This window comes from Paenibacillus sanfengchensis (assembly GCF_036864765.1).
Lineage (GTDB): Bacteria > Bacillota > Bacilli > Paenibacillales > Paenibacillaceae > Fontibacillus > Fontibacillus sanfengchensis.
The window spans coordinates 634386-692056 of record NZ_JBAGJC010000001.1 but is presented as its reverse complement, the minus strand read 5'-3'; the positions used below and the strand labels follow the sequence as shown (position 1 = coordinate 692056).

The window sequence follows — 57671 nt, the reverse complement described above, 5'->3', positions numbered from 1 at the left end:
GAATGCTTTTCAATCCTGGGCTTATCTCGTCAACTATAATAAAGAAAGCAACGCCAATCTGGTAGCAACAGCGACCACATATCTGGAGCCGATGGGCATCTATTCACAGAAGATCAAGGATATTAAGGAGGTTCCGGACGGCGCCCTCGTCGCCCTGGCGGATAACCCGGCCAATACGGCCAGAGGCTTAAGCCTGCTGCAGACTGCCGGTCTGATCAAACTGAAGGATGATTTTAATTTGGGGACAGGTACGGTTAACGATATCGTCGATAATCCTAAAAATCTGAAGTTCAAGCTGATCGACGATACGACCGGCCCGCGGGTGATCCAAGACGTCGATCTGGTATTGATCGGCAACACGATTGCCCTGGAAGGCGGATTGAATGTCCTGAAGGACTCCTTGTTCCATGAGGAAGTTTCTGTAGATACGAAGAATAGCATCAATGTGCTGGCGACCACTTCCGAGAAGCAGAATGATCCAGGCATTTTAAAATTAGGTGAGTTGTATCACAACGAGGATACGCAGAAATATATCGAGCAGGAGTTCGGCGGCACCAAGGTGCCCGTAGATAAGCCGATCTCTTATCTGCAAGAATAGAGAGGCTCCATGCGGACTGCTATCATTACGGCGATGGAGGAGGAGATGGCTCCCTTTCGCAATCAGGCGCAAATTACGGCCAGGACCCAAGTAGGCAAGGTTATCATTGAGGAAGCTGTGTACCGGGGCAAACCGCTAATCCTCGTAGAAAGCGGCATCGGCAAGGTCAACGCAGCCGTCGCAACCACGCTGTTGATCGAACGGCATCGGCCGGATCTGATTCTGAATGCCGGATCGGCCGGCGCATTTGGCGCAGGATTGAGCGTAGGCCATGTCGTTGTGGCAACGCAGTACATTTATGGGGATGTCGATGCGACTTGCTTCGGGTATGAACCCGGACAGGTTCCGCAAATGCCGGCCAGATACGATTTGGATGCAGCTTTGCTGGATCGGGCGAGAAGAGTAGCGGCAGCGGCAGAACTCCCCTATTCTCTTGATTTCGGATTAGTATTGACTTTGGACTCCTTCATGAGTGAACCGGAGCGGGTAGAAAGGGTTAAATCAACCTTCCCTGCCGTCAAGGTATCGGATATGGAAGGGCTCGGCATAGTGCAGGCCGCTGCGCAATATGGAATACCGGTATTAGCTGTAAAAGCGGTATCGGATATCGCGGGACATGGCGGTGTAACGGCTGACAGCTTCGATGATAATTTGGATGCCGTTGCCGCTCATGCCGCGCACTTTACGGATCTGCTGGTTAGCAGCTTCATTGGATGAGAAAGAGCGAGTGTTAGTGGGAGGATTTCCGCTAATGCTCGCTTTTTCATTTTTTAACATGGGAACGTTCCTGTAATGTGGTTTGTATGTTAAGGATAATTTCGTAATGGTCATACCGTCCTTTTTTTAAATAACCTCGATAGAAAGCTCGCGTTCAGATGTACATATTGGATATGCTGCTGCGGTTCATTTCCGTATACCTTAACGCTCCCATCCTTTGATCCCTATTTTCAAAAGTTACAAGTTGTATACAAGTTCTTCTCTATCATTTTGGAAAAAAATAATCTATACTTTTTCAGTACATGAGCATTTTGCGGATATGTCGGGTTCCCTGAAAACTTTCTCCAAGTCGGGAGAAGCCCATTTCTTATGTTCATCAGTCGTTACCCATGAAGACTCTGGTTATGCAAAATGTTCACTAGATTAATATATTGAAAGTAGGTCAATTTACATGAAGCAAAGGCATCATCTATTCAGGCTCATTGTTACTACCGTAATGATCGTTTTACTACTTATTTCAGCCGGAACCGGTTACTCGGCAGCCGCAGGATCTGTTTCCTCATCGGGAAATAAAGCCAATAAAATGGTGGCCCTAACTTTCGATGATGGGCCCGATAAAATATATACCGGGAAAGTGCTTGATATTTTAAGAGATTACAAAGTGAAGGGTACATTTTTTGTAGTAGGAAATAGGGTTAAACAGTATCCCGATGTGATGAAACGCATCGTAAAAGAAGGGCATGCTCTAGGAAATCATTCGTGGAGCCATTCTGAACTAACCAAGCTTGGCAAAGAGAAGGCTCGCCAGGAAATTGTAAAGACGGATAAAGCGATTCGGGAGATTACCGGCTCCGCCCCGACCATGATGCGGCCTCCCTATGGGGCGACATCGGGACGGGTGAAGGGAGAAATTCAGGCACTGGGACATGCACAGGCTCTATGGACTGTCGATACCCGGGACTGGGCGGCGGGCAGCTCTGTTGCCAGCATTCTCAAAACGGTGAAGTCCAGCTCCGGCAACAAGATCACCGTGCTGATGCATTCCGGGGGAGGAAAGCGGGATAAGACGGTTAAGGCGCTTCCCCAGATTATTGATTACTACCGGTCTAAAGGCTACACTTTTGTTACGATGGCCGAGCTGAACGGTTTGGCTGATAATCTGGACGGATCGACAGCCGCGGCCCCCGATACTGCAAAGCAGACCGCTCCTTCAAAGGACGTCCCTTCACAGGCCGCAAATTCACCGGCTGCGCAGAATAAGGACAAGGAGACGTCGGCTAATGCTGATGGCTCCAATAATAGAAACAGCGGTACCGAAGAGCGTAATATCCATTTGATATACGATGGCACGGAAGTCGAATTTTCGGATGCGAAACCACATGTCGATGAAAATAGCAGGATACTGGTGCCTGTAAGATTCATGGCGGAATCCTTGGGTTTTGGCGTCAAATGGGAGGGAAGCGGGGAGCAGAAACAATTGGTTCTGTCGAAGGACAATACACATGTCGATTTGAAGATTGGCGACAAAGTGGCTGTGGTCAATGAAGCGCAGATACAGATGGATACCAGCGCAATGATTATAAAGGAAAAAACGTATGTCCCTTTAAGATTTGTGAGTGAACTTGCCGGAATGGACATGACGTGGAACTCCGCAGACAGTACCGTTACCCTTTCTTCCAAGAAACCGGCAGAAGAAAATGACGAGAAGTCGGTAGAAGATAACGGCGAGGAAAGGGCCGTTGCTGGCGATACATACATCTTGTCCGCCCCAAGAGCTACGGTCCAGCAAGCTAAAGCATGGGCAAGTTCTAAAGGGGCAACGGATGTGTTTATAAATTTGGCGGATATTGTTTGGGAGGAAGCTTTAAAAGCGGGAGTCGATCCGACGGTCGTGTATTGTCAGGCCGCAAAGGAGACGGGCTTTGGAAAATTTGGAGGCATTTTGGATGAAACGTTTAATAATCCGGCCGGCTTAAAAAACCAGGAAGGGGGTTCCGACACGGATCATGCGGCGCATCAGCGCTTTTTCAGTTGGGAGGAAGGGGTTCAGGCGCAGATTGATCATCTGGCATTGTACGCCGGCGCGCCGGGTTATCCGAAATCGGATACACCTGACCCAAGGCACTTTCCTGCTTTGCAGGGAAAGGCGGTTACGGTGGAGGCTTTGGGCGGATCGTGGGCGAGTGTTACTTCCTATGGCGTCGAAATTGTAAAAATGATGATGGAGTTGGTACAGACAAACGGTTAGGTCGCGCTCCATAACTATAAACAAGCTCCTGATATTGTCCATGCGGCAATTCAGGAGCTTGTTCTGTTCCTAATCCGCTTATTCTTTAAAGGTAAACCGGGATATTTCGCTTCTTAAGCAATAAAAAACGTAACAACCGATAACACGATAGAAGTGATTAACATCGCCATGAGCGGTCTAAAAGCTTTTGCACCGAGGTCGCGCAGATTTACATTTAATCCAAGCCCGACCATGGCGGTTGTGAGAATAAAGGTCGTCAGATTGGATACGCCGTTCATGAGCCCATGGGAAACAGGAATGTACTTGCCTAAACAGTAACTGCCAAATAGACTCATCAGAATAAATCCGATAAGGAACCAAGGAAATTCAATTCGCGTACCGCTACTGTTTCCGGAATTTTTCCGTTTCATCCAAAAGATCAATATGAAGCATAAGGGAATCAGCAGCAGAACTCGACCTAATTTGGCCAGTAGAGCAATCGCCAGTGCATCCTGTCCCGCAGGGGCCCCCGCCAGTGCGACATGCGCAATTTCATGAAGGCTGATTCCGCTCCAAATTCCATAATGGATGGCTGAAATCGGCAAAAACGGCCGAAGAATGGTATAAGCGACTGAAAAAACGGTTCCTACTAGTGCTATAATGCCAACTCCAATGGCGGTGTCCTCGTCATCAGCTTTCAATATCGGGGATACGGAGGCAATAGCCGCAGCACCGCAGACCCCGGTTCCTACCCCGAGAAGCAAGGTTAATGATGGCTCCGCTTTGAGAACTTTCCCCAGCCAAACGGTTGTCACAATCGCAAATCCGATGACTGCCATATCACGAACAAGCAGGGGAAGACCCTGGTGAAGAACAGTATCTATGTTTAATTTCAGACCATACAAGATAATCGCAAAACGTAAAAAACGCTTGGATGAAAATTGAATCCCTGACCGTAATGCCTCCGGATAACCGAAAAATTGCCGGTAAATCACCGCGATGACGATCGCGCAGGCCAGCGGGCCAACATGATCGAATCCGGGAACCCGTGATAAAGCGAACCCCATTGCGGCAATAACAACAGTGAAGGCAATCCCTGAAAACAACATGCCCGCGGAAGCTTTCTTTTTTGGTTCAGGAAGTTTTTTCTCTTTTAACATATTTGCACATTGGATTTCCATATCATCACCCCAAATTAATTTCACAATCCCAGTGTACCTCCGTCATATTCATAAGAAAAATAACGATATATAATAGGGATAATAAGTGAATTTATATGGGCGGAAGTGTTCGAGATGGATCAATATTTAGAAGTATTCATGAAGGTCGTGGAAAAAGAAAATTTCACGAAAGCCGCAGAGGAACTGCATATGACACAGCCGGCCGTCAGCCAACACATTAGAACACTGGAGCGGTTGGTAGGGGCCAGGTTGTTGGAGCGGAACAATAAACACGTGCGAATGAATAAAGCCGGGGAGATTGTCTACCACCATGCAAAAGAAATCCTGGCCCTCTATACAAGAATGCATGATTTAGTGGATGATTTGGCGGGCCATGCCAGCGGTCCGATTGCTATTGGCGCGAGCTATACATTTGGTGAATATATTTTGCCGCATATTATCGCCAAGCTGAAGAGAGAGTACCCGCTGATCAGACCCTCCATTATTATTCACAACACGAAAGAAATCACCGATTTGGTGAATTCATATCAATTGGATATTGGGATTATTGAGGGTTTTTTCAACAATCATCAATTGCATTCGGAGGTCGTTTCGGAGGATCATATGGTCATCGTTGCTTCACCGTCGCATCCTTTATTACAAAAGGACGGTGAATTGCACCTTTCGGAATTAGCGGATGAAACATGGATTCTTCGGGAAGAAGGTTCGGGTACCCGACAGGCCGCAGACCATTTCTTTGAAATGCATAATTTTACTCCGACAATGATCATGGAATTCGGAAGTACCCAGGTGATCAAGGAGTCGGTTGAGGCCGGTTTGGGGATCAGTCTGCTGTCAGGGTGGGCCATTGCTAAGGAGCTGACGAACGGATACATCGGAATGCTCAAAGTGGGGGGGCTTCCGTTTAAGCGGGAATTTACCCTCGTCACCAGCTCGGTATACCGGACCAAAGCGCTGAATACGTTTATTGAAACGCTTAAGGAGTATTTGAATACTGGACTTATCAAGGAGTCTAGTGAGGAGTGAGTCAAAATATGATCGAAATCGATTGTATGGGAGAAGTTTGTCCGGTGCCGGTATTGATGCTTAAGAAGCATCATCAAGCGATTTGCCGCGGCGAAAAGGTGTTGCTGCTTACAGACCATAGTTGTGCGAGAAAATCGATTACGGAATATTGTGATCAGACCCGGCTGCGTTGCTCGGCCGAAGAAGTGATGAATGGCGTGTGGGAGATCAGCATAGAGGCTTGAGCTTGGGATCTTAGCATAACGTATCAATCAAGGTCTGCTCAATAAACTGAACAAGTTGCTTGGTATCGCGGTTACATTTTTGATGATGCCTCTTCACCATATAAATATCATTGTAAACCTGGAGATCGCGAATATGGATCGGTTTGAGCTGTTTGTAATACAGCTCTTTTTTTATGGACATATATGGAAGAAACGCAGCGCCATGCCCTTTGATTGCAGCCAGCTTAACGGCCTCAATGGAATCCAAGTTGTAGAGGATGTTCAACTTTACGTTTTCCGTCAAGACTCTCGCCAGCGAGCGTTGAACACAGCCAAGCTGGGTTGATCCGATCAGAGGGTATCGGGTCAGCTCTTCCAAATGAATCTCATCGGGAGCAGGCTTGGAGCTGCTGGAGACGAGCATGACTTGGTCGGAAAATACCTTATGCGAGACGATCTCTGACTTGGAGGGTGGACCGGAGATGAAGCCGATGTCTCCTTCTTCAAGTAAAATATGATCTTCAACGTGAGGGCTGAGCGCTTCGTTTAAGGAAATATTGCAGCAGGGGAAGTGATTCTTCACTTCAAATAAAGTACAGGGCAGTGCATAGTTGCATACTTCAGGGACCGCGTAAATCGATAGGTGTTGATATGGGACAGACTTGAATTGTTCGATTTCGGTGGCCATATCTTCATACAGCTTACAAATTTGTGCCGCGTATTTATGGGCAATTTCTCCAGCTTCCGTAAGCTGCGCCCCTTTGTTGCTTCTCTTCAGCAGCTCGGTGCCCAGCGTCGTTTCCCAGGATTTTAATTGTTGGCTTAGCGCGGACTGCGTGATGTGCGATCTCTGCGCCGCTTTGGAAATGCTATTGAGCTTGGCAACATCCAGAAATAATTTAAGCGTTTCCAGATTCATTGGAATGCGCCCCCTTTTGTCAACCTTTGACCACTGTATATCATAACCCGTCAATAATTAAATCGCTATAAAAAAAACTAATGCAGCATCAAAAATGCAGATAACCACAGATCTCATAATCATGTTACTATTTTCACATAGTAATTGACTTCAAAGTTGGAGGTGTTTATTTATGGAGCAAAACACCGGTGCCGCAGCGAAATCCACTCGCGCCCGGGCACCCAGAAAGCCGAAGAAGAGCCAACTGCCGATCGCTCTTGTGGCTACGGCTCTCGTCATTGGATTTGGTTTCTATTTGAATCAATACAATGACAAAATGGTGGTCTATTTACTTTTCGGGCTTGCGTTTGGCGTAGTGCTGCAAAGAGCGCGGTTTTGTTTTACGGCTTCCATGCGGGATCCATGGATTACGGGGAGCACATCCGTGACGAGAGCGGTATTAATTGCTTGCTCTCTTGCAACCATTGGCTTCACGGCGATAAAATACTCGGCCTTTGCAGCGGGCAACCGTATTCCGGGCATGGACAATGTCGGTCAGATCAGCCTGGCATTGGTCATCGGCGCCGTTATTTTCGGGATCGGGATGGTTATTGCCGGCGGCTGTGCCTCTGGCACGTTGATGCGGGTCGGGGAAGGTTTTACGATGCAGATGCTCTCTCTGGTGTTCTTTGTCATTGGCTCTTTGTGGGGAGCGCATGATATGGGCTGGTGGCGGACAGCGGTGATAAAGGATGCGCCGGCGGTGTTTTTACCTGATGTGTTTGGCTGGTTGGGAGCCTTGCTGGTTCAGTTTTTAATTATTTTGCTGCTTTACATTGCTTCTGTCAAATGGCAGCAGAAAAAAATGGGCAGTGCGGAGTGAGAGCTCAGCGGGCGAAGGTCGCTTCTCTTAAGCCTGGGTACAAAGGGTATCTTTGGTTTTGAAAAAAAAGTGAAATGATTCACAAAAATACTAAGTTAAGGTGGTAATGAAAATGGCAGAGTTTACGTTGGATTGCATGGGTGAGGCTTGTCCGGTTCCGTTGATGAGAACGGAGAAAAAGATGGAGGAGCTTAAGGTTGGCGACGTGCTGGTCGTATCGATTGACCATAGCTGTGCGATGAAGAATGTTCCGGAATGGGCGAGAAAGCAAGGCCACAACGTGGAAATTGAAGAAATTGATGATGGCGAATGGGAAATTGTGATCGAGAAGACGAAATAGCATGTCGGAACGAGGAAGATGGGGGGAATTAACAGGTGAACGCATTCTGGTTGAAAATATCCTCTAACCGTTTTTATAAGAAGTTGCTGAAAGAACCGTTAACATACGTAACCGGAGCCGTGCTGCTCGCGGTATTTGCAACAGCCCACCTTGCTGTGTTCTCGAAGGGGTGGGGGGTGACGAGCGCCTTTGCGGATTGGGGTGCCTGGATGTATCAACTCGTCGGAGGCAATGTGGACAACTGGGCGTATTTCAGCTCGGAAAAGGCACAAAAGACGCTGTCTGCAGGCTTTCTGAACGATGGAGGATCGATTCGTAATCTGGGCATTATTCTCGGGGCCTTGCTGTCTACGCTGTTTGCTTCGGAATTTAAGCTGAAGAAGATTCGTTCGTTGAAGCAAGTGTTTGCAGCCATACTCGGCGGTTTGCTGATGGGTTACGGAGCGAGACTTGCCAACGGCTGTAATATCGGGGCATTGTTTACTTCGATTTCTTCGCTGTCGCTTTCCGGCTGGATTTTCTGGCTGTTCCTGCTGGTAGGCGCTTTTGTCGGCAGCAAATTGTTGGCTAAATTTTTTATGTAGTGTGATGGGGGATCGGGCATATGGAGAAGAGAACAGAGCACTATGATGTCGTAATTATCGGCGGTGGTGCGGCGGGGTTAACGGCGGGAATTTACTGCGGACGCGCCAGACTCAAGACGCTGATTCTGGAAAAAACACTGGTTGGCGGTCTTGCCACGTATACGAACGAGATCGAAAACTATCCCGGGTTTCCCGAGGGGACGACAGGGACGGAATTGATGAGCCTGTTCCATAAACAGGCGAAGAAATTTGGCGTGGATTTTAAAATGACCGATGTCAAAGCGGTTTCTTTGACGGACGAGGTGAAGGTGGTGGAAACGTTCCGGATTCGTTATGAATCAAAGGTTGTGATCATTGCCAGCGGGGGAAAGCCAAGATTGACCGGTGCCAAGAATGAAGAAAAGTATTTGTACGATAAAGGGATTTCCTTCTGTGCGACCTGTGATGCGGCGGCCAATACGGGCAAAACGGTGATGGTGATCGGCAGCGGGGATGCGGCTATTGAAGAGGGAATGTTCCTGACGAAATTTGCCGATAAAGTGATCGTGTCCGTGATGCATGATCATGGCAAAATGGATTGCAATGAAATCGCCAAAAATCAGGCTCTCGACAATCCCAAGATGGAATTTATGTGGAATACGATGGTCGATTCTTTTGAGGGAGAGGAACGGCTGGAGACTGTCGTGCTGAAAAATCTGAAAACCGGTGAGCTGCAGCCGGTCAAAGTGGACACTTGCTTCCTGTTCATTGGATATATCCCCAATACGGAAATATTTGCGGAGTCGATCACGCTGAATCGAAACGGATACGTGCTCGTCAACGAGAAGATGGAGACGAATTTACCCGGTGTATTGGCCGCAGGCGATGTATGCGATAAATTCCTGAAACAGGTCGCTACGGCGGTGGGAGACGGTGCAATTGCCGGTTACGGCGCAGAGAAATATATTTCGGAATGCGAAGTTTATGAGAATCAGATTTTAAATCACGGTAACCCTTCGGTTGTCTACCTGTGGAATGCTACGGAACCGAAGTGTCGCGAGCTGCTGCCGCTGATCGAGAAGTTCGAGCAGGCTCACGGGGCACAATTGAGAGTAACCAAGGTGGATGTCTATAAGTCGCCCGGACTTGCCGGCAAGCTAGGCATAGACATCGTACCGGCTGTCGCTTACTTCACCGATGGGAAGATGCAGAGAATATTAACTGAAAATATTAATGAAGAACATTTAAACCGTCTTCTGTCTTAGAAGATTCGCGTTCTACTTAATGGCGGTTACGAAAAGTCCTTGTTCGGCTCCACATCACTATATCCCTGTTTCGAACGAAAGGCTACAATGAATGAGCTCATTCATCGTAGCCTTTTCTTTGTGTTTCTCGCAGTGCAGCGTGGGGAGTACAGAACGGAGGAAAGTGATGGATGGATCTCTTGTAGTAAACGTTTACGCCATTGTAATAACAATATATTATATATGGTGAACTATCCTATAAAACCTAATCAATACATCCACATTTGTCGGAACCCAAGTTTCCCAAAAATTACTTGAAGGAGAAGCAATTAAGAATGACGCTTAAAAGAAGGATCTTTTTGCTTTTTTTATTTAGTTCGATCGCGCCTTTTTTAAGTATTTTTATTTTATCGTACTATACGATTGATTCCATTTTCGCCAATAAAATTGACAACGGAATAAAAAGCAATCTGAAACAAGTAACCTACTCGTTGGAGAATTCGATAACCAACTTGAAGCATGTAACACAACAGTTATCTTACGAGGGGACGATCGGAAAGCAATTGAACAAAGTAATGCAACCAGATCAAGATCCTTTTCAACGCATGGAATCGAGAGAGGAGCTCATGAGTGAGCTGAGTGTAGTTACTTTTACAAATCCTAATATTGGGTTAACTTTGTATTATTTCAAAAATGACGGTGAAGTCCAATTCGAAAATTTTCCTATTAAGGAAGAGTTTTCTCCCGATTCAATGCCGGTACTTTTCCAATCTTATGGAATTACCTATTATGGACCTCACATTAGTATGAGCCAGTACGATAATCAATTTGTTTTCTCCGCTCTCCGTAAGGTGGAGCTGCCTGAACGTGATGACATTTATGTTTATATGGAATCAGGATTTCGATTGACGCAAAATATCCTGGATTATGACGAATATGGGGGGACACTCTCCCATTTAATTGTTAATGGAAAGGGGAAAATCGCTTATAGCGAAGAACAGGGGGTTTTTAAGCAGGGGGATGACGTATCCGCAGTATTCAACGGTTCTTTGGAGGGAACTTATAACGGGTACCATTGGTTCAAACAGGAGTCCAATCAGAGTTGGAGTGTCGTTTCCGTCATTTCGGATTCGGATTATAAGCATGAGAAGAATCAGTGGATGTTCCAGATTATGCTTGTTGCTTTGTTTTTTCTTGCATTAACCTTATTACTCGCCTGGCTGCTCTGGAAAATGGTGTATAGACCGCTGAATTTATTTCATGCGGAAATTAAATGGATGACACAGCATCCACAGGTTGCAAAACACAGAGCATATACGAAAATTCCTGAATTTGATTTTTTGTTGATTAAATTTTCGGAATTGCGGGATCAGATAGGCTACTTATTTAAAGAAGTAGAGCAAAAGGAGAAAAAAAGGGTAGACCTCGAAGTGGAGAAGCTGTTATATCAGATCAATCCGCACTTCTTGATGAATACGCTGGATACGGTTCATTGGCTGGCATTGATGAATGGACAACATGAGATTGACCGGCTTGTGCAATCTTTAAACAAGCTACTTTATTATAATTTGGGGAAGCTTGGGCAAGTCTCAACAATGGAGGAAGAATTGGATGCTTTAAAACAGTATTTGATACTCCAACAGATTCGTTATGATTTTCAGTTTAACGTACGGATTGAAGCGGACGAGGAAGTGCTTAAAATGCCTGTTCCTCGATTTATACTTCAGCCTCTGGTCGAAAATTCGCTCTATCACGGTTTAAATGACGATGGATTTATTGAAATTGACGTTAAGCTTGAAAAAGATATACAAATTTGTATTCAAGATAACGGGGCCGGAATGTCTGATGAGACGATACAAAGATTGTTGAACAGCCAGACTGTAGAGCAAAATAAGGTGGGGATGGGGATTGGAATAAACTATGTGCGCCGGATGTTAAAAGCAAAGTATGGGGAGAGGGCCAAATTGGAGATAACTAGCGAGATGGACATCGGTACAAAAGTACTGTTGATCCTGCCCCTAGATCGGGAGGAATAACGTATGATCAGAGTTCTTATCGTAGATGATGATAAACTTGTTCGGAAAGGACTCATGTCCGCGATGCCCTGGGCAGATTTTGACATGGAGGTCATAGGAGAAGCCAATAATGGAGAGAAAGCTCTTGAATTTCTGGAATCGCATCCTGTTGATTTGCTATTGACCGACTTAGCCATGCCTGTCATGTCAGGAATAGAGTTAATGCGAATTGCCAGACAACGGTACCAAAGCCTCCACATTGTGGTGTTGACGCTACACCAGGATTTTGATTTTATCCAGGAAGCACTTAGATTAGGTGCAATTGATTATATAGCCAAGGTGGAATTGGAGAAGGAACAGTTTGAAGAAGTATTGGGCCGAATAGCAGGACGTATTAAAGAACTGAAGACGCTCGAGCGAAAAAATATTGATTTTGATGAAAAGAATACAGACTTTCATGAGGCATATGTGCTGGTATCCATGGATCGCGAATCCAATCAAGCCTGGCCGTTTGAAATTGAGCTTAAATCCGGTGAATTCAAATTGGAGTTGGAGCGAAACAACTGGATTTGGGTTGCTCCAAAGGGAAACGAAAATGATTTATCGACCAGATTGTCGGATAAAGTATCTTCGGTCCCGGAGGGGATCCTGCTTACGTTATCGCATATTCATGGATTCCCCTGGAAAGAGATTCAGAAATGGGTCACAGAGTATATAGAAAAGGTAGTATTTTATGAATATGTACCGGGCAATCCTTATTTTTATGTCTCTATGAAAGAAAAACTTCCTGTCACCCAGGATCTGAAAGACGAAGATTTGAATAGGATTAAAGACATTTGGCTTTCTTCACCCTGGTCCTATAACGATAGCTGCTATGAAGGATTTCTTGAACAAATCCAGTCGCTAAGAATGCGCAAAAGCCAATTAACAGGGTTGTTTTATTCTCTTGTAATGGAATGGAATCACTTATTCGCAAATACCAATCTGGGGAAAATCCCGATGATTCATTCTATTAACTCCTGGTATCAGGTGAAACAATGGATGGATGAAATTCGAAGAATCATACGCAAATCAGCCGAGTTTACTTCATATTCCCAGGAGATTGTGGATTGCGTAAAGAAAGCGGTCTTGATGCTGCAGCATGAGGTGAGTCGTCCGCTTACCGCATCCAAATTGTCGCAAGAACTGAACATTAGCCGCAGCTATTTTAGCCAGTGTTTTAAAGAAATGATGGGTCAAACGTTCAATGAGTACTCCAGGTCAATCCGGATCGAAAAATCAAAAGAGTATTTGTTGAATACCAACAACACGATATTCTGGATCGCGGAACAAACAGGCTACGCAGACGAAAAGTACTTTAGCAGAACCTTTAGACAATTAACGGGTATGCTTCCAAGTGAATATCGACAGGTTCATCGGAAGGATAACAAAACAAGGGGAGAGTAATACTTGGGAATCTTAGGAGGTATTTTCATGATAAAAAGAACTATTCCGCTTATTCTTGCCGCCTCCCTATTATCTGCCTGCTCCGGCCAATCAGATTCTCCGAATCGCCATAATGGATCTGGTGGAATGCCGGATTCTACTACGATTGCCGGTCCCTTTGGCAAGTATCCAGAGCCAGTCGAGATTCGGCTGGGCTATATCGTTGACCCGAGTTTGAAACCCATGAATGGAAATTCGCTGGAAAACAATCCCTGGAGGAAAGAGATTAAAGAACGTCTTAATATTGAAATGAATGTGGCGTGGCAGGTCTCCAAACAAAATTTTGACCAGAAGATAAACTTGGCCATAGCTAGTTCTGATCTCCCCGATGCAGTCATTGTAAATCAGGCTCAACTGGAGGAGATGGTGAAAGCCGAAGAAATTGAAGATCTGACCAAAGTGTATGAAAATTATGCCTCTCCCGAAATGAAGCGAATTATAGACAGTACCCAAGGTTTTGCCTTGGATAGAGTGATCTACGACGGAAAAATGATGGCTATTCCATCTGTAGCATCTGAAGATTTCAGTATGCTCTGGATTCGGCAAGATTGGCTGGACCGCCTTGGGTTAACCCCCCCGAAAACCATGGATGAACTGAAGCTAGTCGCGAAGGCCTTTGTTGAACAAGATCCTGACGGAAACGGATTGGCGGATACTATAGGCCTTGCCGCAAGCACGGGGTTATATAACGATTTCAGCATCGGGTCGTTCGCCTTTGACCTGACTCCGATATTTTCTGCCTACAATGCTTATCCGGGATATTGGTTAAAAGATGCTGGTGGAAATCTTTCCTATGGGTCAATTCTCCCGGAAACCAAAGTAGCGCTTGCTAACCTGCGGGAAATGTACCTTGAAGGTTTGATTGATCCGGAATTAGGCAGCCGCAAAGCACCGGAGGATGTGGTTATAAGCGGCAAAGCCGGGATGTTCTTTCAAGGTTTCTTTGGAGGGTATTGGCCGTTGCCGAGCGCCTGGAAGAATGATCCGGATGCGAATTGGCAGGCCTATGCATTGCCGCTAGATGCGAAGGGAAAATATAATATAAAAATATCCAATCCCTCCCACTCTTTTCTTGTTGTACGTAAAGGGTATGCCTATCCGGAAGCTGCAATAAAGATGAATAATCTTTACCTTGAAGACGAATCCCGGTTGGGAAACGAATTCATGTTGATTCGAAACTTCATTGCCCCGATGGATGAGGCGAAGTTCGAGACTAAGGCTGCGCAGGAAGTTTTGGCAGGAACCAAGAACCCGGAAGATTTCCTGGACAAGCCGGAATATAAGTTGCTAAAAAACACGGTGAAGACGATTAAAAGAGTTAAATTGGAACCTTATAGTAACCTTGCTATACAGTACTGGAATCAAGACGATCCGAGTTTTATGCGAACTTATTCCCTACTTGTGGGAGGGAGAAATTTCTTTGATCCCAACCTGAACGAAATTCAAAGCCTTTCTTATAAACGAACCAAAACGGCGAAAGAAAAATGGGACGAATTAATTAAACTTGAACATGAAGCATTTTTGAAGATCATAATGGGTTCAGCACCGGTCGACTCCTTTGACCAATTTGTTGAGGATTGGAAGCAACGGGGCGGTCATCAAATTATTGAGGAAATGAAACCATCTATAAAGTAACAGAAATAACCGGCCGTAAACAGCACGAAGTATCGTGGGTTTTGCAGCCGTTTTTTTTATAAAGCTTAAGGCACCGAGGTAGACATTTGTACGACGAAGGGGGGAGTAATGTTGAAGACTACAGCTAAAATTTAATCTTGATTAAGAAAACTGCGTACAATTGTCTACCTAAATCCCCAACTCGCATCTATCTCGGCCCAACGAATTCTCTCTTATAATGAAAGCGAATTCAAAAACTGATAGTTTTTATGGGAGGTCGTAAATAAGATGGGAAGAAGCACATTTTTAAAGCGTTTTGCAGCAATAACCATGTCAGCAGTCATGATTTATTCCTTAACGGCATGTGGGAACTCATCGAATAGTGATAGTTCACAAAATAAGACGCAGAAACCGGGGAATGAAACCGCGGCGGTAGACCCGTTTGGTGCCTATAAGGATGAGGTTGTAGTGAATTTGGGCCGGGTTACGGCGCCGAATCCTAAATTGCCTCAAGGTGATACATATGAGAATAATGCTTATACGCGGCTCGTAAAGGAACAATTTAATGTAACCATCAAAGATGCTTTTGAAAGTAATGGCGATGCATACAATAGACAGGTTGCTCTTGCCATCGCCTCCGGAGAATTACCGGATATGATGCGTGTGAATTCCAAACAAGATTTGAAGGAATTGGTTGATAATGAATTGATTGAAGATTTAACCGAAGTGTATGACAAATATGCTACCGATACGATTAAGCAAGTTTATGATTCCTATAAGGGTAGAGCTCTAGGCAATGCGACGATTGATGGACGATTAATGGCCATTCCGGCTACATCCGTGGACTCTGCGCCGACTATGGTTTGGATTCGCCAAGACTGGCTGGATTCTCTGGGAATAAAGCTTGACAGTGATCATGATGGCGCCATCACTTTGGATGAGCTAACAACAACGGCAAAGACATTCGTGGAAAAGGATCCAGGGAAGACAGGGAAACCCGTTGGCATTCCTCTTATCAACCATTTAAATTCAAATGATTATGGCGGAACCGCCCATACGATGACGGCGATTGCCAATGTTTATTCCGCCTTTCCTCAATATTGGCTTGAAGGTAAGGAAGGAGGAGTTGTGTATGGTTCTACCACCGAGGGAACCAAGCAAGCCTTAGGAGTATTGGCTGATTGGTATAAACAAGGCATCCTAGATATACAATTCGGTACAAGAACTTGGGATGAAGTCATGGCTCTTCTCACGAGTGGACAAAGCGGCATTGCCTTCGGCCCTTGGCATATCCCGGATTGGGGCTTGAGCACGGTAAAACAAATGGATGGTAACGCTGTGTTTACAGCATATGCCTTGGAAGATGAAAATGGCAAAATCAATGTGGCCCATGCCAATCCAAGCGATCAATTTATCGTGGTGAAGAAAGGATATGCACATCCGGAACTGGCGATTAAGATCGTAAATCTGTTTTATGATAAGCTTGCCAACGACAAAAATATTGCTACGACCATGCCGGAAGTAGCCAAATACCAGAAAGACGCAGTGGATGGTTCCGCAAGACCATTTAACATCGAGATTAATTCGGCTACCTCCCTGTTGGATGACTTCTCCGATATATCCCGTGGTGCCAAGGATGAAATCACCATGGATGAAGTACGGACAACGGAATCCAAAAATAATATTGAGAGTGTCAAAAAATATTTGGCCAACCCGGGCACTGCGGAAGTAACGGATTGGGCGAAATATCATTCCCGCATGAAAGGCGTCGGTCTGATCGACCAGCTCACGAAAGAAAACAAATTTAACTGGGTGACTCCTGTATTCTCCGGAACCACGGAGAGCATGCAGCAATCTTGGGCGAATTTGCAAAAAATGGAGCAAGAAGATTTTATCAGAATTATCATGGGCGATCAGCCACTGGATTATTTCGATACCTTTGTTTCGAATTGGAAGGCACAAGGTGGAGACCAGATTATCAAAGAAATTGAAACAGAAGTATCCGAAAACAAGCAATAGGGAATTATCTAAAAAGCAAAATAGGGCTGCTGATGCAGCCCTTTGTATATGAAAGGAGCCTATTTATGAAGCAGCACGGCAGTATGGCTAAAAAACGGCTAGGTCTGGGGGCCATGTATCATATGATGATGCTTCCCGGAATGGTGTTTCTACTCATATTCAGCTATATTCCGATGTTTGGGATTGTTATGGCATTTCAGAACTATATACCGGCCAAAGGCATCTTTGAATCGAAATTCGTGGGCTTGAAGCATTTTAAATACATGTTCCAACTACCGGATATCGCGCAAATCATAAGCAATACCTTGGTAATCGCACTTGGGAAAATTATTTTGGGAACCCTTGCGGCCATCGTTTTTTCCATTTTGTTAAATGAAATCCGGCTCAGGTTTTTAAAGAAGACGGTTCAAACTATAGTATATTTGCCTCACTTTCTGTCATGGGTCGTTTTAGCATCCGTAGTGGTTAACATGTTTAATCTGGATGGGAACGTGAACCAGATTTTAACGTTTTTCGGTTTGGAGAAAATCAATTTTCTTGGAAGCAACACCTGGTTTCAGCCGTTACTTATTGGAACTGATGTATGGAAGGAATTCGGATATAGTTCGGTCGTATACCTGGCCGCGATAACAGCTATTGATCCCGGACTCCATGAAGCGGCTGCCATCGATGGGGCCAACTGGTGGAAACGGGTGTGGCATATTACACTTCCAGGGATGCTGCCTATTATTCTCCTTATGGGAGTCATGAGTCTCACCAATATTTTGAGTGCCGGTTTTGACCAGGTTTTTAACTTGTACAATCCCATCGTCTACGAGACTGGAGATATATTGGACACTTATGTATACCGTATCGGTCTGGTAGGGCGCCAATACAGTTTCGGAACCGCTGTAGGTCTGTTTAAATCAGTCATTGGCATTGTTCTATTGTTGTCCGCTAACGAATTGGCCAAAAAATATACAGATCGGAAGATATTCTAGGGGGCGGTTGTAATGACGCAATATGCAGGCTTTAAAGCCCGGTTTGGGCGGTTTGTAATCTATGCCATCGTTATATTTTCAGCACTTATTTGTCTTCTTCCCCTGTGGAATATCGTAGCTATTTCCTTCAGCAGCAGCGCTGCCGTTGCAGCCAATGCTGTGGGATTATGGCCGGTAAAATTTACAACGGTAGCGTATACGAGAATTATAGAGGATGCTCAATTCTGGAGGTCTTTCGGGATATCTGTTCTTCGCGTCGCACTTGCGTTGATTCTTAATATGATCCTAATCATTTTAATGGCATACCCGCTTTCCAAATCGAAAAGGGAATTCAAAGGCAGAAATGTGTATATGAATTTAATGATTTTTGCCATGTTGTTTAGTGGCGGTCTGATTCCCGGCTATTTGATTGTGAAAAACCTGAATCTGCTTAACAATGTGTGGGCACTAGTCTTACCTGGAGCCGTCCCCATTTTTAGTGTCATTCTCGTCATGAACTTTTTTATAGGAGTGCCCCGGGCATTGGAGGAGGCGGCAGTTATTGACGGGGCAAATCCGATGCAGGTCTTGCTGAAGGTTTATGTACCCGTTTCGGTCCCGGCACTAGCGACAGTAGCCTTGTTTAGCATTGTGGGGACATGGAATGACTTTTTCAGCGGTTTGATTTATATGACCAAAGTGAGCAATTATCCATTAATGACATACATTCAGTCATTGAGCATCAATATTTCGGATCTGGTAAAAGAGGGGACCAATTCGAGTTCGCTAGCCAATATTACGGAAATATCCAACAGAAACTTGAATGCGGCCAAAATCGTCATCTCCGTAGTCCCCCTTCTAATGATATATCCGATGCTACAAAAGTATTTTGTTACCGGGATCGTGGTAGGGTCGGTAAAGGAATAAACACCGGCGGAGGCGATCATTGGGTGCAGCATGCCAGTTCTGTTCTTGTCAAAGTTAATGACTCCTGTTCCATAATGACATTATCGCGGAACAACAACACAGGTTAGTTTTTTAGGTTGACTCTCTTGTGAGGATATGATATTTTGTATTTCTTTGCTGCAGAAAATTGGGCGACGAAAACGTGGTCGGTCCTCTCGACCGCATCAACTAGAGAATGGATGAGCTCTTGAATCTCCTCTGTGGAAATTCAAGAGCTTTTTGCATACTCGGAACCTCCTATAACTAAAGCACATGACATAATGTGCATTAAACTGTGCATAAACGAAAATTGACATGAAGTTTTACGTGCAAATGCAATATTAAAACCTGGTAATAACTTTACAAATGAGATGGTTTTTAAGCGTAATAATATAAAAATACATCTATATTAATGGAAAATGTTGTGATATTATGTGATTGATTACTGATAGTTTCTTTTTTGTGGTGCATTTGCACCTTTTGTTCCGTGCAAATGAATAATTAACTTAGTGAAAATATGTATTCGGAGTTGATTCTACATGTACCATTTATTAGTTGAAATATAACGTTACTACCGGCCTATAAGAGCTCCGCCTTCTGCGAAGTCCAGAATGACGACTTTAAAGAAGAGGAGCGGAATGGGTTGAACAAACGAAAATTACCTTTATGGCAATTGCTGCTGGAACGGGGCTTTTTTGAGGAGCGGAAGGAAGCGGCCAGTTGGGTCATGTCAAATAAGGTGTTGATTAACGGCCGACCTGCGGTCTATGAAGGAGAGCAAGTTAGAGAAGATGTTGAGATAGCCATTAAAGGGTATGAACAGAAATATGTCGGAAAAGGCGGTCTTAAGCTTGAAGGCGCATTGGAGCATTTTCAAATCGATGTTTCCGGTAAAATCGCTTTGGATACGGGAGCCTCAACGGGTGGATTTACCGATTGTTTATTGCAGCACGGTGCAGCTAAAGTGTATGCGATCGATGCTGGGTATGGTCAATTGGCGGGTAAGTTAAGGCTTGACCCCCGAGTCGTTAACATGGAGAAGACAAATATTGGTTCCGTTACGAAGCTGCATTTAAAGCCCGAGCCAGAATTCGCCACACTGGATCTTTCTTATTTGTCCTTGAAACAGGCGATTCCGCTTGTTGTTCGACTGCTGCAGCCGTCCGGGGAAATACTATGTTTGGTAAAACCTTTGTTTGAGGTTGCGGACCCGCAAATCCGCAGATCGGGAAAAGTAGACGATCCGGGTATATATCCACAAATTCTCATGGATCTCGTTAGTTTTACAGAAAATATCGGGCTCCGCATTTTGGGTATTACGAACAGTCCGGTTACTGGGAATAAAGGGACGAAAGAGTTTTTTCTATGGCTCGGTCAGAGCGGAGCTTCTGTAAAAAGAGATATCCGAAAAGATATCGATGTTGCCGTCAGTGAGGCCGCCAAACTAAAGGCTTATAGTAAATAAGAGCATCTGCGTATGGAACGGTAATATCACAGATCATTCAACTAAAAATACGCTAAGTCTCTACATATTGGAGACTTAGCGTATTTTCTTACAATCTACGCATGTTAAACATTGGAGGCAAAATGCGCGTTTGCGGCCGTACTGGCCTCGATTTACAGACTTTATAGTTTTATGAGCGAACTAGTTTCCGAAAGGATCGGTTGGGCATCTGAAAATGTGGGAACTGTTGAAAACTTCTTGGACTTTGTCAATGAGAGGAATAAACCTGAAAAAAGGGTGCCAAGGCCTCAAAAAGTTGATATTAAATTGAGCAATGTAAGTTTTAGCTATCCAATGACTGACAAGGAGGCCTTGGTTAATATCAGTTTAACGGTACCCAGTGGCCAGACTTTAGCGATCGTCGGTGAAAACGGCAGCGGCAAGACAACATTATGCAGAGTAATTATGGGGTTATATGAGGCGTCTAAAGGAGAAGTCATTTATGGAGATATGCCTGTTAAAAATTTGAGTTATGATCATACGTCCGCTGTCTTTCAAAAATATTGCAAATATAATATGACCGTGCGGGAAAATTTGATCATCAGTCAGATGGACAAGCCTACAGATGAAGCGATGCTTATGGATATTTGCGATAAATCGGGGGTGATTTTGAAAGACGAAAGCTATAGAGACGGATTAAACACTAGGCTTGGACGAGATTTTGACGGGATAGAGCTATCCGGCGGTCAATGGCAGCGGATCGCTATTGCACGCGGATTATTCAGGGATAGCCAATTGATGATTTTAGATGAACCAACGTCAGCTATTGACCCTTTGGAGGAAACACGCCTATATAACGATTTTGCGGAAATCTGCCAAGACAAAACCGCAATCATCGTGACTCACAGGTTGGGTTCGGTTCAGATCGCCGATAGAATTATCGTATTAAAGGACGGCAGGGTTGTACAGGATGGTAAGCACAGTGAACTTATTAGTAGGGATGGCGAATATAAAAAAATGTTTGAAGCCCAGAGAAAGTGGTATGTGGTTGAGTAATTGCAGGCGCTTGGCGTGTTGAGCGGCAAAGGAAACGGGCGTTTCAAAACGAAAGGCTACGATGATCCCATTCATCGTAGCCTTTTCTTTGTGCTTCCTGCATACTGGAATGATCTGGTGTTACGCGCCCAGGAACATGTTCATATCGTCCTCGACGTTTGTAATCCCGCCGATGCCGAATTTCTCAACCAGGATGTTGGCCACGTTAGGTGATAGGAACGCGGGAAGCGTCGGACCCAGGTGGATGTTTTTGACGCCGAGGTAGAGTAAGGCAAGCAGTACGATCACCGCTTTTTGCTCATACCAGGCGATATTGTACGAAATCGGCAGCTCGTTGATATCCTCCAGGCCCAGGATCTCCTTCAGTTTCAAAGCGATCACGGCAAGGGAATAAGAGTCGTTGCACTGTCCGGCGTCCAGGACGCGGGGAATGCCTCCGATTTCACCCAAATCGAGCTTGTTGTATTTATACTTCGCGCACCCCGCGGTCAAAATGACCGTATCGCCGGGAAGTTCCCGGGCGAACTCCGTATAGTAGTTGCGCGACTTCATCCGTCCGTCGCAGCCGGCCATGACGAAAAATCGCTTGATCGCCCCGGTCTTCACGGCATCCACGACCTGATCGGCAATCCCGGTCACGGTATGATGGGCAAAGCCGCCGACGATTTCGCCGTTCTCCAGCTCGGTTGGCGGGTTACAGCGTTTGGCGTGCGCAATGATTTCCGAGAAATCCTTCGGCTGCTCTTCCAGGCCTTCCGGAATATGCCGCACACCGGGATATCCGGTGTTACCGGTCGTATATATGCGGTCCATATAGCTTGATTTTGGCGGGACGATACAGTTGGTGGTCATCAGAATCGGCCCGTTGAACGCGGCGAATTCCGTCGTTTGCTGCCACCAGGCATTCCCGTAATTCCCGACGAAATGCTCGTATTTCTTGAAAGCCGGATAGTAATGGGCCGGCAGCATCTCGCTGTGCGTGTACACATCGATCCCGGTACCTTCGGTTTGCCGCAGCAGTTCCTCCAAGTCTTTCAAGTCATGTCCGCTAATGAGGATGCCCGGCCGGTTGCGAACGCCGATATTCACCCGGGTTACTTCCGGATGCCCATAGGTTCCGGTATTGGCCCGATCGAGCAAGGACATGGCCTCTACGCCGAACTGGCCCGTCTCCATGACCAAAGCGACGAGATCGTCCGCGGTTAAGGAATCGTCCAAAGTGGCGGCGAGAGCGCGGCGCATAAACAAGTCGATGTTCGCATCGGCATGGTTCAGGTGAAGTGCATGATACGTGTAAGCGGCCATGCCTTTAAGGCCATATGTCAACAGTTCGCGCAAAGAGCGGATGTCCGGATCGGCGGTGGCGAGGACCCCGACCTGCTTGGACTTGGCGTCAAACGAGGCTTCGTCGTCAGCCTGCCAAACGGCGGCATCGGGAAGCGTCCCCACATTGCCGGAGTGCCGTTCGCCCCAATAGCTTCGTACGTCGGCCCGCAGAGCGAGCGCTTCCCGGATTTTGGCGATGAACACATCGCGGTCAAAATTGGCGTTCGTAATCGTGGCAAACAACGAGTCCATGATAAAGACGGACACCTTCCGCTCCAAAGCTTCGGGAAGATGTGTCCCGATGGAAAGAAACGATATGCCTTTCAATACATAGATCAGCAAATCCTGCAGGTTGGCGACATCATGCGGTTTCCCGCAAACGCCTTTAATCGTGCAGCCGGTTCCTCCGGCCGACTCCTGGCACTGAAAACAAAACATGGATGGCTGCTGGGTGCCAACAGGGGATACGGATGTGGTCATCTTAAAACAACCTCCTATGGAAAAATATAGTAGAAACCTGTACCTGACATCCAGAAGCATAACGCCGGAGGTGGGAAGGACTGGTGATTTCAATCACAATTTTATGGGAGCCGGGCGGCTTCAGAACAAATGTCTTCAAGTTGACAAATTCTTTTTTTTTCGCTGATATAACATTTTGATTGACTCGTCCATCTAATCTTACAGAGGGCCCTCAAAAGGAGATGAAATTCGTGCAGCAAGATATGGAACTGGAAGTCAAGCGAGCGCAGCGGGGAGATCGTGAGGCGTTTATCCGGCTGTTCCGGAGGCTGGAACCCGAACTGTACAGCTTGGCGAAGTCCATTGTGGGACGTGATGAAGACTGTGCGGACGCGTTTCAGGAAACGACGCTTAAGGCGTATAAATCATTGGCGACATTACGAAAGCCAAAATATTTTAAAACCTGGGTTATCCGGATTCTGATCAATGAATGCAACCAACTGCTCCGTATGCGCAAAAGAACTGTTGTTATGGCGGAGTTGCCGGAGGTTGCGGAGTCGGATCGCTCGGCGCCTTATTACGAAGACAGCCGGAAGCTCGATCTTCGGGAGGCCGTGGAGAATCTGGATGAATCTCTGCGGATCGTTATCCATTTATTTTATTATCAGGATTTGCCGATCAAACAGATCGCCGGTGTGCTGGATATTTCCGACGGAGCTGTCAGAGCGCGCCTGCACAGGGCTCGCGGCATATTGGCCGATGAAGTAAAGCAGATTCGGAAGGGGGAGCTGGCTTATGAAAGTATTTGATGTTGAAAAAGAACTGCGGGAACTTGGCAACCAACCGCTGCCCGAGATCCCCGAAATCGTTCGCCGCCGGCAGGATGAAGTCTATGCCTCCCTGGCCGACCTTCCGATGGAGACTCGAACCGGCCAGAATGTTAGATTCCGCAAAACCCGCATAGTTGTCTTATCGACTGCCGCAGCCGCCGTGATCGCTCTGGTCGGAGGCCTGGGAGGCGCCATGGTATCGCCGGCGATGGCAGAGTCGCTGAAGAATATTCCGCTGATCGGCAGCATTTTCAAGCTGGCCGGTGATCTGGGTTTACGGACAGCGGACGAAAAAGGGCTTGCAGCCCATCTCGATGCCAGCGTGACCCATGAGGGAGTCACGCTTCGCATTCCGCAATTGGTCTATGACGGAACCCGGTTATCTTTGGCCGTAACGCGCGAAGGCGGAGGGTTAGGCGGGACTATCATGGGCTACGAGGTTATAGATGGAGAAATAAAGTTTTCCCCTGAGAGAGCGATTACTTCAGTAGATGTATTGATCGACAATACTCCAATTATTACCGATGAGGGCAGGGGAAAAATCCTATGGAGCGGGAAGCCGACTTCCGATCCGAATTCGGCCATCTACGAATTGACGGCTTTTCCCTCAGAGGGCGAAACGGCTCCCGTTTTACCGGACGCGTTTCAGTTGACGCTCGAATTCCGGCTGGAGGGCATTTCCGAGCCCTTCGCTTTTGAATTTCCAGTTCGTAAAAACGCGGATACTCTGGCGCTATCTTCCTCAGATACGAGGGAGTGGAAGGGAAATAAGGTTAAGGTCGAACAAATCCAGTTCACCCCGATCACAACCAAAGTAAAATTGAACATCCTGTCCAGCGATAAAGAGGCCAAGCTTTTAAGACATCATTTGATCTTTGAGCTTTGGGACGATCAAGGCAGAGAACTCGATCTTGTGAACGGCGTCGGAATATTCAAGAACGATGACCAATTGGAAATGATCAACGAATTTTTGTTCGACCGATTTGCCGATGTGCCGGCATCGGTAACGATTAAGGCGTTCCTGCCTGAGATGGAGATCCCGGGGGCAGTTTCGGGAAGATTCAAACTAGGTTCTGACGGCGAAATTATCAAAAATTATATAAAAGAACTGGAGATCACCATCCCGGTGGATCGGACCGCATTGAAAAAATTATATGAAGTTTCAAAATAGAAAATCTGGAGGGCTTAAATAATGAAAAAAGGGTATAAAGTGATGACGACCGCCGCACTAGCCGGGATGATTCTTGGCGGAGCGGGTTGGGCGACGGCATCAACGGACGTTCATGCTTCGGCGGCTCAGGCCAAGACGGGCTACAGCGCCGCGGCGCAGAAGGCGGGAAAAACGCCCGAGATTACGCAAAACGGGATTACGCTTGGGGTAAGCGAGGCACAGTATGACGGGAATTACATTGAAATTTCACTGAAGCGCAGCGGCAAGAATTTGGTCGGCGGCATCACCGACTCCAAATTTGACGAAAAGACCCAGGATCTGATCCGGGAGAAGGGGGCAATCAAGAATATCCAGATCTTTATTGACGGCAAAAACATTTATGAGATCGGTGGAGGATCTCTCGGCAAAAGACCGGGCTTGGGTTGGCGGCCAGGCCCTACGCCAGACGCTGCTATCGTTGAATTAAGCGATCCTTCCTGGCTCGGCGGCCAACAGTATGCCTTCCCGGACAAGTTCAAATTGACCGCCAAGATCACCCTGGAAGGCGTGGAGAAACCGTACACGTTTGAGTTGGCGATGCAAAAAAGCACGGGATCCCCGATGCTCCTGAAGCCGAATTTAACGAAAACATCAGGTAAGCAGACTTTTAACCTTAGCAAATTGAACCTGACCTCGACCTCTACCCGTATTCAGTTGATTCAGAAAGGCTATGAAAAGGGCAAGCCATCCGACATCATGTTTGAATTTGCGGATGATCAAGGCCGTAAGCTGGAAACTCTTTCAGGAATGGGCACTGATGAGAACAACAAAGACGGCGACATGTACCATGATTTTGTGCTGAGTGCTCTGGAGAAAAACGCGAAGTCGATTACGATAAAGGCCTTCAAACCCGAATATGCGGAACCGGGGGCAACAAGCGGACTCTTTAAATTGGACGAAAAAGGCGAGATTGTTAAACAATATGTGAACGAACTGGAAATGACGGTTAACGTGAAGTAGTTAAATAGTAATTATGTGAGTTGGAGGATTATAAGATGAAGAAGGTTTATAAGGTGATGACCACCGCCGCACTAGCCGGGATGCTTCTTGGCGGGGCGGGATGGGTGACGGCATCAACGGACGTTCACGCTTCGGCGGCTCAGGCCAAGGCGGGCTATAGCGCCGCGGCGCAGAAGGCGGGAAAAGCGGCGGAACTTACGCAGAACGGCATTACGCTCGGTGTGAGCGAGGCCATTTATGACGGAAATTACATTAAAATTTCGCTGAAGCGCAGCGGCAAGAATTTGGTCGGCGGTATCACCGACTCTAAATTTGACGAAAAGACCCAGGATGTGCTCAGGGAGAAGGGCGCGATCAAAGATGTGCAGATCCTCATTGATGGCAAAGACATTTTTAAACAGGGCGGAGGCAGGATGAGCAAAAGACCGGCCCTGGATTGGGCTAAGGGGGGGATGCCGGATCAGGCTGTCATTCAAGTGTCCGATCCCTCCTGGCTTGGCGGTCAACAGTATACCTTCCCGAACAAGTTCAAACTGACGGCGAAGATCACCCTGGAAGGTGTGGATAAGCCTTATACTTTTATCCACTCGATGCAAAAAAGCGCGGCTAAACCGATTGTCTTGAAGCCGAATGTAAGTAAAAAATTGGGCAGTCGTACCGTCGTTCTGAGCCAATTAAACGCAACCTCCACCTCAACCCGAATTCAGTTGATCGAGAAAGGCTTTGAAAAGGGCAAGCCTTCCGATTTCATGTATGAATTTGTGGATGATCAAGGCAACCGGTTGGACGATCTTTCGAGCTTTGGTACCGACGAGAACAACAAAGCTGGCGATATGTACTACAATTGCCTGCTCGGCCCGTTGGGAAAAAACGTGAAGTCGATTACGGTGAAGGCCTACAAACCTGAATTTGTGGAACCCGGAGCGACAAGCGGAGCGTTTAAACTGGACGAAAACGGCGAGATCGTGAAACAAGAGATAAAAGAACTGGAAATGACGGTAAAAGTGAAGTGATAGGAAACTACAGACCGGGGCCTCTTGTAAGGGGCCCCGGTCTGTAGTCTTGTTTATTTTGCGCAGCAGCTTCTGTGTCAACGCTGCAATTTATTTTTGCTATTGATTCTCCAGAGAAATCGTGATATTTTTGTTTCAGAGTAAACAATATTCGGATCAAGAATTGCACCTCATGCCAATATAAAGAGGAGAGTAGGGTGAATATGGGGAAAAAATTCGATGCTCTTATGCCGAAGCATAAGGAGTTCATTCAGCGTCAGCATCTTTTTTTCGTCGGATCGGCGCCTTTGTCTGCGGAGGGACATGTGAATCTTTCGCCTAAGGGTTATTGCTCCTTGCGCATTCTGTCGGATAATCAGGTGGCTTACCTGGATATGTCGGGCTCCGGCAACGAGACGTGCGCGCATATTTTGGAGAATGGCAGAGTGACCCTGATGTTCTGCGCGTTTGAAGGGCCTTCCAGCATTGTGCGGCTTTACGGTAATGGGACGGTCGTACTGCCCGGCTCAAACCGGTGGGAGGAACTGTACCCGCTGTTTGATCCGCTTCCGGGCGCGAGACAAATGATTGTCGTTGACGTTCACATGGTGCAGGACTCGTGCGGCTTTGGGGTCCCGTTCATGAAGTACGAGGGCGACCGGGACACGCTAAGGGAAGTATCGCTTAAGTTCACCAATGAACAACTTGAAAAGTACTGGCACGAGAAGAATGCAGCAAGCATCGACGGCTTGCCGACAGCTTTTGGTTTGCCCGATTCGAAAGAGAACGAACGCTTGTTAAAATAATATAGTTAGTTCTTCATATATTGCGATACGATACATTTTTAATTGTTAACAAGTGAACAAAATACCCTTGTGGAAAGGGAGTCGGGTGACATTATCACAGCACAACAACATATTACATGTTTGCTTGTTGACTCACTTGGAGATGCATGATATTATATATTTCGTTGCTGCAAAACAATGCACAACGAAAAACGCGGTCGTGGCGGAATTGGCAGACGCGCACGGTTCAGGTCCGTGTGGGCTAACCCCCCGTGGAGGTTCGAGTCCTCTCGACCGCATTATACACATCACAAGCGAACTCCAGAGAAATCTGGAGTTTTTTTAATAGACGTGCGATGTGACAAGTATCCTTTTATATGGGGGAGAAAGCGGGGATGAGGCATATGACGGAAATCGCAGCATTGAGTGCGGAAAAGCTGGAGGAGTTTTTTGCTTATTGCAGGAAGCATCGCCGGGAAGTGGACGAATCATTTTTGTACGAGGAGGATTTACGTGACTTTGCGATTGGCGCAGATAACCCGACCTATATCGCCTTGGATCCGGCAGGGCACATGGTTGCCGCAGCCTCACTCATCAAGGATGCTTACCATCGCAAGGGGCGCCGGGGACGGTTCCGGATTTTTCACGCCGAAACGGCGGATCTCACTCTATACGAACAATTATTGAAGTCGATTGTGCGGCACGGGGAAGGGCTGGATCAGCTGTTTGTTTTTGTGCCGACCCTACAAGAGAAAGTGATGGAGCTATTGGGAAGATTGGATTTCAAACTGGAGCGGTATGCCTTTATTCTGGTTCATCACCATCTTGAGAAGCCGGCCTTTCAGGTGCCTGACGGATATCGGTTGGAAGCCTTTCGAACCGGGCGGGATGAGGAGGCATGGGCGGAGGTCCGCAACGCGGGTTTCGCCAAGTTAAAAGGAAATGAAACGCCTATCACCCCCGAAATGGTGGCCCAAATGGCTGCGGAGAACGATTACCTTGAGGGCGGGATGCAAATGCTGTACCATGGGGATCGCGCCGTAGGCATCGTTCGGGGGGCGGATGACGAGTTTGAGGGAGCGCCGACCATGAACATCGGACCGCTTGCGCTTCTTCCCGAATACCAAGGGAAGGGGCTCGGTAGAACCCTGCTGAAAGCCGCCATGGCGTTTGCGGTTGAGCGCGGTTATTCTCAAGCGATGCTATGCGTGAATGCCGAGAACGAACGGGCCAAAAATCTGTATTTGCAGGAAGGGTTCCGGCAGGTCGAAGCGGCCGCCAACTTCCGGTATGATATCGTCAAAGAAATGGTGGCGGATTAATTTGCTTGTTGACTCTCTTGCTGATGCATGATATTATAAATTTCGTTGCTGCGAATCAGCACAACGAAAACGCGGTCGTGGCGGAATTGGCAGACGCGCACGGTTCAGGTCCGTGTGGGCTAACCCCCCGTGGAGGTTCGAGTCCTCTCGACCGCATTACTTTAACAGGGAAGAAGCCTTTGAGTTTCCTTTTGGAAATTCAAAGGCTTCTTTGCTTGTCCAGAATTTGCAAGGGATTGCTCATTACTTTAGCCGATGAGGGCATTGAGCTGTATTTAAAAGTATAAAAACGTTTCCAAAATCACTTGAAACGTTTCCAACTTAGTGCTAAGATGATAACCATAAAAGAGCCAATAAGTGGGGGGTTAGATGTCAAGCATTAAAGATGTAGCCAACTTAGCCGGTGTTGCCGTGGGAACCGTATCCCGTGTCATTAATAATTCGGGTGCAGTAAAACCCGCGACACGCAGGAAAGTGGAGGAAGCTATTCAAGAATTAAATTATATCCCGAACGAGATCGCCCGGAATTTCAAAATGCGGAAATCCAAAATGGTTGCCCTGCTGCTCCCGAGCATCTGGCATCCCTTTTTTTCCGAAATGGCTTATTACATTGAAGATGAGCTGGACCGGGAAGGTTTCAAACTCATGTTGTGCAACAGCGGAGGCAAACCCGAAAAGGAGTTATATTATCTGGATATGCTTCAGCAAAACAAAGTAGCGGGCATAGTCGGCATTACGTACAACGATATCGAAAATTACATTAGCAACGATATCCCGATTGTCAGTATCGACAGACATTTTAACAAGAAGATCACTTGCGTCACCTCCGATAACTACGAAGGGGGGCGTTTGGCGTTAAGGGAGCTGGTCAAAGCGGGAGCCCGTAAACCGGCATTTCTAGGTAGTGTCACTTCCGTTTTTAGTGAAACCATGAATCGGAGAGAGGGATTCGTTCATGAGGCGAAAGCAATGGGCGTTAATTATGTAGTCTATGAGAAGCCGGACCCGGTTGTAGACGACGATGCCTATTTTGAGCAATTTCTGGATCAGTATCACGATGTGGACGGCATTTTTGCCATTACCGATATGTTTGCAGCTAAATATATTGAAAGAGCGGGCAGGCGGGGGGTTCGCGTTCCGGAGGATGTAAAAGTTGTCGGGTATGACGGCATTCAAGATCATCCTTATTTTCACCCATTATTGTCAACAATCAGGCAGCCTGTAGAAGAGATGGCGCGTACGACGATCAGGCTGCTCTACAAAAAAATTAGAGGCGAGACATTGGATCGGGAGGTTTACCGTTTACCGGTTATATTTAGGCAAGGCGAAACTACTTGAGTGCGGTTCTAGATCACGAGAAAAACATCGTTGCACGGTAGTTTCACCTTGCGGGTTAGCCGGTTGATGTTTTTCTTTTGACAAATTGGAAACGTTTCAATTAAATTGGAAACGTTTCAAAAACAACATATTTTGCGTAGAAAGGGTGCATAAAAGTGAATTCAAGTGATTCCGGGGTAGATCAACCCATAGTCAAGGCGAAACGCAAGACTTGGGCTCAAGTTAAACGAAATTACGAATTATATTTATTCTTGCTGCCCATCATTCTGGTTTATCTCGTGTTCAAGTACTATCCGATGTACGGTGTGCAGATTGCCTTTAAGGATTTCTCGCCGAGTCAGGGGGTTTGGGGCAGTGAATGGGTAGGGTTCAAACATTTTATTGATTTCTTCGATTCTTATAACTTTTGGACGATCATGAGCAATACACTGACGCTTAGTTTTCTGTCGCTGGTGTTCGGCTTTCCGGCGCCGATTATCATCGCGATCCTGCTGAATCAGATGCTAGGCAAGCGGTACAAGAAATTTATCCAAACGGTCATTTATGCGCCACACTTTATCTCTACCGTCGTACTGGTCGGCATGCTTCATGTTTTTTTGTCGCCAAACAGTGGAATTGTGAATCATCTCATTACCTGGTTCGGAGGCGAACCTATTCTGTTTATGGCCGATGAAGGCTGGTTCCGTCCTTTGTACATTTTGTCCGGAATATGGCAAGAGACCGGATTCTCCACGATTATTTATCTGGCCGCACTTGCGGGGGTCAACCCCGAACTGCATGAAGCCGCCATTATGGATGGAGCAAGCAAATGGAAGCGGGTATGGTACGTGGATATTCCTAGCATTTTGCCGACGATCGTGATCTTGCTGATTCTGGCGTTGGGGAACATCATGAGCATTGGTTTCGAAAAAGCGTTTCTCATGCAAAGTGATCTGAACTACGCTACCTCCAATATTATTCCGACCTATGTATACGAGTTGGGGATTCAGAAGGCTCAATATAGCTTTTCGACAGCGGTCGGCCTGTTTAATTCCTTGATCAACATCATCCTGATAGTCACCGTCAACCGGATCGCCAAAAAATTGACGGAAACCAGCCTGTGGTAGGGGGAATCACTTTGAACCAATTATTGAAGAGAAAAAGCAAAGGGGATATCTGGTTTGACGCCATCAATTATTTTGTATTGACCGTCGTCATGCTGCTCGTACTATTTCCGCTGTATTTTGTGTTGATTGCTTCATTCAGCGATCCCAATCTGATTTATTCGGGGGAAGTATGGTTGTTTCCAAAGGGCTTTACACTCGATGGTTATGAACGAATATTCAATGACTCCTCCATCTGGTTCGGATATGCCAACTCCATTCTTTATGCAGGCTTGGGAACCCTGATCGGAGTCGCCGTCACCGTATTTGCGGCTTACCCCTTAGCCCGGAAGGACCTCGTCGGAAGATCGGTCATCATGTGGTTTTTAATGATCACCATGTTTTTTAGCGGAGGATTGATACCGACCTATTTGTTAATCAAGGATTTGCACATGTTGAATACCATCTGGGCGCTGGTCATTCCCGGAGCCGGTGCAATATTCAATGTCATTATCGTAAGAACGTTTTTTCAGTCGTCCATTCCGGATGAAATGTGGGAAGCGGCTTCGATCGACGGTTGTTCCAATACCCGATTCTTTTGGAGCATTGTGTTGCCCTTATCCAAATCCATTATTGCGGTCATGGTGCTGTATCATGTCGTCGGCTTTTGGAACGGTTTTTTCGATGCTTTGATTTATTTAAACGATGAAAGCAAGTATCCGCTTCAGTTGGTGCTGCGCAATATTCTCGTCCAGAATCAGGTCAACTCCGGCATGATGGTGGACGTGGAATCCTATGCGGCGAAGATGCGGGTGACGGAGTTGATCAAATACGGTGTGATCATCGTATCCAGCCTGCCGCTGCTCATGTTGTATCCCTTCCTGCAAAAGTACTTTGTCAAAGGTGTCATGATCGGTTCGATCAAGGGGTGATGGGACTTCGCGCTTGAAAGGGGGGATGCGCAGACAATTTCGATGCGTGGCATTAGAGACCAACCCAGAAGACGTTCATGAAAGCATTCAAATGGCGAGAGTTCAAAAGGGAGGTTATGTAAACGATGAAATCTTTAATCAAAAACGCGGGGATTCTTCTGCTGGCAGGAGTGTTTGCATTAAGCGGATGTTCGGGCGGGGACGGTTCAAAGAACCAAGCGAAAAGTCCGGATCAGGACGCGAATTTCAACAAAACCGGTCTGCCGATTGTGAATGAAACGGTGACCTTAAGGATGGTATCCCCAAAAGCCGCTTTGGCGCCAAAGTTTTCCGAGATGGAAATCTTCAAGCGTCTCGAAGAGCAGACCAACATTAAGATTGAATGGGAGAACATTCCGGATACCGATTACGCCGAGAAGAAAAATTTGCTGCTGGCGAGTGGAAATTTACCGGACGCTTTTTACACGGCCGGATTCACGGATTACGAGTTGATCAATTATGGGGAAGACGGAACGATTATTCCGCTGGAGGATCTGATCGATCAATACGCGCCTAACTTGAAAGCGCTTTTTGAACGCCGCCCCGACATCAAATCGGCGATTACGGCGCCCGATGGACACATCTACGGGCTGCCGTCATGGGAGGAGAATAACCTTGGAACCAACCCTTTCTTCCACGTCATCAATAAAAAGTGGCTCGATAAACTCGGCCTGAACATGCCGCAAACGCTGGATGAATACACGGAAGCCTTGGTGGCTTTTAAAACGAAGGACCCGAACGGGAACGGCAAGGCGGATGAAATTCCATTAAGCTTTATGCATATGCAGTGGTGCATGGATATCGGCGGCATATTCGGAGCTTTTGGACTTCCGGATAACATGGAACACCGTATCGTCCGTGACGGAAAAGTGATTTTTACCGCTACACAACCCGAATATAAGGATGCTTTGAAGTATTTTCATGAGAAATGGTATAAACAGGGCCTGATCGACCCCGAGTCATTCACCCAGGATGCAGCGCAGTATTTGGCCAAAGGCAAAACAACGGACGAAACGCTAGGCTCCTATATTTGGTGGGAAGCAGAAGAGGTTGTCGGATCAGAGAGAGGCCGGGATTATGCTCTGTTGGCTCCGCTCAAGGGACCGAACGGGGATCAATTGATCGGCCGCGGCAATGGCGGAGGTCCGGGACGCGGCGCCTTCGTGATCACCAAAGCAAACCGCTATCCGGAAATCACGATGAGATGGATCGATGAGCAGTATGAACCTTATATGGCGGCGCAAATTCACTGGGGTCCGTTCGATGTAGTTTTCAAGAAAGACGAGAACGGAAAGTTGGTGAACCTGCCCCTTCCCGAGGGAACTTCCGCCGGCGAATTCCGGCAAAAAGTGGCTCCCGGCGCAGGCGGTCCCGGCGTCATTACCATTGAAGACTTGGGGAAGGTTGTTGATTTGGAGCCTCGCGCCCAGCAGCGAGTGAAAGACTTGGAGAAGTACTATGATCCGTATATGGAGAAGGAAAACTATCCGAGCATTTTCTTCAACCCGGAAGAATTGGACAAAATCAATAAGATCGAACCTGAATTGATCAAGTTTGTGAATACTCAAAGAGGCAAGTTTATCGTAGATGGCGGTGTCGACGAGCAGTGGGACAGCTATGTGAAGACGCTGGAGAAAATGGGATTGAACGAATTGATGGAGATTTATCAAACGGGGCTGGATCGATATAACACAAATTTAAAAAAGTAAGCAACTAATATGGATAGGTGGGGAGAAACTGTGCTAGATGTAATGACCATCGGAGAAGTATTGATCGACTTTACTCCAGCAGGCCAAACAGCGGAAGGTAACGGGCAGTTTACTTGCAATCCCGGAGGCGCTCCGGCAAACGTAGCGGCTGCGCTGTCCCGTTTAGGAGCCAGAGCGGGTATCGTTAGCAAGGTTGGGGAGGATCATTTCGGATCGTTGCTGCACCATACTTTGCTTAACAGCGGGGTTGACGTATCCGCGCTTTCGTTTACGGACGAAGCCAATACAACGCTGGCCTTCGTTCATTTGCAAGAAGACGGAGACCGGTCGTTCAGCTTCTATCGGAAGCCGGGAGGCTTTATTACCGGTACGACCGATGTGGAAACAGGATCGATAGAGATACAACAACATTTCGGCATTGCCTTGATCGTTGTTACTTTGGCGGAAAAAGGCTGCTATTTCCGATTGGCGGATAAGGATGGATATGTGCCTGGTTTCCGGGTAAAAACCATCGATACAACGGGAGCCGGCGACGCTTTTTTAGGCTGTTTATTATTTAAGATTTTGGAAAGCAAAGTATCACTGCATCTGCTAGAAAAACAGCAACTCATCAGCATACTGACATTTGCCAATGCCGGCGGATCGATTGTCACGACACGGAAGGGAGCTCTTCAGTTTATGCCAACGACAGATGAAATTAACAAGATGATCGAGTCAAACAGGCAGCACTATGATGATAGATTTAGACCAGGGTTTCATTATTCAACTCCATCTCATTGGATGAACGATCCGAACGGATTAGTTTATTACGAAGAAGAATATCATCTGTTTTATCAGCATCATCCCTTTAGTAACAAGTGGGGGCCGATGCATTGGGGACATGCGGTGAGCCCGGATCTGATCCGTTGGAAGCACATGCCAATCGCTTTGTTCCCGGATGAGTACGGGGCCATTTTCTCCGGCTGTTGCGTGGTGGACTGGAATAACAGTAGCGGACTGTTTGATGGTTCTCATGGGCTGGTCGCCATCTTTACCCATGCGGACACTTCTCCGAAAACCGGGCAGCCACGCCAGCGGCAAAGCTTGGCTTACAGCAGCGACAAAGGCCGAACTTGGCACAAATATGAGGGGAACCCGGTTCTCGCCGAGGATGATCTGATCGATTTTCGCGATCCGAAAGTGTTCTGGCATTCGCAAAGTGAGCGGTGGGTGATGGTGATTGTGGCGGGAGACCACGCTCGTTTTTATGGGTCGAATAACTTACTCGAATGGGAGCTGACCGGCCAATTCGGCAGAGGGGAGGGATCGCATGACGGTGTGTGGGAATGCCCTGATCTCTTTGAATTGCCAATCGATGACAGCGGGCGGTCCAAATGGGTGCTAATCATCAGCATTGGGGATCATCCTTCCGCTCCGGAAGGATCGCGAACGCAGTATTTTATCGGCGAGTTCGACGGAAATACATTCATCAATGACAATCCAGCGGATCATATCTTGTGGCTGGATTATGGACGAGACAACTATGCGGGGGTGACCTGGTCGGATATGCCTGAGCAAGACGGGCGCCGGGTGATCATCGGATGGATGAGCAACTGGAAATATGCCAACGAGACGCCCACCGGAGCCTGGAGAGGCGCAATGACGCTGCCTCGCGTCTTGTCGTTGACGAGCTGTGACGAGGGCGTGGTGCTGACGCAAATGCCGGTACGGGAAGTCGAGCAACTGCGCAAAGCATCCATGAGCTGGGATAATGTCACGGTAAAGCCGGAGGCGTCGTTTACGCTCCAGACGAACGAAGATCTGCTGGAAATTGAAGCGGACATTGATATCCGGACCGGGAACGGAGTCCACATCCAATTGAAATCCTCCGGGAAGAGCGAAACGAGGATCGGATATGATGCTGAGCGCCAGTGGCTATACATTGACCGCTCGAACTCGGGCCTGACCGATTTTCACCCGTCGTTCGCTTGCGAGCATGGCGCCAGAGTGGTACCGGACAATGGAAAGATCAAACTTCATATCTGGCTGGATCGCAATGCGGTTGAAGTATATGCGAATGAAGGAAAGGTTGCACTGACGGATCAGATTTTTCCTGACGCTCCGATTGAGAGCGTTCGTATAAGCGTGAATTCGGGGCAGGTTGTTTTGGACTCACTTCATATCCATACGCTGAAATCCGTTCCCATTCCTGGTGGTACCGTCGAGTTGACTTCAAGGGGGAATGACGCGTGAGCCAAGTATCCGACAATCGGGGGCTGATGATGCACTGGGCCTTTGATGAAGGAACCGGAGCAAAAGCTTTGGAGAGCCTATCCCAAACTCGGGATGATATTCAATATGTATTTAAGAAGGCGGAGTTTACGGAACCGCGCGATCCGCAGTGGAGCCAGGGTGTATTGGGCGGCGGACTTCTGTTTGACGGTTACTCGACTTATATTGCCCATCTGTTCAAAGAGGGAGATACGCCGGAATATCTGTCGGCCCTAAGTATCGGAGTATGGGTGGCGCCTCGTTCTTATGAATGGGGGGAAGGGGGCAAATTGGCATCCATCGTGAACCGTTACAACATGGACCGCAAGCAGGGCTATTTGCTGGGTATGTTTCGTCACGGATCGTGGTCTTTTCAAGTTGGGCTTGAAGGAGGAACCTGGGCGGAGATTTGGTCGCTGGACGGCTGTGAACTGCCCAAAAATGAATGGTCTTACGTAAGCGCGGTCTTTGATGGGAACCAGGGAGAAATGAGGCTTTATTTGAACGGCAGCGAAATCGCTTCGACTGCCTTGCCGCCCGGTTCCCGCTTGGTTGAGGCTGTGGACACGGATCTGCTCATCGGCAAAAACAATCATAGCAGCGGGCTGGCGAGAGCATTCAGCTTGCACATGTTTAGCGGAATCCTCGATGAGCTTAAGATTTACAACCGGTCCTTGAGTGAGGAAGAGGTTGCATCCGCTTACCGGGAAGTACTGGACACCGCCCATGGAGGAGTCCGGCCGCCATTAAAATACGATCAGATCAAGCTGGATCGGACGCCTCTGCTGTCGGACCGGCACAGACCGCAATATCATCTCAGCCCGCCTGCCCATTGGATGAACGAACCCCATGCGCCGATTTATTTTGAAGGTAAATATCATTTATTCTATCAGCATAACCCGCTTGGACCTTTCTTTCATCATATCCATTGGGGACATTGGGTAAGTGAAGATCTGGTGCATTGGCGTGACCTTCCTGTGGCGCTCGCGCCGGAGAAGGATGGGCTTGCACCGGACGGGATCTGGTCGGGAAGCGCGACCTATGATGCGGACGGCCTGCCAGTTTTGTTTTTTACGGCGGGTAATGACAGCGCTTCGCCGAATCAGAGCGTGGCGCTGGCCCGAAGCACTTATTCCCGGGATGGAGACACGGATCTGGTTCGTTGGGTCAAACATCCGGAGCCGCTCATCGTGCAGGAAAAGGGCATGGGCGCATTCGGCGACTTCCGAGATCCATTTGTTTGGAAGGACGATGACGGCTGGTATGCTTTGGTCGGGTCCGGGATGGAGGGCGAAGGAGGAGCGGCGCTGGCTTTTGCGTCCCGGGATATGCTGAATTGGACATATAAAGGCCCTCTTTTTAAAGCGGATATTCAGAAGTTTCCTTACCTTGGCCCGATCTGGGAGCTCCCCGTGCTGCTTCCGCTTGGCAGCGACCGACAGGGGGCAGACAAACATCTTCTGCTGGTCAGCCCTGTGGGAGAGGGGGCGGATGTCGAGGTGTTCTATTGGATCGGGCAGCTAGACAAGCAAAATCTTACATTTGTTCCTGATCAAGAGGAACCTCAATTGATTGACGTTGGTGATTTCCACTTTACCGGCCCGAGCGGAATGGTGGATCCGAGGACCGGCAGAAAGATCATCTTTACAATCGCCCAAGGCGACCGGACGCCCGAACTGGAATATCAATCGGGTTGGGCCCATAACGGAGGGTTGCCGCTCAGTGTATATTTGCGGGATGACGGACGATTGGGGATCGAACCCATTGAGGAATTGCAATCACTGCGCGGGGAGAAGCGGCTATCGCTTCGGGACAAGTCACTCGCCGAGGCGAATGCACGGCTCCGGGAGGTTCAAGGCGATATGCTTGAAATTCAATTGGAAATCGAGCCGGGCTGCGCCCGACAATTCGGAATCAAGGTCCGGCGCACCCCGGACGGGGAAGAAGAAACGCTGCTGTATTATGATGCGAACCAATTGATGCTCTTGGTCGACCGGACGAAAACGACGCAGCATCCGGGGGAAAGATGCGGAGGGATCCAGGGCGGTAAGCTGGAGCTGCCGGGTGAGAATCTAAAGCTGCACATTTATTTGGACCGTTCCATGGTCGAAGCCTATGCCAACGGATTGAAAAGCCTGACGACCCGGGTATATCCGAGCCGTAAGGATGCTATGGGGCTTGAGGTCTGGGGGGACGGCAATTTGACTGTAACGTCGCTGGAAGTATGGGATATGAAGCCGATCTGGGGAGAAGGGAGCGCCTGACATGAATCCAACGGAACCACAGTCTTATTCCTATCAAGACCTCGTGAAGCGATTATACGATCTCGAGGCGCTGGCGGTGCCGCCGCAGGCCGGCGAGAAATCGGGATGCTTCTCAAGTTTTGACCGAAGCTCGACTTATAATGCCGAGACAGGCCTGTACGAGAACTGGGGAGCCAATGATGACGGGGGAGGCTTTATTCGCAAGGAAGGGGACAGCATCGTTGCCATGGAACTCGACGGACCCGGGGTGATCTGGAGAGTCTGGTCTGCGCTTCCCGAAGAGGGCCATATCCGGATTTTTATAGATCACGCGGATACCCCTGTGATGGATCAGCCCTTTCGGGATTATTTCGAAAAATTTAACCGGGAAGGGCCGCCAGCCAATTTTCCGAATCTGTCGCCTACGTTATCCCGCGGAAGAAACTGCTTTATTCCTATCCCTTTTCAGCAACATTGTAAAGTGCTGCTGGATAAAGGGTGGGGCTCTTACTACCATATCACCTATACCGTCTTCCCAGCCGGGGTTAGGGTGCCGTCCTTTGACGGCAGCTTCGATAAGGCTTCGGCCATTGCATTGGCTGAAGCAGACCGAGTACTGCAGCAAAGGGGAAACCGTTCTTTCTTGAAAGCGGAAGGGCCAACTGACGAGAGCGTTACGGTATCCGTACCGTCAGGCGGTAAAGCGGTGCTGTTTGATCACCAAGGGGCCGGCGCGATTTCCATGATCCGGATCAGAACTAACCTTGGACGAAAGAGTGAGGAACAGCAGCGGATGTTGGCCAGACAATTAACCATATCGATGAAATGGGACCATGAAGCAGCTCCTTCGGTATGGGCCCCGCTGGGGGATTTCTTTGGCGGCGCGCCTGGGATCAAACCCTACCGCTCACTGCCCTTGGGGATGAACGAGATTGAAATGTACAGTTATTGGTACATGCCATTTTCGGAAGGCGCGAGGATTGAAATTGAAAATGAGGGAACGGACGCATGCGCGTTTGAGGCGGATATCCGGTACACACCTCTACCTAAGTCTCATGCGGAAAATCTTCTGCGTTTTCATGCAAAATGGCACCAGGATCAATATCTGGATCTGGATGCGGAGCGCTTCAAGGAAGACGGGGATCGCTGGCCGGATTGGCCTTTGCTGCTGACGAAAAGCCGGGGGAGATTTTGCGGCGTCCATCTGCACTTAAACAATACCTGGGTGAAACCGGCTGAGGAGGCCGAAACCTGGTGGTACGGGCGATGGGATCGAAAAACGATCGACTGGTGGTGGGGAGAAGGAGACGAAAAATTTTTCGTGGATAGCGAATCTTTTCCGTCCACGTTCGGAACGGGCAGCGAGGACTATATCGGTTATGCCTGGGCGGCCGAACCGCCTTTCCCGATGTTCGACAGTGCTTACGCCAGTCAGCCGTTTATCGAAACGGATGCGAACGGACACACCTCGGTCAACCGCTTCCACATTTGCGACAATGTTCCCTTCATGAACTCTTTTGAAGGATTTATCGAGAAATATAAAGGGAATCATTGGGGGCCCAATAACCACAGTTTGTATGCCGCTACCGTTTACTGGTACCAGGAGCGGGGGACAAGCGATGCGTATATGCCTGTTCCGTTGAATGAACGCTTAGACCACTTGAAACTCGGGGAGGAAGGAAGATGAGGGGATTTTTCTATCGGCCGGAGAACGCCTGGGTAGGGGACGTGATTCCCTATTATGAGGACGGAGAGTTTAAGTTGTTCTATCTCCATGGCTGGCGGGAGAATTACCGGGAGGGGCTTGACCATGGCTGGTATCTTGTCGGAACGAAGGATTTCGTCGATTATCGGGAAGATGGAGCCTGCAAGATTGAAGGTGGAACCGGCCATGTTCTGAAAGTGAACGGTATTTATCATATGTTCTACTGTATATTTCCCCCGGGGAAGCAACTGGTATGCCATGCGATCAGCCGTGACTTGAAGACCTGGGAACCCATCCCCGAAGATACCTTTGCCGCTGACAACCGCACCTATGAGCTGTCCGATTGGCGCGACCCTTTCGTGTTCTGGAATGAAGAGGAAGGCCAATACTGGATGCTGCTTGCGGCGATGGCGAAAGGGCTGACCAACCGGAAAGGATGTACCGCGCTGCTGTCATCCAAGGACCTTAAAACTTGGGAGTACCGCGAACCTCTGTACGCGCCGAATTTGCACGTAGGGGCCCACGAATGCCCCGATTTGTTTCGGATCGGGGATTGGTGGTATTTGATTTACTCCTCCTATACCGGGCGATTCGCAACCTTTTACCGGATGAGTCGTTCCCTGGAAGGTCCTTGGCTGACTCCCCGGGAGGACACCTTCGACGGGAGGGCCTTCTATGCGGCCAAATCCGTGTCCGACGGGCAAAAACGTTATTTGTTCGGTTGGAACCCAATGAAAAACGATGATTTGTTCGGTTGGAATCCGCCTAAATCCCGAGGCAAGGACTACAATACGTGGGATTGGGGCGGGAACTTGATCGTCCATGAAATCGTTCAGCGACCGGACGGTACTCTCGGCGTAAAAGTGCCGGATACGGTCGATGAGGCATTTAGGAATCCGCTCCCGTTGCAATTCCAAGGCATTGCGGGGGATTGGAACATTGCGGATCAGGCGCTCTCGTGCGCCTCGCCATATGGCTTTGCCGGCTGCACGAGCCGCGAAGAGCTCCCTGATCAATGCAAGATTTCCGCCAGCGTCTCCTTCTCCCGGGAGACTCAAGGGGTAGGATTGATGCTCCGAACGGAAGATAAGTTGGATGAGGCCTATTACGTTACCCTGGAACCGCAACGGAATCGCCTTACCTTCCGGGGGGCGATTATGCAGTCGGAAGAAGGCGGAAAAACATTCCCTTATGAGGTAGAACTGGAACGTCAGATTGAACTTATTCCTGATCGTTCTTACGATATCAAAGTGTTCATAGACGGATCGATTTGCGAAATTTACGTAGATGAGAACATATCGTTGAGTGCAAGAATGTATGACATCCCTCGAGGCAAGCTAGGCTTGTTTGTCAATCAGGGGCATGCCCGATTCGACGAAGTACGGATTGATGCCAGATTGGTGAGGTAAAAAACAGCCCGGATCGGTAAATAAACGATCCGGGCTGTTTTGCGTCAAGAAGCTTAGCTAAAGGGAGCATAATATGTATTTTCTGATGGTTAGTATAGATAGTCGATATGCTATACTATCAAGTGATCAATCTCCAAATCAGATCCGTACATTGCTCATTAAGAGGTGTAACATGATGAAAAAAGAACTGACGTCAATCAAGCAGACGCGGCTGAACACTATTTTGGATGAAGCGACCAAGCTCTTAATCAAGAAGCCGAATGCTTCCATGCACGAAATTGCCGAATCCGCCGGAATCGGTATCGCAACGCTGCACCGGTATGTTGAGAGCCGGGAACAATTGATGATTTACTTGGGGCTTCGTGCGATTGAGGTCGTCAGCGAGAAGATGAAAGAGATTCGGCTGGATGAAGAGAACTGTGAAACCTTCATTCCGGAGCTGATTGAAGCGTTGATACCACTCGGGGACAAAATTTATTTTCTGGCCCATGACGCTACCGTCAATTATAATCGGGAGATTGAGGAAGAGGATCAGAAATTACGGGAGCCTGTGCTGCGTGCGATCGGTTTGCTGCAGCAGAAGGGGTATTTTCGCCAGAATGTAGACAAAAACTGGATTGTCAATGTCCTGTATTCACTTCTGTTCCTGACTTGGCAGCAGGTCATAGACGGGGATATTGCCAAAAATTCCGCAGCTGCCTTGGTTGTGGATACGTTTTATCACGGATTTAAGAGACATTAAAAGTCAATTTTTTCTACGTATTGCTGGCGGTCCCCCTTAGGGAGAAAGTTGACTGACGCCCAATAATGATATAATTTAATATCAAAAGATAAATTTCACTATCGTTTTATGGTGAAAGACCATCAATTTGTTTTCAACAAATCGTGAAAAGTGGGGATGTGCATGTTCATTCAAAATGCGATGGGAAAAATCAATATTTCAAAACAAATAATCGCCAAGATCGTTGGCATAGCAGCAAACGCGACTAGCGGTATCATATGCACGTCAACCGGAGTTGTCGAGAATATCACGAATTGGTTAGGCGGAAACAGTATACAAAATGGAATCGAGTTAAAGGAAACGGACAGGGGACTGGATGTTCACTTATGCGTAACTGTCCAACACCGGTTGAAAATGCCGGAAGTCTGCAAGATACTGCAATCTAATGTTCTGGAGGCCGTTGAGAAATTTACCGGATTAAGCATCGTCTCCATCAATGTAACTATTGTGGGGGTATCCGTCAAATGATCTTGATAGAAAATGCAACCACCATCCAAAAGGCCGATGCCCGGTCGGCGGTCGGCGCCAGGCTTAATCAAATGGCGTTGGAATATATGGCGTACACATTAGCCGGGTCCGAGAAGAAGAGCATCGTTTCCGGCACTTTCCGCAAGCTGTGGAAGGGGAGGGAGAATCGCTTCAGTCATCAATATGCCTTTGAGGCAAGGGTCAACGGACAGACATTAGGAATGATCACATGTTATCCGGTCCGGGTGTTGAGACGCCTGAGCATGGTAACACCGGACATGGTGGTTTTCTCGGTTCCGTAGACGAAGAAGGATTTCCCCAGATTAAAGCGGTACTCGCCCCTCGTGTTCGTGAGGGAATGAAATACAGGGTTCGTAGTTGCCAAGGCAATTACGAGCCTTTTTGTCTGGCTGAGGACATAGGTTATTGCTTATGATATGGGGTGACGAAATCTTAGACGGTACTCCAGATAATATTAAATTTCCTTTATAAATAAAAGAAGGTAAATTAAGGGTTTATATAGAATATATTAAACTTGACAAAAGAAAAGGGGAATTTTTTTGATCAAGCGGCCTTTTTATTATCTGTGGGGGTCTCAGACGATCTCCAATGTTGCAGATATTATCTACATGTTGAGTATAACGGTATTGGTGTTCAGCTCAAGCAATTCTCTAATGCAGACCACTTTGATTCCGTTGTTCCGTTTGTCTGCCCAAGTGGTTAGCGGGCTGGTTGCACCTGTAATTCTCAGTCGATTCAGGCTCACGCGGATTTTGCTGTTCTCCCAACTTGGGCAGTTTGTCATTTTTACACTGCTGCTTCTTTACTTGTGGACCAAGCCTGGGCAAGGATCGTTACTTTTCATTTTTGTGATGGTGTTTGGCATGTCCTTTCTGGACGGCTGGACCAACCCGGCACGAAATACACTTGTCCCACGCTTGGCAAGCGGTGAGGGACTCATGCGCGCGAACGGCTTTGTAGCCGTCAGTGATCAAGTAGTTAAATGTGCAGGATGGGCGCTCAGCGGGATTGTTGTAGCCTGGCTCGGTTCACTGAGTACGCTTTTGATCGCATCCTGTTGCTATTTGTTGGCTGCAACTGTCACTTCGTTCATTCGTGATCCGCTGGATTATCAGGCATCAGGTTCCGAATCTCCAATCCTCGCTACTCAGCCGGCAGCAGCAGCCGAATCAAAGGGCTCCCATTGGAAAGAACTTGGGGAAGGTTGGCGGATTATTTGGCATAACCGCCGCATTCGTTCTCTGATGATCGTGGACAGTATAGACACCATTGGGGGAACCTCCTGGCTTGGTGTATTTATTCTGGCGTATGTAACTCAGGTGCTGCATAAGGATGCAAGCTGGTGGGGGTTTATGAATGCCTCTTTTTTCTCCGGCATGATTCTGGGCGGGCTGGTTGTTGTTGGCTTGGTCAAACGGTTGCAAAAGAACAGTTATTTGTACATGCTGGGAGCATTGTTCGTGTATGTGCTGATTACGGTAGTGTTTGCTCTCAATACGATTCCGGCCGCTGCGCTTGTTCTTTTTGCCGTCTCGGGATTACCGGTGCAAATGGCCGGAATTATTCGCCGTACCTTGCTGCAAACAAGTGCTCCGGCGGCTCAACTCCCAAAAGTGATGGCAGGAATTGACGTGCTTACGAACCTTGGCTTTGGCTTATCTTTGTTGTTTCTAGGTTGGTATGCAGACCGCTTTGGAATGGTACAGGTGTATCTGCTGGCTGCGGCTATGACGACAATTGCTGTCTTGATCGGGTGGTTCTATCGGAGGGATTTTCAGGAAAGTGCACAAGTGGATCATCCAACTGTCAAGGACACAGTGATTTGAAAATGGTTTAAGGTGTGACGATTTGCATATTTCCTTCTCCCAACGGGTAATAACTAACACCACAGCAATCGCGTGACGCAAGAATACGCCACAAGGGGGAAGGGGGAGAACGAATGAAACGCAAACTATTAATAACGGGAGCGGCGGGTACAATAGGGAATGTACTTTACAAGGGGCTGCAAAACGATAATCGGTACGACATTGTCGGAGCGGATATACAGGCGGACGATGAGCAAGGCATTGTGCATGCGGATATCGCGGATGAAGCGCGGCTGGCAGAGCTGACGCAAGGAATTGATACGGTGCTCCATTTTGCCTGGATCAAGGACAACGGGGATTTTCTCGGCAAGGTGTTGGCTGGAAATGTGAGCGGTGCATATAAATTATTTGAGGCGGCGGTGCAAAATGGCGTCCGCCGCATTGTATTCGCCAGTTCCAATCATGCGACCGGTTTTTACAAGACGGACGAGAAGGTTGATCCCGACGATCCGTACCGTCCGGATAGCTTTTACGGGCTCAGCAAATGCTATATCGAACTGCTGGGCCGGCTTTATTCTGACCAAGGGAAGATATCTTCGTTCAATATTCGCATCGGCAACTTTCCGGGGGACGATCGGCCCCATTCCGAACGTGCAGGGCATATCTGGATATCCGAGCGTGATATGCTTCAACTGATCGTTTGCTGCATTGAAGCTGGTGACGAACTGAAGTATTTGAATCTGTACGGCACCTCCGCCAATAGCGATAACTACTACAACATAGATTATCTGGAGGAACTGATCGGATATAAACCTCAGGATGACGCAACAAAGTTGCTTGAGCTAGCCAAGGCAGCGGGACGCAAGGTGAGCCGGGATGAAACGGCCTATCAGGGGGGACAGCAACCGTAGCCCGCCATTCCGCCGCCTCGATCCGTCATTTTTTCAAACTCCTTATATATTCCAAATGTTTGATAGACGCCGCAAGGCGTCTATTTTTCGGCAACGATCGCAAACATGGGCCGGTGGCGGTTTAGGATTTTTTCTCCTGGACTATAAAATTCAGCATCGAATCCTTCATGGATTTGGATTTTAGTAAAGCCAATAAACTTAAGCATTTCGCTGTCCCATCCAGGTCTTCTTACGTAGGTTAACGGCAAGGTAAGCGCCAGTTGATCTCCTTCCTCGATGTCTTTCTCTTCACGGTACGGCAAGTAACCTTGCTCCATCGCCTCCTCCTTGGCTTTTCTGAAAAGCTCTGCCTCCTGGGGATGGCTCAAAAACAAATTCCAATTTGCGTCGAAAATAATAACTTGGCCCCCGTCGTTAAGCATCCCATGCCAATTTTGATAAGCCGTAACAGGATTGTATAGGAACCAAGTGACATTCCTGGAAATGATGACATCAAAGGTTTCTTCGGTTTTATATTCGATGATATCTGTCTCCATAATCCTGATATTGCAGTTGTATTTTTGCGCATTTTGCCTAGCTCTAGCCACCATTTCAGGCGAGGAATCAATGGCGGTAACCAGGTGCCCCATCCGGCTAAGCAAAACCGCAAAAAATCCGGGCCCCGTTCCAACATCCAGGATCTTTAAATTCCGTTTTCCGGATAAAAGACCACTCAGGATCGCGTTCCATTGATCATATGTATTCGTTGCAAATTCGGTATTAACGATTTCATCATACACGGCGGCCCCTTTGTCCCAATAATCCCGATATTGCTCTGCAAGTTTATGCTCACTCATTAATCCTCGTCTCCTTCATCCCAAAAAAATATGTTGCAAATCGTAATAATTACGATTAATAATATACAAAGATTATTCCGTTTGCAAGTGGTCATGAACATTGCAGCAGTTTAATCACCAACATCAAGGGAGAAGAAGTAGGAGGAGTAGGGATGTTTAGCAGATATGGTTTCATTGTTGCCGCCGTTTTGACGTTGTTGTTGCTTGTGGGGTGCTCACAAGCCAAAAGCACGGTTTCCGGTTCCGGTCAAGAAGCGGACAAACAAATCGTTGTAGCGGTAACCCAGGATGCTGAAGGGGATAAACTGGATGCCGCGACCTTCAATGGAACACGCCATGTGCATGCCGCTGTATATGATGCGCTGGTGGAATATGAAGGGGAAGGCAAGATCGCCCCCAGCTTGGCCGAATCATGGGAAATCTCCGATGACGGAAAGACCTATACTTTTCAGCTAAGAAAACAAGTGAAATTTTCGGACGACAGTCCATTGAATTCAGCGGCCGTTAAGTTTTCTTTGGAGCGGGCGGTCGGCAGAGAAGAGAACGCTACGCTTGAAATATCCCGTTTGCTGAAAAAAATAGAAACCCCTGATGACAACACCGTCGTACTTACGTTTAAAGAAACCGCAACTCAAGTTTTGTATGAGCTTAGTCAGGCGAGGCCTTTTCGGATTATGAGTCCAACCGCGGTGACTCCTGCGGGAGATGTGAATGGAGCCTTTCACCAAGCGATCGGCACGGGGCCTTGGAAAATAGGCAGCTATCAGCAAGGAGTCGAGACGGTTCTGGTTGCAAATGAGCATTATTGGTTAGAGGAACCATCGGAGTATTCGCTTGTCTTTAAAGTCATTACTGATCCGCAGGCAAGGGTGCTTGCGCTGCAATCCGGAGAGGTGGATCTTGCAGGTGGGGAAGTTGGCAATATTCCGGCGGAAAGTCTAATTGTTTTTCAAAATAACGACAAGTATGTGGTGGAAACGGGAACCAGTACGATGTCCTATTTTTTGGTCATCAATCAAAATAATGCGGCTCTAGCGGATAAAAATATACGCCAGGCGATCAATTACGGAAATGATACGAGTAAATTTGCAGATGGAAGCGGTGAACCGGTCAAAGGGTTGTTTCAAGAAGAAGTCGCCTTTGTCACGGACGATAACCAGCCGTTCTACCCTTATAATCCGGAGAAGGCAAAACAATTGATCGAAGCCGCGGGTTACAAATGGAATGAGAAAAAGCAGCTTTATGAAAAAGACGGACAAGTCCTGCAGTTGCGATTGGTGATTCAAACGGAAGAATATCCGGAGTGGAAAGAGATGGCGGAAATTTTTCAGGACAACATGAAGCAGATCGGCATCCAAGTGGACATCGTGAATCAGGAACGGGCAGCTTACTATGATACGTTATGGAGCAGCAAGGATTATGACCTGCTTATGTATCGGACTTATACGGATGCGCAGTTGCCGTATCGATTCCTGTCTTCTCTATTCTATAGTTCGCCATCCGCGCCGGGGGTCGCTTATCAAGACCGTCCATTATCGGACCTGCTGAATCAGATTGCTTCCACCGTCTCGGTAGAGAAGCAGCAGGCGCTATTTGACCAAGTGTTTCTTCGCATGTACGAGGAAGCGATGTCGGTGCCAATCTACTACGCCAAGCAAACCTTTGTTCATACGCGCGAACTTACCGGCTTTACTTTCAATGCCATAGAAGACGATCCTTTAAAGTGGCATCACTTGAAGAAGGAAGCCCAATAATGCTGCGTTCCATTACCCATCGTCTGTTGATGTTAGTGCTTACGTTTGTCCTGTTTTCATTGTTCCTCTTCACACTTATGCGTCTGGCGCCGGGGGATCCGGCGTCGATGATGCTGCTAAACATCGGGGCGGTGCCGGAACGATCATTAGTGGCTCATTTGCAGGCGCAATGGGGGCTTGATCAATCGTTTATTCAGCAATACATGGCTTGGGTTTTTCAGATATTCCAAGGAGAACTGGGAAATTCTTTTATGTCCGGCGAACCGGTGTTACACGAAATCATGAACCGTTTAGAACCGACGTTCACACTGATCGCAGGCTCTTTTTTGCTTACGGTGACTGTTTCAATACCGGCAGGAATTTGGTCAGGGTTAAATGCAGGCTCGATTCCGGATCGCGTGGTTTATTCGGTAACCATTTTAGGGTTGTCGATCCCTTTATATTGGCTTGCTATTCTTCTCATGTATGCTTTCGGTGTGATCTGGCCGATTCTTCCGATCGTCGGAAGCTCTTCCGTACAGCATTATGTGCTCCCGGTAACGGCGATTTCCCTGGTCCAAAGCGTTTACTTCATTCGGATGGTACGCTCATACACCGTACAGTACAGTAAATTCTCTTATATTGAGGCGGCAAAAGCCAGAGGTTTGCGGCCCGCTATCTTTTATCCGGCTTATTTATTCCGCGCCATGTTCATCCCGATCCTGACGTTAATCACGACCAGCTTGCCGAGCTTTTTTGGAGCCTCGATCATCACGGAAACGATTTTTAGTTTTCCGGGGTTCAGCAAGTATATGCTCGAGGCCATTTACCGCCGTGATTTTCCCGTCATTCAGGGAAGCGCGCTGCTGGTGGCCGCTTTTATATTCGGGTTTAACTTTGTGAGCGATATCCTTTATTTTTTGGCCGATCCGCGTGTTCATCTTGACAAACAGAGGTGGGAACTATGATGAATCTCGTTCGGGCGAATAAACTTCCAACAACAGCTTTGTTGTTAATTGTGGCTCTTCTTATTGCCGGACTGAGCGCATCATGGATATCACCTTATGACCCGTTCCAAACCAATCATCAAGCAAAGCTCCTTCCCCCAAGCCTCTCTCATCCGTTTGGAACGGATTATCTGGGAAGAGATTTGTTAAGCCGGGTGATTCACGGGATCGGCGACTCGGTGTTCCCCGTTTTCATCGTTCTCGGCGTTGTCATGTTGATCGGACTGTTCGTTGGTGCACTGAGTGCTTTTTGGGGGAATAAACTTGACATGTTGATGATGAGTGTGACGGATATTTTTACGGCCTTGCCGAATGTCCTGCTCACCATTGTGGTGGTTGGCTTTCTCGGTTTTGGCATGGAGAATGTGTATTTTGCGGTGATTCTTTCCTGGTGGGCCAAGTACGTAAGATTAATTCGCGGTTTGATCCATGATGTAAAAAAGGAGCCGTATATTATCGCCAGCAGGGTAAGCGGTTCTTTTGGCATGAGAACGATAATACGTCATATGGTACCCAATATCGCCCCGCAGCTTGGAACCATGCTGATTCTGGATGTAAGCAAGGTGATCTTGACTTTATCCGGGTTGTCCTTCTTAGGAATTGGCGCGCAGCCGCCTTCACCCGAATGGGGTGTGATGTTGTTGGATGGGAAAAATTATTTGCAAGTTGCGCCATGGATGGGGTTTTTCCCAGGCTTTATGATTTTTCTGACAGCCTGTTCGTTCCAGATTGTTGGCGAACGGCTTAGGAGGGGAAAGTAATGGATTCCGCAGTAGAAATAAATAATCTGAGTATTAGAAACGCAAATGGTCGGCCGCTTGTAAACAACAGCAGTTTTTGTTTGGAGCCGGGGAAAACATACTGCTTATTGGGAGAAAGCGGAAGCGGCAAGACGTTAACAAGCAAAGCTATTTTAGGAATGCTGCCTGCAGATCTGCAAATGTCGGGCGATATCCTGTTGCGCGGCAAAAACCTGAATCGTTTATCCCAAAGGGACTGGCGCAAAATCAGGGGGAAACAGGTGGGCGTCATTTTTCAGCACCCTGAACAAGCGTTACATCCAGCGCTCTCGATTGGCAGACAATTAGGTGATCTTATGCTTAGTCATTTACCGGTATCGAGGCATGAGGCTGAGCAACAAGCGGAAAAGATGCTGTCTCAAGTGCTCTTGAACGATACGGCGCATGTGATGAAAAGTTATTCTCATGAGCTGAGCGGCGGAATGAATCAACGTGTCATGATTGCGATGGCGCTTCTGTTAAAGCCTGAAGTCGTCATCGCCGATGAGCCGACGAGCGCGCTTGATGTCACCACCCAGGCTGAAGTCATCTCCTTATTGCATCATCTGATATTGGAGCTGAACATGAGTATGTTGTTTATTACGCACGATATACTCCTGGCAAGTTATCTTGCGGATACGATCGGGGTGATGCGTGACGGAGAAATCATAGAGCAGGGAAGCACAGAGCGAATATTAGGACAACCCGAGCATGAATATACCAAGCAATTATGCAGGTATCGATCGCAAAAGCTCCTTAGCAAAGGAGGTGCCGGCCCCAATGCTTCAAGTTCAGCAGCTATTCAAAGAAATGAATGGAAGGCAAATTCTGAATGACATCCATTTTGTGATAGAAGACGGGGAATCTTTAGCCATCGTAGGCGAGAGCGGCAGCGGCAAATCCACGCTAGCCCAACTGATCATGGCCTTAAAACAACCGACATCGGGGCAAATTATATTTAATGGGCAACACCTGCCCCACAAAGGAATAAAAGCGTATAAAGAATGGTATCGCGATATTCAGATCGTTTTTCAAAATACTGCCTCAACATTAAACCCGGCGATGAGCTTGTTTCAGTGTCTGGAAGAACCGTTAAAGAACTTTACAACCTTGAATAGAGTGGAGCGTAAAAAGCGAATTTTAGAGTATTTGGACAAAGTGGGGCTTCGTGAGGACCTTCTTAGATACCGGCCAGATAAATTAAGTGGAGGCCAGTATCAAAGAGCCTGCCTGGCTAAAGCGCTGATCGTTCATCCCAAACTATTGATCTGTGATGAAATCGTCTCGAACCTTGATATCGTGTTGCAACAGCGGATCATAGAACTCCTTAAGTCCATTCAGCGGGAACAAGGGTTGTCTCTTTTGTTCATTACCCATGATCTCTCGCTTGTTCCCGGACTGTGCCAAGATATTTTAGTGATGAAAGACGGGAAAAAGATCGAGCAATTTCCTACTTCCGACCTCCATAATGAGAGCGTGCGAGACGCCTATACGATCGAGTTGCTTAAATCAACTGAAATGCTTGAAGCCAAGTGGATGATATGGAAAGAGCCGGGCCCTCAACCGATTATGGTAAGAGAATGCGGAAGGGCGTTGAAAGCTTGAGAACATAGAAAGGCCGGTGGGTTGGCCAGCAGATCAACATCCACCGTCCGGGCGCTTTGCACGATTATCCCGTTTGATCAGGTAGAAGAGAATAGACAAGCTCGAGAGAAGTAAGTATTTGGTGGGAAACAGATAGGTTCGAGATAATGAGACGGTCTTAAGACGATCTTAGGAGAAGGAAGCAAATTTAGGAGAAGTGAAGCAGACCGGACGGTAGATGAAGGACAAGATGCGGGGGGAAACGAAAAGACCGTGATTTTGCTGCAGCCTGAACCTTTCCGTCTGCAGCAACGCCCGCACTGTTCATGCTAACCCACACCCATCAAGTTGATCCGCATCAAACTAATCCCCTCTACTCCAGCGTCTCGATCAGGCTACAGCCGCAAGGGGCTGATTCAGTTGGCGCGCGATAAGCCGATGGTAGGGAAGCGTCGGTATCGCCACACACATCTGCAGCAACTTCTGCCGAATCGTTTCTTCCGCTCTGGGCAAGCGCAGCCAGCGGCGTCCGGTAAACTCGTTTAGGTAAGCCTGCAGATGCTTCAGTCCCAAGGCTCCATACGTATTCTTCAGCGATTCCCACGCCTCTCTCACCACTTTTCGCAAGGGCGCATACAGCCGATAGGATAGAGGGAACGATTGTACCGCTGATGTACTAACATTTACATGCCTGTTGATGAACGCGGCGAGTTCGAGACGGTTTGCCCTTTTCCCGTCTCCTCTCTTATACGGTATCAGGCGGATTTTGACCTGCTCCGGCTCGCCCGACTCCCTTACCGTGCATCCCGCTACTACCGCCAAAGCATACGGATGCGGAAACTGACACCGGGATGGGTTACGCCCATACAGATCGCTGTTCACCTTCACATCTCCGCAGAGCAGCTCCTGGGCATCGAACTCCCCGACGGCATGGCGTATTTTGTGCAGCATCAACCAGGCGGTTTTGTATGTGACCTCGATCACCTGGCTCAGTCGCATCGCCGAGATGCCGCCCTCAAGTAGGAATAAATCCAGGGACTCGAACCACTTGAGCAGGGGCAGATGTGTTCGTTCAAAAATCGTGCCGACCAAAGCCGACGTTTGATGCGCGCACTTTCCGCACTCGAACAAGGGGATTCGTCGGGAAGTCAGACGGCTGCACCGGGTGTGAGCGCAGCGCGGGCAGACGAAGCCGTTTGGCCACTTCATCGCGATCAGCGCCTCCATGCAAGCCTGTTCGCTGTTATAACGGCTGCTGAATGGTTGAAGTTCCCTTCCCGCATTGACCTCCATGTTCACTCGCCCCCGAATCAAGATTTAAAACGCGTGTTCGTTTTACTTCATTATATCGAACATGCGTTCCTATATCAAGCCGAAAATCTCACCTGAACCGCCTCATTTTTTTCTTATTTCGATTTATCCATTTACCTTAGCTCCCAACCTCTGCCCCTGAACGAAAGGGATAATCTTGCAAAGGCAGCAGGCGGGGACACCAAGACACGAACACTATAGTGTCAAAGTCATAATTTATTTCGTCAAGCACTGATCTCGGTTATGAGCGTCAACTCCAGAATTGGATTGCCGCTTTGTCCATTACTTCAAGGCTTACTTGCCAATTTTTATGCTGCGAAAGTTAAGTGTAGGACTATTGGATGCTCGTATTAAAGACGAAACGATTCCGCTTCGTCATGTGATCGGTCAGGAAACCAACGGAGCAGGCGGCATGTTTACAGAAATTTACATTAAATCCCACTATCAACAATTTCCATTCTTATGCATCCTCCGATATTGGGCTGGCGTCATTCCATACACCTTTTTGAAGATGGAATAAAACGTGTTAAGCGACGAAAAGCCGTATTTTTGGATGATCGGCTCAATTGGCGAGTCGGAGGCAAGCAACTCCTGACAAATGTAATTTAGGCGCTTCTCCGATATCTTCTCCGTAATCGACTGGTTTGTCTCCGCTTTATACAAACTGCGGAAATAATTCACGGACAGACCCAAATGGTCGGCCAGCATTTTTGCGGACAAGTTCGAATCGGTTAATTGTTCTTCAATGAACTGGTCCGCCTGCTCGATCAGGGCCGCGTTTTTGGACAGACTGCGGGCAGCCTCAATGTCTTCAAGCGTCTTGGTTATCAGAGCTTCCATCCATGGCACTACGTTTTCCATCGTCTCCTGCTGTATGATCTGATTCTCGATGGAAGTCAGCCCCCATGAATGGGGCAACGTCTGACTGGAGTGCTCCTGCATAAGCCGGCGTATGTCCATAAACAAGGTAATCAACGACATTTTGCATTCAAAATAGGGCAGTCCCCGCAGCTTGACCACGGCTGAGCGTATGATTTCCAGAACCGTATCCACGTTACCCTTGGAAAGAGCCTGAGCGATCTGCCGCTCTTTGTCCACAGGCAAATGATACAGTTCTCCTGGCGCGTCGGCCAGCCATGCTTTTATGATGAGCGCTCCGTGCCCGAATCGGAACCGTTCGTGCGTTAGTTCATACGTCTCCATATATACCTCATGCATGTCGGTCAGACTGGGCAACGTCCTACCCCAAGCGACGGTCGTGCCGATGGACAAATACTGCTCCATTAATTGCATAGATACTTGCAGCTTCTTTGCATATTCTTCGGACATTGGAGCGGATAAGACAACCGCCACGTGATCGTTCCCCATGTCCACCGTTTGCAGCTTGTGCTTGGAAAATTGCAGCGACTCTTGGATAATATTGGACATTGCAAATCGGAGTAGACGCCGGTCCTTCTCCGGGTAGGCCTCCGTAAATTCCGAGAAGTGGTCGATCCGAAAGATGGCCACCGACAGCTGATCTTCCGGCAGAGCAATTCCCCATTCTTGGAATTGAGAACATATTTCCTCTGCCGTATGGTAGATACCCCCCAGAAAATCCCGTAAAAACCGCTCTTTACCCAGAATTTTAGTATGCCGCCAGTGCTCGGTCAGTTCATAGATCTGCTTGTGTTGGGCTGTAAACACATTGGATAAGTAGTCAAGTTCATTTGCGCTAAATCCTTCGCCGGGCCTTTCCGCTTGATGCTGCCGCATCACTCTGCTAATCAGTTCTTGAATAGGCGAGTAGACCCGTTTGGAAATCAGAACGATAACGGTCAATGATGCTACGAACAGAATGAGGAACAAGATCATGCTTGTGTTGCGAAGAACAGTGATTTTTCCCAAAATGACCGACTTCGGTATAGTTTCGATAAAGGTCCAATCTTGAATTCCTTTGATGGAGGAGCTTGCGTAAACCATCAGTTGCTCTTCCTGATTGCGGGGCTGAAACAGCTTCCATCCGCTTTCGCCCTTATTCCCTTGGCTCCTGAGCTCCGCAATTTGTTCCTGATTCAAAGGAATGCTGCTAAAAACCGTCTTATCCCGATCATTCAGAACAGTGACCGACCTGTTCGCATAATTCGAATTGTTCTGAAGCAAGGTCATTAAATTATCAGTATCTATATTCAGAACGAAAGCCGAGATGGAACTGCCTTTTTCGTAAAATCTTACGATGCTAATCACCTCTTTGGCCTTAATGCCGACAAGCGGAATGGACAAGGTTCTCGGAATGAGAACGCTGTGGTCCGCTGTAGCCGGATCCTGCAAGCGCTTAATAATGTCCTGGTCGTAAAAAGCTTCCGCATCACTCAATCCAAGTCTGGAATCTACTACAGTATTTGTGTAATCGTTGATTAGGTATACCGAATCGATAGACGGATTGGCGTTCTTGATTTCGATAAGCCGTCTCCATACCTTATAAGTTTCAAAATCGCTGTATTGATCCGAAAGGGCATTTACCTTGAGGGTACTGTCATCGCTGGAGGAGAAGCTGAATTCCAAAGACCATTCCATCAGTCGCGCTGTGTTCCGGGCACCGTTCACTAGCAAGGATTCGGAATGATCGCCGATCTCTTCCAGAAGCGTCTGGGAAGACTGCCCATAGAGCAGCGCGAAAGATACAGCCAGAACCAGAACGTTTGCACTGACAAAATAAAAAATAAGTTTCATATAAGTAGGATGCCGCTTCAGCGATGTGAAAAGTGGAAGTCTGAACTTCATTGCTCTGAATCCCCCGTTATTATAACTTCCGATTCTTATCATTTTTAGATTATTAATTATAGCATAACGAGCATTCCTGTCTGCAGAATCGGTTATTTTCGAGGGTAGTGTTGTTTTTGGGAAGTTCGTAAATCTGCGCTTGCAGGAAAAATTGGAGCTTGCCGGAATTGCCGTTGCGGTGAGAGCTCGGTAAGGTAACGGTATAAATAACGGGACGCAGATGCGATTGCCTGTTTCGATGAAAGGGGGAAGTAAAACTATGCAATATCAACTTAATGCAAGGAAACGGTCCAAGCTGAAGCATATTGTTCGTAATCCTTTTCTCTATGCTATGGCCGTGCCGGGGCTGCTGTTCTTTCTCGTGTTCAGTTATTTTCCCATATACGGGATTATAATTGCCTTCAAGGACTATAATTTTGCCAAAGGAATTACGGGAAGCGAATGGGTCGGATTAAAAAACTTCAACTATTTTTTTACTTCGGATGACTTCTGGGTGATACTGCGCAACACGCTGATGCTGAACATGCTGTTCATTTTGTTTACTACGGCGGCTGCTGTATTAATCGCGCTAATGTTCAATGAAATTCGCAATAAGTATTTCAAACGAATTTCGCAGTCTTTTATTTTTCTTCCTTATTTTATGTCCTGGATTGTGGTAGGAATGATTGTCCAATCCTTGTTCGGCGGGGAAGAGCCGATGATCAATACTTGGCTGCAAAATTTCGGCTTGGAACCGGTCAACTGGATGTTTGAGTCGAAGCTGTGGCCTTTCATACTGACGGTTATCCGCGTGTGGCAAGGAGCCGGTTATCTTTCGATTATTTTTCTGGCCGCGATTACCGGCATATCGGAGGATTTGTACGAGGCTGCCCGGATAGACGGGGCATCTAAGCTGCAGATTGTGTTGCGCATTACGCTGCCGCTGCTCGTTCCAACTGTTATGATCATGACTTTGCTGGCCGTAGGCAAGATTTTCAACGGGGACTTTGCCATGATCTATGCCATCATTGGAGACAATTCCTTGCTGTATCCGACTACCGATGTCATCGACACCTTTGTATTCCGCTCCATGAGACAGTTGCACGACTTCGGCATGTCTTCGGCGGTTGGCCTGTTCCAGTCGGTTATGGGTCTGATCTTCGTCATTGCCGCCAACTGGGTAACCCGACGGGTGTCTAAAGAATCCGCTTTATTCTAGGAGGTAACGATGAGACAGAAACAGAGTGCTGCGGATCAAACTTTTACAGTATTTGCCTATACGTTCATTTTATTGTTCACCTTATTTTGTCTGTTTCCTTTTCTGCTGATGATTATCGGATCGTTTACGGACGAGGGGGAACTGATTGCGCACGGGTATACTTTATTTCCGCAAAAATTATCACTGGACGCTTATAAAGCGGTTTTGCAATCGGATGTGCTGCTGAACGGCTACGCGGTCACAATTTTTATCACCGCGGTAGGCGCATTAAGCGCCTTGTGCATTTCCGCAATGCTTGGCTATTCTCTGGCCAACAAGCGGAATGTCCTGCAAACGCCTTTTCTGATTTTTTGCTATTTGCCTATGCTTTTTTCCGGAGGCATCATTCCGTTTTATATTGTGGTCAGTCAGTGGCTGCATTTGCAGAATACCGTTTGGGTGCTAATTTTAACATTATTATGCCAGC

General features: G+C 47.6%; 48 protein-coding genes, 2 tRNA genes and 2 pseudogenes (2 of these 52 cut by a window edge). 46 read left to right on the top strand and 6 right to left on the bottom strand.

Translation table 11 applies throughout. The annotated features are described in order from the left end of the window. The 3 genes from V4U84_RS03140 to V4U84_RS03130 all read left to right on the top strand — a co-directional run. Positions 1-598, top strand: the 3' portion of a protein-coding gene (locus V4U84_RS03140) for a MetQ/NlpA family ABC transporter substrate-binding protein (RefSeq protein WP_334073301.1). Its footprint begins 254 nt before the window's first position; 598 of the gene's 852 nt are visible here — the last part of the coding sequence; its start codon lies beyond the left edge, outside the window; it ends in the stop codon at positions 596-598. A 9-nt stretch (positions 599-607) separates the two neighbouring features. Next, entirely contained in the window at positions 608-1315 is a 708-nt protein-coding gene (locus V4U84_RS03135) for a 5'-methylthioadenosine/adenosylhomocysteine nucleosidase (protein WP_334073300.1), read from the top strand. A 451-nt stretch (positions 1316-1766) separates the two neighbouring features. Beyond that, positions 1767-3563, top strand: a complete 1797-nt coding sequence (locus tag V4U84_RS03130) for a polysaccharide deacetylase family protein (protein ID WP_334073299.1) — start codon at positions 1767-1769, stop codon at positions 3561-3563. A 113-nt stretch (positions 3564-3676) separates the two neighbouring features. Here V4U84_RS03130 and V4U84_RS03125 read toward each other — a convergent pair whose 3' ends face one another. Then, entirely contained in the window at positions 3677-4702 is a 1026-nt protein-coding gene (locus V4U84_RS03125) for a YeiH family protein (RefSeq protein WP_416367205.1), read from the bottom strand. A 135-nt stretch (positions 4703-4837) separates the two neighbouring features. Here V4U84_RS03125 and V4U84_RS03120 point away from each other — a divergent pair, with 135 nt between their 5' ends. Both V4U84_RS03120 and V4U84_RS03115 read left to right on the top strand, forming a co-directional pair. Next, on the top strand, positions 4838-5749 hold the full coding sequence (locus tag V4U84_RS03120; RefSeq protein WP_334073298.1) for a LysR family transcriptional regulator: 912 nt from the start codon (positions 4838-4840) through the stop codon (positions 5747-5749). Next, positions 5746-5973 carry a sulfurtransferase TusA family protein gene (locus V4U84_RS03115; RefSeq protein WP_334073297.1) on the top strand — a complete coding sequence of 76 codons (228 nt, stop codon included), beginning with the start codon at positions 5746-5748 and terminating at the stop codon, positions 5971-5973. The genes V4U84_RS03120 and V4U84_RS03115 overlap by 4 nt, the downstream gene beginning before the upstream one ends. A gap of 10 nt (positions 5974-5983) precedes the next feature. On the opposite strand, the gene V4U84_RS03110 is transcribed toward V4U84_RS03115, so the two are convergent. Beyond that, complete coding sequence (locus tag V4U84_RS03110) at positions 5984-6871, bottom strand: LysR family transcriptional regulator (RefSeq protein WP_334073296.1); 888 nt, start codon at positions 6869-6871, stop codon at positions 5984-5986. Between the two features lie 172 nt (positions 6872-7043). Here V4U84_RS03110 and V4U84_RS03105 point away from each other — a divergent pair, with 172 nt between their 5' ends. From V4U84_RS03105 to V4U84_RS03050, 12 genes are all read left to right on the top strand, one after another. Beyond that, a complete protein-coding gene (locus V4U84_RS03105; protein WP_334073295.1) occupies positions 7044-7733 on the top strand; it encodes a YeeE/YedE thiosulfate transporter family protein in 690 nt (229 codons plus the stop codon). Positions 7734-7845: 112 nt separating this feature from the next. Continuing rightward, the gene (locus tag V4U84_RS03100; protein ID WP_128632914.1) at positions 7846-8073 is read left to right on the top strand and encodes a sulfurtransferase TusA family protein; all 228 of its coding nucleotides are present in this window, start codon (positions 7846-7848) and stop codon (positions 8071-8073) included. 35 nt (positions 8074-8108) lie between these two features. Further along, positions 8109-8657, top strand: coding sequence for a YeeE/YedE thiosulfate transporter family protein (locus V4U84_RS03095; RefSeq protein WP_334073294.1), 549 nt, complete (start codon positions 8109-8111; stop codon positions 8655-8657). Between the two features lie 20 nt (positions 8658-8677). After that, a complete protein-coding gene (locus V4U84_RS03090; RefSeq protein ID WP_334073293.1) occupies positions 8678-9901 on the top strand; it encodes an FAD-dependent oxidoreductase in 1224 nt (407 codons plus the stop codon). Between the two features lie 314 nt (positions 9902-10215). Further along, a complete protein-coding gene (locus V4U84_RS03085; protein WP_334073292.1) occupies positions 10216-11916 on the top strand; it encodes a sensor histidine kinase in 1701 nt (566 codons plus the stop codon). A 3-nt stretch (positions 11917-11919) separates the two neighbouring features. Further along, entirely contained in the window at positions 11920-13341 is a 1422-nt protein-coding gene (locus V4U84_RS03080; RefSeq protein WP_334073291.1) for a response regulator transcription factor, read from the top strand. Positions 13342-13368: 27 nt separating this feature from the next. Continuing rightward, positions 13369-15015, top strand: coding sequence for an extracellular solute-binding protein (locus V4U84_RS03075; RefSeq protein ID WP_334073290.1), 1647 nt, complete (start codon positions 13369-13371; stop codon positions 15013-15015). Positions 15016-15282: 267 nt separating this feature from the next. Then, complete coding sequence (locus V4U84_RS03070) at positions 15283-17013, top strand: type 2 periplasmic-binding domain-containing protein (RefSeq protein WP_334073289.1); 1731 nt, start codon at positions 15283-15285, stop codon at positions 17011-17013. A gap of 65 nt (positions 17014-17078) precedes the next feature. Beyond that, positions 17079-17993, top strand: a complete 915-nt coding sequence (locus V4U84_RS03065; RefSeq protein WP_334073288.1) for an ABC transporter permease — start codon at positions 17079-17081, stop codon at positions 17991-17993. A 12-nt stretch (positions 17994-18005) separates the two neighbouring features. Next, positions 18006-18899 carry a carbohydrate ABC transporter permease gene (locus V4U84_RS03060; RefSeq protein WP_334073287.1) on the top strand — a complete coding sequence of 298 codons (894 nt, stop codon included), beginning with the start codon at positions 18006-18008 and terminating at the stop codon, positions 18897-18899. A 661-nt stretch (positions 18900-19560) separates the two neighbouring features. Next, positions 19561-20382, top strand: a complete 822-nt coding sequence (locus V4U84_RS03055; RefSeq protein ID WP_334073286.1) for a TlyA family RNA methyltransferase — start codon at positions 19561-19563, stop codon at positions 20380-20382. A gap of 171 nt (positions 20383-20553) precedes the next feature. Beyond that, entirely contained in the window at positions 20554-21417 is an 864-nt protein-coding gene (locus V4U84_RS03050) for an ABC transporter ATP-binding protein (RefSeq protein ID WP_334073285.1), read from the top strand. 120 nt (positions 21418-21537) lie between these two features. Here the strand turns inward: V4U84_RS03050 and hcp are convergent, their stop codons facing one another. After that, entirely contained in the window at positions 21538-23223 is a 1686-nt protein-coding gene (gene hcp / locus V4U84_RS03045; RefSeq protein ID WP_334073284.1) for a hydroxylamine reductase, read from the bottom strand. A 230-nt stretch (positions 23224-23453) separates the two neighbouring features. On the opposite strand from hcp, the gene V4U84_RS03040 reads away from it, so the two are divergent. From V4U84_RS03040 to V4U84_RS02940, 21 genes and pseudogenes are all read left to right on the top strand, one after another. Next, entirely contained in the window at positions 23454-24011 is a 558-nt protein-coding gene (locus V4U84_RS03040) for a sigma-70 family RNA polymerase sigma factor (RefSeq protein WP_334076758.1), read from the top strand. Beyond that, positions 23998-25203, top strand: a complete 1206-nt coding sequence (locus tag V4U84_RS03035; RefSeq protein ID WP_334073282.1) for a DUF4179 domain-containing protein — start codon at positions 23998-24000, stop codon at positions 25201-25203. The genes V4U84_RS03040 and V4U84_RS03035 overlap by 14 nt, the downstream gene beginning before the upstream one ends. Before the next feature lie 21 nt (positions 25204-25224). Next, positions 25225-26202 (top strand): DUF5643 domain-containing protein, encoded by a 978-nt coding sequence (locus V4U84_RS03030; RefSeq protein ID WP_334073281.1) that lies wholly within the window; start codon positions 25225-25227, stop codon positions 26200-26202. Between the two features lie 35 nt (positions 26203-26237). Continuing rightward, the gene (locus V4U84_RS03025) at positions 26238-27215 is read left to right on the top strand and encodes a DUF5643 domain-containing protein (protein ID WP_334073280.1); all 978 of its coding nucleotides are present in this window, start codon (positions 26238-26240) and stop codon (positions 27213-27215) included. Between the two features lie 203 nt (positions 27216-27418). Beyond that, positions 27419-28000 carry a pyridoxamine 5'-phosphate oxidase family protein gene (locus V4U84_RS03020; protein ID WP_334073279.1) on the top strand — a complete coding sequence of 194 codons (582 nt, stop codon included), beginning with the start codon at positions 27419-27421 and terminating at the stop codon, positions 27998-28000. 193 nt (positions 28001-28193) lie between these two features. Then, a tRNA-Leu gene (locus V4U84_RS03015) sits at positions 28194-28278 on the top strand. A 96-nt stretch (positions 28279-28374) separates the two neighbouring features. Beyond that, positions 28375-29301: a GNAT family N-acetyltransferase gene (locus V4U84_RS03010; protein ID WP_334076757.1), complete on the top strand. Its 927-nt coding sequence runs from the start codon at positions 28375-28377 to the stop codon at positions 29299-29301. Between the two features lie 71 nt (positions 29302-29372). After that, positions 29373-29457 (top strand) — tRNA-Leu (locus V4U84_RS03005). Between the two features lie 213 nt (positions 29458-29670). Next, complete coding sequence (locus tag V4U84_RS03000; RefSeq protein ID WP_334073277.1) at positions 29671-30639, top strand: LacI family DNA-binding transcriptional regulator; 969 nt, start codon at positions 29671-29673, stop codon at positions 30637-30639. Positions 30640-30794: 155 nt separating this feature from the next. Then, positions 30795-31745: an ABC transporter permease gene (locus V4U84_RS02995; protein ID WP_334073276.1), complete on the top strand. Its 951-nt coding sequence runs from the start codon at positions 30795-30797 to the stop codon at positions 31743-31745. Positions 31746-31756: 11 nt separating this feature from the next. Continuing rightward, positions 31757-32653: a carbohydrate ABC transporter permease gene (locus tag V4U84_RS02990; protein WP_334073275.1), complete on the top strand. Its 897-nt coding sequence runs from the start codon at positions 31757-31759 to the stop codon at positions 32651-32653. A 125-nt stretch (positions 32654-32778) separates the two neighbouring features. Beyond that, positions 32779-34401 (top strand): ABC transporter substrate-binding protein, encoded by a 1623-nt coding sequence (locus V4U84_RS02985; RefSeq protein WP_334073274.1) that lies wholly within the window; start codon positions 32779-32781, stop codon positions 34399-34401. A 30-nt stretch (positions 34402-34431) separates the two neighbouring features. Next, positions 34432-36633, top strand: coding sequence for a PfkB family carbohydrate kinase (locus V4U84_RS02980; protein WP_334073273.1), 2202 nt, complete (start codon positions 34432-34434; stop codon positions 36631-36633). After that, positions 36630-38915, top strand: a complete 2286-nt coding sequence (locus V4U84_RS02975) for a GH32 C-terminal domain-containing protein (RefSeq protein ID WP_334073272.1) — start codon at positions 36630-36632, stop codon at positions 38913-38915. The genes V4U84_RS02980 and V4U84_RS02975 overlap by 4 nt, the downstream gene beginning before the upstream one ends. Position 38916: 1 nt before the next feature. Next, a complete protein-coding gene (locus V4U84_RS02970) occupies positions 38917-40581 on the top strand; it encodes a glycoside hydrolase family 172 protein (RefSeq protein ID WP_334073271.1) in 1665 nt (554 codons plus the stop codon). Next, complete coding sequence (locus V4U84_RS02965; protein ID WP_334073270.1) at positions 40578-42008, top strand: glycoside hydrolase family 32 protein; 1431 nt, start codon at positions 40578-40580, stop codon at positions 42006-42008. Before V4U84_RS02970 ends, V4U84_RS02965 begins: the two co-directional genes overlap by 4 nt. Positions 42009-42183: 175 nt before the next feature. Continuing rightward, positions 42184-42750 (top strand): TetR/AcrR family transcriptional regulator, encoded by a 567-nt coding sequence (locus V4U84_RS02960; RefSeq protein WP_334073382.1) that lies wholly within the window; start codon positions 42184-42186, stop codon positions 42748-42750. A gap of 162 nt (positions 42751-42912) precedes the next feature. Further along, a complete protein-coding gene (locus V4U84_RS02955; RefSeq protein ID WP_334073269.1) occupies positions 42913-43257 on the top strand; it encodes an Asp23/Gls24 family envelope stress response protein in 345 nt (114 codons plus the stop codon). Next, positions 43254-43529, top strand: a pseudogene (locus V4U84_RS02950) (GNAT family N-acetyltransferase); the annotation flags it as partial. The gene V4U84_RS02955 and the pseudogene V4U84_RS02950, both read left to right, overlap by 4 nt. A gap of 288 nt (positions 43530-43817) precedes the next feature. Further along, positions 43818-45104, top strand: coding sequence for an MFS transporter (locus V4U84_RS02945; protein ID WP_334073268.1), 1287 nt, complete (start codon positions 43818-43820; stop codon positions 45102-45104). 113 nt (positions 45105-45217) lie between these two features. Further along, on the top strand, positions 45218-45994 hold the full coding sequence (locus V4U84_RS02940; RefSeq protein WP_334073267.1) for an NAD-dependent epimerase/dehydratase family protein: 777 nt from the start codon (positions 45218-45220) through the stop codon (positions 45992-45994). Positions 45995-46074: 80 nt separating this feature from the next. Here the strand turns inward: V4U84_RS02940 and V4U84_RS02935 are convergent, their stop codons facing one another. Beyond that, on the bottom strand, positions 46075-46830 hold the full coding sequence (locus V4U84_RS02935; RefSeq protein WP_334073266.1) for a class I SAM-dependent methyltransferase: 756 nt from the start codon (positions 46828-46830) through the stop codon (positions 46075-46077). A gap of 152 nt (positions 46831-46982) precedes the next feature. Here V4U84_RS02935 and V4U84_RS02930 point away from each other — a divergent pair, with 152 nt between their 5' ends. From V4U84_RS02930 to V4U84_RS02910, 5 genes are read left to right on the top strand one after another with little or no spacing between them, the layout of a single operon-like run. Beyond that, positions 46983-48584, top strand: coding sequence for an ABC transporter substrate-binding protein (locus V4U84_RS02930; protein WP_334073265.1), 1602 nt, complete (start codon positions 46983-46985; stop codon positions 48582-48584). Then, entirely contained in the window at positions 48584-49531 is a 948-nt protein-coding gene (locus V4U84_RS02925; protein ID WP_334073264.1) for an ABC transporter permease, read from the top strand. Before V4U84_RS02930 ends, V4U84_RS02925 begins: the two co-directional genes overlap by 1 nt. Continuing rightward, positions 49528-50331 (top strand): ABC transporter permease, encoded by an 804-nt coding sequence (locus V4U84_RS02920; RefSeq protein ID WP_334073263.1) that lies wholly within the window; start codon positions 49528-49530, stop codon positions 50329-50331. Before V4U84_RS02925 ends, V4U84_RS02920 begins: the two co-directional genes overlap by 4 nt. Continuing rightward, entirely contained in the window at positions 50331-51185 is an 855-nt protein-coding gene (locus V4U84_RS02915; RefSeq protein WP_334073262.1) for an ABC transporter ATP-binding protein, read from the top strand. The genes V4U84_RS02920 and V4U84_RS02915 overlap by 1 nt, the downstream gene beginning before the upstream one ends. Then, on the top strand, positions 51130-51954 hold the full coding sequence (locus tag V4U84_RS02910; RefSeq protein WP_334073261.1) for an ABC transporter ATP-binding protein: 825 nt from the start codon (positions 51130-51132) through the stop codon (positions 51952-51954). Before V4U84_RS02915 ends, V4U84_RS02910 begins: the two co-directional genes overlap by 56 nt. 369 nt (positions 51955-52323) lie before the next feature. Here V4U84_RS02910 and V4U84_RS02905 read toward each other — a convergent pair whose 3' ends face one another. Continuing rightward, on the bottom strand, positions 52324-53226 hold the full coding sequence (locus tag V4U84_RS02905) for an IS1595 family transposase (protein ID WP_334073260.1): 903 nt from the start codon (positions 53224-53226) through the stop codon (positions 52324-52326). Positions 53227-53569: 343 nt separating this feature from the next. On the opposite strand from V4U84_RS02905, the pseudogene V4U84_RS02900 reads away from it, so the two are divergent. Next, positions 53570-53662: pseudogene (locus V4U84_RS02900) on the top strand (hypothetical protein); the annotation flags it as partial. A gap of 26 nt (positions 53663-53688) precedes the next feature. Here the strand turns inward: V4U84_RS02900 and V4U84_RS02895 are convergent. Next, positions 53689-56007, bottom strand: coding sequence for an AraC family transcriptional regulator (locus tag V4U84_RS02895; RefSeq protein WP_334076756.1), 2319 nt, complete (start codon positions 56005-56007; stop codon positions 53689-53691). A gap of 259 nt (positions 56008-56266) precedes the next feature. Here V4U84_RS02895 and V4U84_RS02890 point away from each other — a divergent pair, with 259 nt between their 5' ends. Together V4U84_RS02890 and V4U84_RS02885 are read left to right on the top strand one after the other, a co-directional pair. Next, positions 56267-57205: an ABC transporter permease gene (locus tag V4U84_RS02890; RefSeq protein ID WP_334073258.1), complete on the top strand. Its 939-nt coding sequence runs from the start codon at positions 56267-56269 to the stop codon at positions 57203-57205. Positions 57206-57214: 9 nt separating this feature from the next. Continuing rightward, positions 57215-57671, top strand: partial view of a carbohydrate ABC transporter permease gene (locus V4U84_RS02885; RefSeq protein WP_334073257.1) — the 5' portion only. The gene runs 428 nt beyond the window's last position; the window shows 457 of its 885 coding nt (coding positions 1-457); the start codon lies at positions 57215-57217; its stop codon lies off the right edge, out of view.

Excerpts from the sequence above, each read along its gene's own strand:
- V4U84_RS03120 (WP_334073298.1), top strand. The coding sequence starts at position 4,838 with ATGGATCAATATTTAGAAGTATTCATGAAGGTCGTGGAAAAAGAAAAT.
- V4U84_RS03035 (WP_334073282.1), top strand. The coding sequence starts at position 23,998 with ATGAAAGTATTTGATGTTGAAAAAGAACTGCGGGAACTTGGCAACCAA.
- V4U84_RS03060 (WP_334073287.1), top strand. The coding sequence starts at position 18,006 with ATGACGCAATATGCAGGCTTTAAAGCCCGGTTTGGGCGGTTTGTAATC.
- V4U84_RS03100 (WP_128632914.1), top strand. The coding sequence starts at position 7,846 with ATGGCAGAGTTTACGTTGGATTGCATGGGTGAGGCTTGTCCGGTTCCG.
- V4U84_RS02935 (WP_334073266.1), bottom strand. The coding sequence starts at position 46,830 with ATGAGTGAGCATAAACTTGCAGAGCAATATCGGGATTATTGGGACAAA.
- V4U84_RS03110 (WP_334073296.1), bottom strand. The coding sequence starts at position 6,871 with ATGAATCTGGAAACGCTTAAATTATTTCTGGATGTTGCCAAGCTCAAT.
- V4U84_RS02965 (WP_334073270.1), top strand. The coding sequence starts at position 40,578 with ATGAGGGGATTTTTCTATCGGCCGGAGAACGCCTGGGTAGGGGACGTG.
- V4U84_RS03130 (WP_334073299.1), top strand. The coding sequence starts at position 1,767 with ATGAAGCAAAGGCATCATCTATTCAGGCTCATTGTTACTACCGTAATG.
- V4U84_RS02930 (WP_334073265.1), top strand. The coding sequence starts at position 46,983 with ATGTTTAGCAGATATGGTTTCATTGTTGCCGCCGTTTTGACGTTGTTG.
- V4U84_RS02890 (WP_334073258.1), top strand. The coding sequence starts at position 56,267 with ATGCAATATCAACTTAATGCAAGGAAACGGTCCAAGCTGAAGCATATT.
- V4U84_RS03105 (WP_334073295.1), top strand. The coding sequence starts at position 7,044 with ATGGAGCAAAACACCGGTGCCGCAGCGAAATCCACTCGCGCCCGGGCA.
- V4U84_RS03075 (WP_334073290.1), top strand. The coding sequence starts at position 13,369 with ATGATAAAAAGAACTATTCCGCTTATTCTTGCCGCCTCCCTATTATCT.
- V4U84_RS02910 (WP_334073261.1), top strand. The coding sequence starts at position 51,130 with ATGCTTCAAGTTCAGCAGCTATTCAAAGAAATGAATGGAAGGCAAATT.
- V4U84_RS03020 (WP_334073279.1), top strand. The coding sequence starts at position 27,419 with ATGGGGAAAAAATTCGATGCTCTTATGCCGAAGCATAAGGAGTTCATT.
- V4U84_RS02940 (WP_334073267.1), top strand. The coding sequence starts at position 45,218 with ATGAAACGCAAACTATTAATAACGGGAGCGGCGGGTACAATAGGGAAT.
- V4U84_RS02920 (WP_334073263.1), top strand. The coding sequence starts at position 49,528 with ATGATGAATCTCGTTCGGGCGAATAAACTTCCAACAACAGCTTTGTTG.
- V4U84_RS02960 (WP_334073382.1), top strand. The coding sequence starts at position 42,184 with ATGAAAAAAGAACTGACGTCAATCAAGCAGACGCGGCTGAACACTATT.
- V4U84_RS02955 (WP_334073269.1), top strand. The coding sequence starts at position 42,913 with ATGTTCATTCAAAATGCGATGGGAAAAATCAATATTTCAAAACAAATA.
- V4U84_RS03070 (WP_334073289.1), top strand. The coding sequence starts at position 15,283 with ATGGGAAGAAGCACATTTTTAAAGCGTTTTGCAGCAATAACCATGTCA.
- V4U84_RS03065 (WP_334073288.1), top strand. The coding sequence starts at position 17,079 with ATGAAGCAGCACGGCAGTATGGCTAAAAAACGGCTAGGTCTGGGGGCC.
- V4U84_RS03000 (WP_334073277.1), top strand. The coding sequence starts at position 29,671 with ATGTCAAGCATTAAAGATGTAGCCAACTTAGCCGGTGTTGCCGTGGGA.
- V4U84_RS02925 (WP_334073264.1), top strand. The coding sequence starts at position 48,584 with ATGCTGCGTTCCATTACCCATCGTCTGTTGATGTTAGTGCTTACGTTT.
- V4U84_RS03010 (WP_334076757.1), top strand. The coding sequence starts at position 28,375 with ATGAGGCATATGACGGAAATCGCAGCATTGAGTGCGGAAAAGCTGGAG.
- V4U84_RS03090 (WP_334073293.1), top strand. The coding sequence starts at position 8,678 with ATGGAGAAGAGAACAGAGCACTATGATGTCGTAATTATCGGCGGTGGT.
- V4U84_RS02895 (WP_334076756.1), bottom strand. The coding sequence starts at position 56,007 with ATGAAGTTCAGACTTCCACTTTTCACATCGCTGAAGCGGCATCCTACT.
- V4U84_RS03125 (WP_416367205.1), bottom strand. The coding sequence starts at position 4,702 with ATGTTAAAAGAGAAAAAACTTCCTGAACCAAAAAAGAAAGCTTCCGCG.
- V4U84_RS02970 (WP_334073271.1), top strand. The coding sequence starts at position 38,917 with ATGAATCCAACGGAACCACAGTCTTATTCCTATCAAGACCTCGTGAAG.
- V4U84_RS02905 (WP_334073260.1), bottom strand. The coding sequence starts at position 53,226 with ATGGAGGTCAATGCGGGAAGGGAACTTCAACCATTCAGCAGCCGTTAT.
- V4U84_RS03030 (WP_334073281.1), top strand. The coding sequence starts at position 25,225 with ATGAAAAAAGGGTATAAAGTGATGACGACCGCCGCACTAGCCGGGATG.
- V4U84_RS02985 (WP_334073274.1), top strand. The coding sequence starts at position 32,779 with ATGAAATCTTTAATCAAAAACGCGGGGATTCTTCTGCTGGCAGGAGTG.
- hcp (WP_334073284.1), bottom strand. The coding sequence starts at position 23,223 with ATGACCACATCCGTATCCCCTGTTGGCACCCAGCAGCCATCCATGTTT.
- V4U84_RS02915 (WP_334073262.1), top strand. The coding sequence starts at position 50,331 with ATGGATTCCGCAGTAGAAATAAATAATCTGAGTATTAGAAACGCAAAT.
- V4U84_RS03085 (WP_334073292.1), top strand. The coding sequence starts at position 10,216 with ATGACGCTTAAAAGAAGGATCTTTTTGCTTTTTTTATTTAGTTCGATC.
- V4U84_RS03050 (WP_334073285.1), top strand. The coding sequence starts at position 20,554 with ATGAGCGAACTAGTTTCCGAAAGGATCGGTTGGGCATCTGAAAATGTG.
- V4U84_RS03135 (WP_334073300.1), top strand. The coding sequence starts at position 608 with ATGCGGACTGCTATCATTACGGCGATGGAGGAGGAGATGGCTCCCTTT.
- V4U84_RS03025 (WP_334073280.1), top strand. The coding sequence starts at position 26,238 with ATGAAGAAGGTTTATAAGGTGATGACCACCGCCGCACTAGCCGGGATG.
- V4U84_RS03080 (WP_334073291.1), top strand. The coding sequence starts at position 11,920 with ATGATCAGAGTTCTTATCGTAGATGATGATAAACTTGTTCGGAAAGGA.